Origin of the sequence: Rufibacter aurantiacus, assembly GCF_017916345.1 — a bacterium.
Classification (GTDB): domain Bacteria; phylum Bacteroidota; class Bacteroidia; order Cytophagales; family Hymenobacteraceae; genus Nibribacter; species Nibribacter roseolus.
On sequence record NZ_JAFMSV010000001.1, the window covers coordinates 1 to 57,671 of the forward strand.

The window sequence follows — 57,671 nt, forward strand, 5'->3', positions numbered from 1 at the left end:
TTCCAAGGCCTTTTTGCGGAAGAAGGTCCCTTTTCGCTGTTCCTTGCCGGAGCCTAGGGGTTAACCATAGTGAAGGACAGGAAGTTCCAATTAGGAAAAATTTTTCGATGGATACCTTTCGGCTATGAGCCCCTGCTGCACCCTGGGCTAGAACCACCATGAGGTACCTGGAAGTTCCCGATAGGGGTAGGTTTTTCTTTCCACTTTTGTTTGGAGAACGGCTCCCGGCCGGTGCCTGGGGAAGAACTTTGGAAGGGTGCCCGGAAGTTCCACGGTAATAATGATTTTCTGAAGCGCCTTAAGAGACATTGCCTGCCTAGCTTGCGCCTGACCTGCTTTCTTACCCCTGGTAAACAAAGAAGGCAAAGTGAGCAACACCCTGCCTTCTTTGTATAACCTTTATTCCTTTCTTTACAATCAATAAACCTTTACAGATACTTAGATTACTTGTAGTTTTTCAGCCATACCTTGAATGTAGAGCCTATGTTTAGTTGGCTTTCCACCGTTACATATCCACCTAATGCCTCGGCTTGTGTTTTGACTAAATAAAGACCTAAGCCTCTTCCAGAGACATGGAAGTGGAATCGCTTGTACAACCCAAATAGGTTTTTGCCCTCTTTTTCCAAATTTATGCCTAAACCGTTGTCGCTTACAGAAAGGCAGAGCACCTCGTCTTGTTCATGAAGTTCTGCCTTAATGCTTAGAATCAAGGACCGGTCCGGTGATTTATACTTCACAGCATTGGTTAAAAGGTTACTTAAGATGCTACTCACATAACTCCTTATAGAACCAATCTCTTCAATGCCGTTCAACTCAACCGCTACTTTTTCATAACTGTCGGCTGGCAAAAACTGGATGGCTTGGTCTACTATCTCAGGCAGAAATATGCGCTCCCGCTCTTCCATGAATCCGGCCTGGAGGCTTAGCATTTCATTCAGGTCTCTTATTATATAGTCCAGGTTCTGGGCAGTCTGTTTTAGCCTTGCAGTAATGCCTTCCTGAAATTCCTTGTTATCTGAAGTATTTAACAGCGAGGTCAGCCCAAGTATGTTGGCTACAGGAGAACGCAGGTTATGGGACACTATATAAGTAAACTGCTCTAAGTGACGGTTCCGCCGGAGAAGTTCCTCGGTAAGTTTGGCGCGCTCCTCTTCTGCTTTCTTCTGTTCAGTGATTTCTGTTTCAATAACAATGAACTTCTTCCTGCCCCCGGTAACATCATCTATGATAGGAGTGACATCCAGCTTGGACCAGTAGACCTCCCCTGTCTTACTGCGGTTCTGCACCTCCTGCACAAACGGTTTGTCATAGGCCAGCTTCTTCCTGATCATGGATACTCTCTCCGGGTTAGTTTCCGGCCCCGCCAGAAGATCACCCGGCTTGCGCCCTATTACTTCTTCCAGGGTATACCCTGTTACCCTGGTAAATCCTTCGTTCACCCATTCAATACGCCCTTCTTCATCTGTGATGTAGACCGAGTTCACGGTTTTACTGGCCACCAGCGAGAGTTTCTTCAGCTCTGCCTCTACTTTCTTGCGTGCGCTAATGCCTTTGATAAAAACAGACAAGCCTTCTTCAGAGGGGTAGGCACTAACGTCTAGCCATTTATTCAGGCCATCATAGAAAATCTCAAAGTGTACGGGGTGTTGTAGGTCAATAGCGCGCTTGAACTTAGCGTAGAACTTGCCGAACTTCTCCGGCGGATACACCTCCCTGACATCCAAACCATGCAATTCATGGCTCTTCACCCCCAGCGAACTTTCAAACTTGTTGTTCACATAGGTAAAGCACCAGTTCTTGTCCAAAGTAAAGAAAGCATCTTTGATACTCTCCAGAATACTGTTTAACCGCCTGGCAGTTTCTTTCAAAAGCCGCTGCTGCTGCTTGGTCTCAGTTACATCCTTTGCAATTCCGTGGATACCTATTAATTCACCTCCTACAATCACTGGTACTTTGGTGATGGCCAGGTTCAGCTTTTCACCCTGGGCCGTTAAGATTACCGTCTCTGAAGTGCTAGACACCCCAGCCAAGGTTTCCTCGTAATCGGCCAAGGTTTCTTCTACCCAATCTGGGTGCAGCATCTGCACAAAGTTCATTTTGAGCAGTTCCTCTTCTGAGTACCCGCTGCAGGCCACTGTAGTAGCATTCACCGATGTGAAGTTGCCTTCTTTATCAAGCGAGTAAACGCTATCTGGGTTGTTCTCAAAAAGGGCTTTATACAGTTTTTCGCTGCGCTCTAATTGATTCTGGGCTTCCAACCGATCAGTGATATCCCGGGAATTGATGATGATGCCATTGATGGCCGGATGATGGAAGCAGTTCACACCTTTGGTCTCAATCCAGCGCCACTCACCAGACTTGGCTTTGAAACGGAAAGGTTTTGTTTTAAGGTCTACCCCAGCCATGACTTGTTCAAAATCGGAAAGGATTTCGGGGATATGGTCTGGGTGGATAAAATCAAAGGCTTTGTACCCCAGCAGTTCCTCGGGCTCAAAACCAAGGACGTGCCGCACGCTGCCACTCACAAAAGTGTAGGTCCCCTCCTGGTCAAGGATACAAACCATGTCATGCCCTTCCTGAAGCAAGGACTGCAGACGGTAGTCATTTTCCCGGTCCTTCGAATCATTCAGTACCTCTTTGGTGATGTCGCGACCGATGCAGTAAACCTTGCTTTCTTCTTTTATTAATGAGGAGGACCAGGAGAAGTAAATGACTGACCCATTTTTATGAATGTACCGGTTCTTGAAGTTTAGAGTAGAGGAATTCTTAATCACCTCTTTCGCGTCATCTGCCGTCTTGGTGACATCTTCTGGGTGAATGAACTCAGTACAGTGCTTCCCTATCATTTCTGACGGGGTATATCCCAAAATTGAATGACAGGCCTGATTTACATGCAGCAAATAGCCATCCAGGGAAAAAGTACAGATAAAGTCTGCGGTTGAGTCCAGAACCAACTGAAGTTCACGAACCGTGTTTTTCAGTTCCTGCTGCTGTTTTTCAATACACTCCTGAGAATCCTTCTCGGCTCTGAGGTCGCGTACATGCACACTCACAAATTGAGCACCTTTAGAGGTGGAGAACGTTCTGGAACCCAGTTCAACAGGAATCTTTATGCCCGACTTGTGTACCAGGTTCACCTCGCCCTTATAATGCCCATGCTCCCTTCTGGCTTTGAGCGCAAATTCCCACCTGTCATCACTTAAATCAATTAATCCCTTCCGCCCGTCTTTTAAAAGAAACTCTTTTGTTTGCCCCACTAACTGGCAGATGGCAGAATTGACAAACAGGAAAGTCCCGTCTGGCTGCACCAGCATCATAGGTTCATGGCTATATTCAGCCAAAGCATACATCAACTCAAAGTCTAGTGGTGAAGAGGTAGATCTTGGCAATTCTGTTTCCTGGCTAATTTTATAATGGTCGTTCATCTTGTAGGCATCCATAAGTTAAAAATCCATTTTTACCAAAATGGATTTAACTCACACCGGCAGTACTCTCATATTACGAAAGGCACGGTTCAGACAAAAGTACGCCACATTTAGATAATTTCAATTAGCCCCGTCAACTATAAGTGAGATAGATATTTACACATTGAAAAATGCTATAAACCTACCTTTATCTACCTGATTAAAGTAAATTTTATCTTAAACCGGGAATATTTTGTTTTAGTTGGTTTAACAAGCCCTGTTTTAGCGTTATTTTTAGAAATAATGGCTAAAAACAGAAAACCCACCTTTTAAGGTGGGTTTTCTTGTACATCAAAAGTAAACAGGGCTATTTTCCGATATCTGCTTTGGTTTCTTGCTGATACTTTCCGTTGAATTTATCATACAGGTACTTCTGCTTGTCTGACAAGTTCAGCTGACGGCCCTGGATAAAGGCATGACTGATTTTGTTCGTGCGCATGTCCAGGATATCCCCTTCAGAAACCACCAGGCTGGCGTCCTTGCCTACTTCCACGGAACCCACCTGTTTGTCTACACCCAGAATTCTGGCGGCATTCAGGGTCACGGAGGAGAGTGCCTGCTCTTTAGGCAGCCCGAAGGCCACGGCCGTACCGGCAATGAACGGCAGGTTTCTGGAACCATGCAGGCTGGCGTCGTAGTCCAGGCAGAACAAAACTCCGGCCTGTTGCAGCAAACCTGGCATTTTGTAAGGCAGATACACATCATCGCCGGCACGGGACGGCAAGGCGTGCACCCCTGAGTAAATCACCGGAACGCTGTTTTCCTTCAGGAAATCGGCTACTACCAGGGCATCACCACCACCTACAATTACCAGCTGCTTCACACCTGCTTTTTGCGCGAACCGCACAGACTCCACTATCTCCTTGCCATAATCAGCGTGGATGAACAGCTTCTTGGAACCGTCAAACAGACCACCCAAAGAAGCAAGCTTCAGGTTCTGGCGGTCGTTCTTCTGGTCTTTGTAGACTTTGGCCTCGGCCAACAGAGCTTCCAGTTCCTGCAAACCGGTCTGCCGGGCCTGGCGGCGCTGGGCCACTTGCGGAGAATTGTCAGCGGATTGCTGCACCATGGCGGGCCAGCGCAGGTGGATACCGGCATCGGCTTTCACCAAGGCATCTTCCCAGTTCCAGGCATCCAGCTGCACCACCGAGGACGACCCCGAGATCATGCCGCCCACCGGAGTGATCTGCGCCATAAGCACACCGTTGGAACGGAGCGTAGGCGTGATGTCTGAATCTGTGTTGTACGCCACCACTGAACGGACATTGGGGTTGAACAAACCAACCTCCTGCTGGTCCAGCGTGGCCCTCACAGATTCCACCTCGTTCAACCCGATCTGGCTGTTGGGCAAAATCATACCTGGGTAAATGTGCTTGCCGCTGACGTTTACGGTTTCATAGGCAGTAGCACCCGCATTGAACCCGGGCGCCGGGCCGGCATAAGTGATTTTACCTTCGTTGAAAGCGACGGTTGCCCCTTCCACTACCTGGCCGTTCCCCACGTGCAGGGTGGCCCCGGTGAGCACGGTGGCTTTGGATTGCCGGCCGGCTGGCACGGGAACCTGGGCCCAGGCAGCAGAGGTGCTCACGAACAAGGCGGCCGCGAGCAAAAGACGATGTTGCATGTTTTTAGAGGTAAGGCTTACCACAGTATTTTTTAAAGTTTGCATAGCGTGGTCTCCTTATTTTTGATGATACTCGGATTCCTGATAAGTTTTCTCTCCCTCAGTGCTCAGGTCTTCGCAGTGCAGTACCTGGTCTGCGCCCCGGCGCGAGGGCGCGGCGGATTGGGTGCGCTCTCCGCGGGATTTAGCGGCCAGCATTTTGTTGATCAGACGCAAGCGCTCTTTCTCTTGCTCTACCTGCAGTTGCTTGTCTTGCTCTAGGTCAAAGTAAGCGATTCCGTCCACGAAGGTTTTCTCCGGGCGGGCGTAGATAGACAGCGGATGCTCGTTCCAGATCACCACGTCGGCGTCTTTCCCGGCTTTCAGGCTACCTACTTTGTCATCCAGGTGGAGAAGTTTGGCTGGGTTCAGGGTCACCATCTTCAAGGCATCTTCCTCAGAAACCCCGCCGTACTTCATGGTTTTGGCGGCTTCCTGGTTCAGGCGGCGGGCCATCTCGGCATCGTCTGAGTTGATGGCGGTAGTCACGCCCACGTTGTGCATGATGGCGGCGTTGTACGGAATGGCGTCTTTCACCTCCATTTTGTATGCCCACCAGTCAGAGAAGGTAGAAGCACCAATGTTGCGGGCCTTCATCTTATCGGCTACTTTATACCCTTCCAGGATGTGGGTGAAAGTGTTCACCCGGAAGCCCATCTGGTCAGCCACTTTCATGAGCATGTTGATCTCAGACTGCACATAGGAGTGGCAGGTGATGAACCGCTCGTCTTTCAGGATCTCAGACAAGGCGTCCAGTTCCAGGTCGCGGCGCGGGGCCGGGGTTTTGGCTTTCTGCGATTTGGAGAGCTTGTTGTAATCAGCTAAAGCTTTCTGGTATTCCTTGGCGCGCTGGAAGGCATCTACCATCACCTGCTCCACGCCCATACGGGTCTGCGGGAAGCGCACGTTGTACTGCGGCGAGCGGTTAGACTGCTTCACGTTCTCACCCAAAGCGAATTTGATGAACGGATCTGCGCCTTCAAACATCAGTTTCTCCGGCGCCTGGCCCCAGCGCAATTTGATGATGGCCGACTGTCCCCCAATGGGGTTGGCCGAGCCGTGCAGCAACTGGGAAGTAGTCACCCCACCGGCCAACTGGCGGTAGATATTCACCTGCTCATGGTTCACCACATCGGCCATGCGCACCTCAGAGGTAACGGCCTGGGTACCTTCGTTCACGCCATCCAGGGCGATGTGCGAGTGCTCATCAATGATACCCGGTGTTACGTGTTTGCCGGTGCCGTCAATGACCTTGGCCCCGTTAGCGGAAAGGTTTTTGCCTACTTGCGCGATCTTGCCGTTTTTCAGCAACACATCAGCGTTCTGCAATTTGCCTTCTTTCTCGTTCGTCCAGACGGTGGCGTTCTTGATGAGGACGGTCTCTGCTTTCGGCAGTTCGGTTCTCCCAAAGGCCGCAAACGGGAAGGTAAGTTTACCCAGGTTCAGGGCTTCATTGGAGCGGGAACGGGCCGTGTCGCGTTTGGCTTGCTGGGTAGCGGCTTCAGAGAGAAGGGCGGTCCATTTCACCATCTGGGCATCCGGCAACTGGGCCTCGCCCTGGAATCCTTTGCCGGTGTACCAGCCGGTGAGCCGGATGCTTTCTTTCCCGTTTTTGGCGGGCGCGAAGGTCATGGTGAGCAATTCACCGCTTAAAGAAAGAGTGCCTTTCAGGGTATCCTGGGCCACTACTTTCAGTTCTGGTTTCTCAGGCGTGCCGGAGATGAGCATGCGGCGCTCTGGCTGATTGGCTACTTTCAACGTGTACACACCCCGGAAATCGGCGGGCGTCTCGCTGATTTTGTATCCCTGGCCCTGCACCCAGTTTTCCAGGAGCAGCGTGGAGGCATCAAACAGGTTACCCGAAGCTACCACGAAGTTGGCTTGCATTCCTTCGCGCAGCGTACCCACGTACTTATCGGCTTTGAGCAGTTTGGCGGGCGTGAAGGTAAGGGCTTTCAGGGCTTCCTGCTCAGACAACCCGTAGGAAGTAGCTTTACGCAGATTAGGCAGAAACTTGCTTTTATCGCGCAGGTCAGCGGTGGTGAAGGCAATGGCGACACCTTCTTTCACCAGCATGGCCGGGTTGGCAGGGGCCATTTCCCAGTGCTTCATTTCCTCAATTCCCACGCGGCGGGCATCGTACGGGTCTTCCACGTTGTAGGCATCGGGGAAGTTCACGTTGAGGATGTAGGCCGCGTTGGTGGCTTTGACCTGGGGCAGCATCTGGTACTCATCGCCCTGGCCTTTGAAGATGTACTGGTAACCGAACTCGTCACCCACTTTGTCGGCGCGTACGGCATTGAGTTTGTTGCTTACCTCAAAGATCTGCGGCAGGCGGTTCAATTCATTGAAAGCTTTAAGCGAGATGTTCTGCTCTTTGTCCTGGTTTTTGGCATTCCACTGGGCATCAAGGTAGGTCTGGCGCAGCAGGGCGATGGAACCCATGATGGAGCTGGGGTATTCCTGGGTGGAAGAACCTTTGTCCAGCGATAAAGCACCGGCGGCTTTGTCCAGCAAAATAACCTGGTTTTCCTTTTTGTTCGCCAAAGACACCAATGACGCAGCGCCGCGGGCGATTCCGTCCTGGTGGATGGTCAAAACGGCTCCAAACCCAAGCTTGCGCAATTCTTCGGCGGCTTTGGTGTCTACTTTGAATAGTTCTACCGCATTGGTCTCGGGGCGGATGGCCTGGTTCCAGTTGAAGGCGCCTTCTTTTTTAGACTCGGCCTGGGGCGGACTGTTGAAGCTGAACGAACGGGCCGGCGGCGTGGGCACCCCGTAGCTGGTGTATGGGTCCACGAAGCCGGGGTACACGGTTTTGCCTTTCAGATCGGTGACCATGGCGCCCTGGGGCACGGCTACTTTGGTGCCTACGGCAACCACTTTGCCGTCTTTGATAACCAGGGTGGCGTTCTCCAGCCTGGTTTGGTAATCCACGAAAATGGTGGCATTGGTGAAGGCCCGCAGTCCGGAGCGCTCATCATACACCCCATTGCGCGGGAAAGTCTCCTGTGCCCGGCTCTGCAGCGACAAGGCCGCCACCGCCAGCACGGAGAGAAATACTTTTTTCATGGGAGCTTGAATAAGGGTTTGTTTGATAGATTGTGTTTGTATGGAAGAGGAAAAATAAGGAAAACAAACCCTTAAAAAAAGCTAATCAACACATATTCTATTTCTTTAATATTCTCGCAAAAACACCCCCAAAACAGAATCATATTCGCAAACAAAAAGCCCGATCCAACTATGAACCGGGCTTTTACTTAGGATGTTAAATCTTCTCTTTATTACTGAATTGTCAATCTATATCTCTAGGCTCTGTACTTACAGGCACGAAGGCCAACTACTCTGGTTACCAACCAATAAGTATCAATTTACTATTAAAGGATTGGCCATACATGTTTTAGACCTATTCTATCAAAAACGGCCTTAAAACAAAGCTCTTCTGGGGGTCCTCCGCTGTCTGAAAATGATTATCTCACCACCAGTTTCTCCACCTGTTTGCCTTTGTTCGTGTAGATCTCGGCAATGTAAAGCCCCGGGGCCAGGTTGGCGATGGACAGCTGCAATTCCATAGTTGGAGAGTACTGCTGGTTAAGAATTACTTTTCCACTTAGATCATGCAGAATCACCCTGGTGATATTGCTTTTCAGGCCTACTAGGTTCACCATACCCGCAGCAGGATTAGGGAACAAACGAACCATCTTTGGTTTAGAAGTGGATTCTCCTTCCAGTGGTGCCGATCTAATCACGCCTGGATCACGCCAGGTGGTAAATCCATAGGCGGTTTTGCCTCCGGCAAAGGTAAAGCCCCCGGCTACCCAAAGTTGGTCTTCCAAACCCAGCATGCTGTACACAGATCCGTTCACGCCGCTGCCCATGGCTTTCCATTCACCTGCCCGGTTCAGATAGGCCATCCCGTTCACCCCAGTCAAATCTCCAGCATTTTGAAAGACTCCTCCCACAAATAGAAGCCCGTTGTGCCGATACACATTGGTAACGCCTACCACGGTACCACCACTTATATTACCCACTCCCTCCCACTTTCCGTCACCGGTTCCTTTTACCAAAGCACCCGTACTTTCCCCATTCACTCCGTTGAACAAGCCTCCTACATAGAAGTTATCCTCATCCCAGATCATACTCCGAATCATATGATTGAACTGCCCTACACTGCTCCAGTTTTGACCATCCCATTTAGATAGATCGGACATTTGGGTATCATTGCCGGGCAGCCGAATGCCTCCCCCTGCATAGAGCGCCCCCTCATGGTACAACAGGCTGTAAACCCGGCCGTTCAGATCAAGTCCTGATCCCAAAGAGCTCCAGGCCCGACCATCCCATTTAGCGATATTGGCAATCTCCAAGTCGGTTCCGTTGGGGTTGCCTGCCAGCTCAAGAAGGATTCCTGCTACATAGAGGTTAGTGCCATCAGTTGCCAGGGTGTATACTTCTGAGTTCTGATAACCACCCACTCCCCTTCCTAATGCGTGCCATTTCTGGCCATCCCACCGAGCCACATGGGAACCAACCGACCAATCATCTACATCAGTCACGCTAAAAGAACCGCCCACGTACAGGTCATCGCCAATGGTTACCATGTCATTGATATTCGCGCCATTCAACCCGCCGGCAAGGGGCACCCAGTTTTTGCCGTTCCAGCGGGCAATGTTCTCTACCCGGTCATGCCCTATTTTGGTGAATGACCCGGCCACGTACAATTCCCCTTTGTGCACCAGAAACTTTCTGATGTAACCATTAGCGGCAAAGAAAGGCTTCCCTAAAAAGGTACGCCATTTCAGGTCTGAGGTGGGGTTTGCAGGATCAAAAGGCGCGCGGGCCATACCGTAAATCACGGAATCTCCCGCAAAAAGGGTGAACTCACCGTCTATTTCGCCATGCACCATTCCATTGGCAGTAACCGAACCGCCAAACGTCATTATTTCATTTTCATGGATGAGCAAGTCGTTTACTCCAGCCAGTCCAGTACCAATTGGTCTGAAACCTTTATCCTTCGTATAGACTGCCACTCCATCTGCTTTTGTGCCCACCACATTGTCAAACTGCCCGCCAATATAGATGGAACCATTTACCACCTTGATGATTTTCACCTCGCCGCGCTCTACGCCAGACTTAACCCCGATGTTCTCCCCATTAGTAAAGGCAGACCAGGTTTTGGAATCTATATCATAACGGGCTAATCCATTGAGTGTCTTCCCGTCTATGGTTACAAACATGCCTCCAGCCAATAAGGTATTACCACCTTCCTCTTCCAAAGCGAAATGGAAAATTGGGGTATCTGCGCCTTGGTCAGTGGTCCCCATCTGGTGCCACTCCCCGTTTTGGTAGTAGGCTACGTTTTTCAAGGCTTTTCTACCAACCTGGCTAAAAACCCCGCTTATGAAAAGCTTATCGTCGTGCAGGAAAGAGGCAGATATGCCTCCGTCTGAACCGCCGGCCAGACCCGCCCACTTCGTCCCATCCCAAACCGCAATGTTGCCGGTGCCTTCCACTCCGTCCACGTTGGTGAAACTACCTGATATGTACAGTTTACCGTTCTCTTCATCTGATATAAAATCTTGCACAAAACCAGAGGCAAGCCCAGGGCTCTGGGGATTGTTGCTGACCGGGTGCCACTGGTTGCCATCCCATCTGGCTATACCATATGCTTTTACTTTGCCTACCGCCTTGTAGTAACCTCCGGCATACAACTGGCCCTGGTGCCAAACCAAGGCAGCAACGGGGCCATTAAACCCGTCTCCCACTGGGTGCCATTTCTGACCATCCCACATGGCCACATTCCTGGCCCTGGCATTCCCTATGGTGGTGAACTCACCGGCTGCATATATTTTATCTCCTACCTCCAGAACGCTTATAATATTTCCATCTGTCCCGCTAAGGCCATAGTTCTCACTCCAGAACTGGTCACCCTCTACCTCAACATTCTTGGAAATTGCCGAAGAAGGCGCAATCAAAGCATCTGCAAAGGGCAAATTCTGGGGTTTAGAGAAATCCCTTTGCACTTGCAGGGAGGCTTTCCCGCTCTTTCTGAGTTTGTAGAGTTCCTGTGGGTTCCAGGTCTGCGCACTAATGTTTTCCCCGGAAAGGAAAAGCACACCTAGCATCAAAATGAATAACCCAAGCGGTCTGCGGGACTTGTAAAGTTCTTTTTTCATAGGGCTTAATGCGGGAAGAATGAGGATTGGATTTCTTGTACAGACAGAGAATAAACCTGTTTCCCCTAACACCACCCCCAAAATCAATGCTATTGCTTTTGCAGAACACCTGAAAAGCTGTTGGAATAGTTGAGGTGAGCACAAACAAAAAGCCCAGTCCATGACTGGACTGGGCTTTTGAAAGTATGAAAACGAGGCTTATTACAGGTTTTGTTCTTTCCGGATAACGCTGTTTTTCTTTCCGTAAACAAAGTAGATAATAATACCAATGGCCATCCAGCCAAGCAGACGGTACCAGGTCTCGGCAGGTAGACCTGCCATCATGCCAAGGCAAACCAGAATACCCAAAATAGGCACCAACGGCACCAACGGGGTTTTGAACGGACGCGGACGGTTAGGCTCTTTCACGCGCAGGTACCAAACGCCGGCACACACAATCACGAAGGCCAACAGCGTTCCGATGGACACCAGGTGACCCAGTTCATCCACGGAGAAAGCACCCGCTACCAAGGCACAGATAAGGCCGGTTAAGATGGTACTCACGTGCGGAGTTCTGAATTTAGGGTGCAGTTTACCAAAAATAGGAGGTAAAAGACCATCATTAGCCATGGTGTAGAAGATTCGCGGTTGAGACATCAACATCACCAACATCACCGAAGAAAGACCGGCGATTGCCCCAATTTTAATCAAGTCACGCAGGAAAGTGTAACCAGTTTTCTCAATACCAATGGCAATAGGCTCAGCTACGTTCAGCTGGCTGTAATGCACCATGGCAGTCAAAATACCAGACACCAGAATGTAAAGAATAGTACAGATAACCAGTGAACCTAAGATACCAATTGGCATGTCTTTCTGCGGGTTTTTGGCTTCCTGGGCAGTTGTAGAAACTGCATCAAACCCGATGTAGGCGAAGAAGATTACCCCGGCAGCTCTGATTACGCCGCTCCATCCGTACTCTCCAAAACCACCTTTGTTCTCAGGAAGAAAAGGAGTCCAGTTTTCTGAAGCCTCAGCTGAGTGACCAAACAGGTAGTTGGCACCGGCCAGAATGAACAGGATCACAACCCCCACTTTAATGATAACTGCAATATTGTTAACCTTGGCAGACTCACTCATGCCACGTACCAACAAAATAGTTACCAACGTGATGGCAATGGCTGCCACCAGGTTGAAGATACCGGTTGCGTGCGGCAAAGTGGCGATATCCACGCCTTCAGCAGCCAGAGAGGTGGTTAATTGCTCGGTTATTCTAACCCAGGCATTGTTCTTTTCAATAAACACCATCTCTACACCAGAAGCGCTGCTCCACTGCGGCGGTATGTTAACGCCCAAATCTCTCAGGAAAGACACCACGTAACCAGACCAACCCACCGCAACGGTGGCCGCCCCGAAGAGGTATTCCAGAATCAAATCCCAGCCAATAATCCAGGCCACGAACTCGCCCAAGGTGGCGTAGCCGTAGGTGTAGGCAGAACCGGCAATCGGAATCATGGAAGCGAATTCAGCGTAGCAAAGACCGGCGAAAGCACAGCCCAAACCAGCCAGGATAAATGCCAGCACAATGGCTGGCCCAGTGTACTGTGCAGCCGCACTACCCGTTAACACGAAGATACCCGTCCCGATGATAGCCCCCACCCCTAAGGCGATAAGGTTACCCGGACCAAGGGTTCTTTTCAGGTTGTGCGCCCCTTCACTAAAGGCGTCAGCGCTAAGCTTGTCAATTGACTTCCTAGCGAAAAGTTGGTTTGCCATAAAATGCGTAAAAGTTAGGGAATAGTTTGTTTGTTGTTCGCTTTGTAAAAGGCTTGAAGGGGCTAATATAAGTACTTTTCGCAAGAAGCCATGCAGGCGCTTCTATTTGGCGGGTGCTTTCCCCGCAAATGCCTCCAGCCCAGGCGGGCGTTTTTATAGCCGTTTTCTGAAAATCAGGTTAGAAACAGGTCTTCTTTTTCCTGTATTTCAGGGTGGCTCAGGATTTCAATTACTTTGTTTCCAAGAATATAACCACCAAAAGCAGCATTCAGGCACTTTCATTTGGCGGTCATTTATTCAAAACACTTCCGGCAAAAGCACGCGCAAGCGGTATTCACCCTCCAGGCTTCTGCGGCAAAGGCGATAAATACGGCAATCCAACTTTTGCCTAGCGCCTTGCCAGGCTGCGTCCACCCATCTTTCAGGATGAGTGGTTACGCTGGCCCGGCTTTGTGGTACAGGTTCTCACCCAAACCCTTATACGTTTATGGCCTGTTTTTCGGGAAAGGGCGGCAAAATGTATTTTAGGTTTTTCCTGTCAGCGGGGTCTTTTTAATTGTGGCCGCTTTTGTATCTTCGGGCTACCATGCAAGAGAGGAACCGCGGCAAGATGAGAGTATTACATACGGCAGACTGGCACCTGGGCCAGCGCCTGGCCAACCAGGAACGCACCGAGGAACATCGGGCTTTTCTCAACTGGCTCTGCCAGACCATCTGCGAAGAGAAGATTGACCTCCTACTTATCGCCGGCGATGTCTTTGATACAGGTTTCCCCTCCAACACGGCCCTAAAACTGTACTATGATTTCCTGCGCGAGGTAAAAGGCACCTGCTGCCGCGAGCTGGTCATCATTGGCGGAAACCATGATTCGGTTTCTACCCTCAACGCACCGGCCGAACTGCTGCGCCATTTCAACGTGCACGTGGTAGGCGGCGCCCCCGCCCAAGCCCAGGACCAGGTCATTGTGCTCACCGATGAGGAAAACCAACCCAAAGCCGTGGTCTGCGCCGTTCCTTTCCTAAGAGACAAAGATGTGCGCCTCTCGGTACCCGGCGAGACCGGCGAAGAACGGGAAGCCCGCCTCAAGCAGGGAATCTGCGACCATTACCAGAAATTGGTACCGCTCATCCAGGAATTCAAGCAGCAGGGCGTGCCGGTCTTGGCTACAGGCCATTTGTTTGCCGCCGGCGGCAGCGCCTCAGACAGCGAGAAGGAAATCCACGTGGGCAACCTGGGCCAGATCTGCGGCGACCAGTTTCCTGCCGAGTTTGACTACGTAGCCTTGGGCCACTTGCACCGTCCGCAGGTAGTGAACAAGATGCCGCACATTCGCTACAGCGGCTCGCCTATTCCGCTTAGCTTCTCCGAGATCACTGACCGCAAGCAGGTGGTAATCCTTGATTTTGAAGATGGCCAGCTCAGCGATATTCGGGAAATAGAGATTCCGTGCTGGCGCAAACTGGTTCGGTTCAAAGGCACCATTGAAGAGGTGCTGCCCAAGGTGATCGCGTATGACAACGCCGACCGTCCTTACCCAGCCTGGGCCGAGGTACAGCTCCAGTACGAGCACAACTTGCACGACCACACCGGCAAACTCCAGGAGGTCTTCGCGAAGCATTCCCAGATTCAGTTGCTCATCCATCGGCCGCTGCGCACCATTGACACCCAGACCTTGGACCAGCAGGTACAGCCCGAACAAGACCTGGCTGACCTGAAGCCCAAGGAGGTTTTCCTGAAAAAGTGCGAAGAAGCCCTGGAAGCCGACAGCTACCAGAACCTACTCTCCACTTTTGATGAACTGCTGGAGCTCATGCCCCAGATGCAGGAAGAGTCGCTGGAAACCTCGGCTTCTGAGCTCAAGGTGTTTTAGCCACCCAGCCTTTCTTAAAATAAGCAGCAAACATTTATTCTGTTTCTAGGCTGATTTCATCGAAACAGGCTTGAAACGTTATTTCCGTTCCGGTCTATTCCAATACCAGTGAGATATCTTCCTGGTGACACACCAAGGACAGCCATCGGCTTGGCAAAACCTTCAGAGTATTGTCATGCCCCACCTTTCTTTGCTCGTTTACAAGCGAACTGCTTCGCATTATAGATGCCTCCTATAAAGGAATAGCTATTATCAATTTGATAAATAAAGGCTAATCCGGGACCTTTAGACCTACAATCTTAGGTGTTTTACCTGCGGGAGGTTAGCAAAGAGGTCCCTTTTAGCAAAACTTACTCATCTGTACCGCGTTAATATTATTTATCATCCTTAATCACCAGTCATTCTATGGAAAAAGATCAAAATCAATCCAATGGTCAATCTGGAAGCAACCATGCCAGCAACGGTCAGGAGAGGCAAAACCTCACTACCCGGCAGGGGCATCCGGTTACAGACAACCAGAACCTCCGGACGATAGGTGCCCGTGGCCCTGCTACGCTGGAGAACTATCACTTCATTGAGAAAATAAGCCATTTTGACCGGGAGCGGATTCCTGAGCGTGTTGTGCACGCCCGAGGCGCCGGAGCCCACGGTGTTTTTGAAGCCTATGGTACTGTAGGCGGAGAGCCTATTGCTAAATATACCCGTGCCAAACTGTTCCAGGAAAAAGGAAAGAAAACCGATGTGTTCGTGCGTTTCTCAACAGTAGGCCACGGCGGTCACTCGCCGGAGACCCTGCGCGACCCCCGCGGTTTTGCGGTTAAATTCTACACCGAAGACGGAAACTGGGACTTGGTGGGCAACAACCTCAAGATCTTCTTCATCCGCGACGCCATGAAATTCCCGGACCTGATCCACTCCCAGAAACCAGACCCGGTAACCAACATCCAGAGCGGCGAGCGCATCTTTGACTTCATCGCCAATACCCCTGAGTCCACCCACATGGCCACGTTCCTGTTCTCGCCCTGGGGCATTCCGGCCAACTACCGGCAGATGCAGGGCTCAGGCGTGAACACCTACAAATGGGTGAACGCCAACGGAGAAGCCGTGCTGGTGAAATACCACTGGGAGCCGCTGCAAGGCATCCGGAACCTGACCCAGGCTGAGGCCCAGGAAATCCAGGGCAAAAACTTCAACCACGCCACCCAGGACCTTTTTGATGCCATCAAAGAGGGTAACTTCCCAGAGTGGGAACTGTGCGTGCAGATCATGAGCGACGATGAGCACCCAGAACTGGACTTCGATCCGCTGGATGACACCAAACTGTGGTCAATTGAGCAGTTCCCCTTCCTGCCAGTGGGCAAGATGACTTTGAACCGCAACCCCGTGGATTACTTCAACGAAGTAGAGCAGGCCGCCTTCGGGACCGGCGTGCTGGTAGACGGGCTGGAGTTCTCAGATGATAAAATGCTGCAGGGCCGTACCTTCTCCTACTCAGACACCCAGCGTTACCGCGTAGGACCAAACTACCTGCAATTGCCTATCAACGCGCCAAAAGCCAAGGTGGCCACAAACCAGCGCGGCGGCCAGATGTCTTTCCACACAGATTTTGGCGAAGGTCAGAATCCTCACATCAACTACGAGCCCTCTACTTTGGGCAACATCAAGGAGGCCCCTAAAGCCGGCAAAGATTACCAACCACGCTACGAAGCCAACCTGGTGCGCCAGAAAATTGACCGTACCAACGACTTCAAGCAGGCCGGCGAGACCTACCGCAACTTTCAGGACTGGGAGCGCGACGACCTTATCACCAACCTGGTGAACACCCTGGCTACCGCCGACAAGCGCATCCAGGACAAAATGATTGAGCACTTCACCCTCGCCGACGAAGATTACGGCCGCAGGGTACGGGAAGGCCTGGCGAAAACCACCAAGTCCCAGGATGACAAAGGCCCAATAGGGGCAATATCTCCTCAGGAAGGTATAGACCAAGCCAAACAAGTGTCACATCCGGCAGATCCGTATTAATCTGTTTTTTGAAATTCAGGTCAAAAACGGCCACCTCTTGTAGGTGGCCGTTTGTTTTTCAAGTGGAGTAAAACTCAAACCTGCCATCCCTTGGCGTGGGCCTACCCCCAAGAGGGAATTTTTCTACTAAGTAAAGAGCCAAGCTCTGCTTCATATTTATAGAGTTTTCCTCAACATCGATCTGTCCCCTGACAGACCGAAAGACAAACCAAAAGCCAGCCTCCTATAAGTTGGCCTGTCAGGGGACAGGCCAAGGATAAAATACAGAATGAGCTGTAGGAACGGTATGGAAACAAGCCTGAACATCCCCATGGCGTGGACTCCCACTCTGCCGGGATTCCCTCCTGTGAGAGGCAGGGGTGAGTTCTCAGGTCAAGCCGAACATCCTTGCCCAAAAACCTTCTCCTTTTCCCGGCTTTTGTTTCCTTTGCAGTGAGAACCAATCAGAATCCATTCTATCATTTACCCTATATGCAGAAAGAAGATCTGCTTGCCACGCAGGCCAGAATAACACCCTTCATTCACCGTACCCCGGTCCTTACTTCCCGACTGCTTAATGAAATCTCCGGCGCAGAGGTATTTTTCAAGTGTGAGAATTTCCAGCGGATGGGCGCTTTCAAAATGCGGGGCGCCGTCAATGCCGTGCTGCAGCTCTCTGAGGAACAGAAAACACGGGGCGTGGTCACCCACTCCTCCGGTAACTTTGCGCAGGCTTTAGCGCTGGCGGCGCAGAGCATTGGCGTGAAAGCCTACATTGTGATGCCAGAGAATGCCCCGCAGGTAAAAAAAGACGCAGTGCGCGGCTACGGTGGTGAGATCATTGAATGTGCCTCCAACCCCATCGCGCGGGAAGAAGTGGCTGCCCAGGTAGAAAAAGAGACCGGGTCTTATTTCATTCACCCGTCTAATGACAAAGACGTGATTCTGGGCCAGGGCACGGCGGCCATGGAACTGCTGGAAGAACAACCTGATCTCCGCTATATCTTCTCTCCGGTGGGCGGCGGCGGACTCATTGGCGGCACGGCGCTGGCGGCGCATTTCTTCGGGAGAGACTGCAAGGTGGTTGGCGGTGAGCCTTTTGAAGCCGATGATGCGTACCGGTCTCTCCTAAGCGGGCAGATAGAATCAAATGACACCACCCACACCCTGGCAGACGGCCTTAGAACACAATTGGGCGATATCAACTTCCCCATCATCCGGCAGCACGTGGAAAAGATCATCAGGGTAGAGGAAAAGGAGATCATCGCGGCCCTGAGGCTCATCTGGGAACGCCTCAAGATTGTGGTGGAGCCCTCCAGTGCCGTGGCTTTGGCTGCCCTGTTGCGCAACAAGGAAGATTATGCCGGGCAGAAAGTGGGTGTGATTTTATCCGGGGGAAACGTTGACGTAGGCAACTTACCGTTTTAGGGCCGCTTTAAGAAAAAAGGCCCAAAACGTCTGGAAACATCGGCTCACTGGTAAGTTGGTTTACTGTATAACAGCACCTGTGCAACAGGCTTTTGGCCTCTCAGGCCAGCTGAACTCAAAAAGGAACAAATCTCTGCGGCATTCTTCCCGTATCTTTAAATTCACCTCATCCATCCGTAACACAAAAAATATGATTATGATAGAAACCAAAGGTTACGCCGCTTTTGACCCTAACTCGCCGCTGGCTCCGTTTAACTTTGAGCGCCGGGACGTGGGTCCGCACGATGTTCAGATTGAAATCCTGTTCTGTGGCGTATGCCACTCTGACCTGCACACCGCCAAAGGCGAATGGGGTGGCGCCATGTACCCGGTGGTACCCGGCCACGAGATAGTGGGCCGCATTGTGAAAGTAGGCGACCACGTACAGAATTTCGCCGTGGGTGAAATGGCCGGGGTTGGCTGTATGGTAGATTCCTGCCAATCTTGCCCCAGCTGTGCCGATGGCCTGGAGCAGTACTGCGAAAAGGGCTTTACAGGCACTTACAACAGCCCGGAGCGTGGTTTAGACACCCCAACCTACGGCGGATACTCTAACCTCATTGTGGTGTCAGAGAACTTCGTCCTGAAGATTAGAGAAGATCAGAATCTGGCCCGCGTGGCGCCGCTGCTGTGCGCCGGTATCACTACTTACTCGCCGCTGCGTCACTGGAATGTAGGCCAGGGCCACCGCGTGGCCGTGGTAGGCTTGGGCGGATTGGGACACATGGCCGTAAAACTGGCTGCCTCCATGGGCGCTGAGGTGACCGTTCTAAGCACCTCTCCTTCCAAAGAAGCCGATGCCCAGTCTCTGGGAGCTCACAAGTTTGTGGTAACCAAAGACCCAGAGGCCTTGAAACAGGTGACCGGTTATTTCGATTTCATCATCAACACGGTTTCTGCTAAGGTGAGTCTTGATATGTACGCCAGCCTACTGCGCCGCGACGGCACCATGATCCTGCTGGGTGTTCCGCCAGAAGCCCCGGAACTGCACGCCGGTACCCTTATCTTCGGGCGCCGCAGAATTGCGGGTTCCCTTATTGGGGGCATCGCGGAGACCCAGGAAATGCTTGATTACTGCGCTGAGCACAACATCCTGTCAGACATTGAGGTCATCAACATCAACCAGATCAACACAGCTTATGACCGCATGCTGGCCGGCGATGTGAAATACCGGTTTGTAATTGACATGGCCAGCCTGGAGAACACCAGCGCTTAGGTTATTCCAACTTCCATATTTCTTTAAAACAGCGAAGCCGACCTTTTTGGGTCGGCTTCGCTGTTTTAGGGCTCCTTTTACAGAAACAGCCCTGAATCCATTTAGATCACAGACATCAGTTGGATAGAATTAGACGCTTTAGGCCCCAGGATCACTTTAGAATCGTCTTTGGAAATAGAGATGCGGTTAGAAGAGGTTCCTTTCAGCACCGAGGTGTCTTTCCCGTTCTCCAGGTCAAAAACCTTCACCGTGGTACTACCGGCATTGGAGTTGTACAGCAGTTTGTTGCTGTTGTTGAAGAAAGACATGCCATTGGCGAAATCGCCGGACCCGTTCTTTTTCACGGCTTTCACCAGCTTGAAATCATCGGTGTCATAGATCCGGATGATGTCATCGGCTTGCCCGAAACCCACCGCCAGGAACAGGTCATCCGGGCTGAGGGCCATATCAGTGGGGGTAGCGTAGTTCGTATTAAAGACCTTGATCAACTCCCCGTCTTTGGCGGAGAAAATGTTGATGCGGCTGGAGAACCACACATAAAACCGGTCTCCGCGGTTGCTGAACACAATCTTGGAGTCTTTGGCGGCGTAACGAGGCTTACCCACGCGTTGCCAAGTATCGGTGTTATAGACCTGAATTTCGTTGTTCTGCAACAAAGCCACCAGCCGGTTCCCCGACATAACCAACTCACGCACCTTGGCGGGCAAACCGGTAATGGTCTTCACCACGCTCAGGCCTTGCGCCTGAATTACCTTGATGGATTTTTCCTCACCGCCAGTGACAATGTATTTGCCGTCTTTGGAGTAGGCGCAGGACAGGGCTACTCCTTCGTGCACTTTCTTGAAGCTTATGGGGTAAGACTGGTTTACATCCCAGAGGTACAGCATTCCCTGGTTCCCCACTGATACGAATTGGTTTCCGTCTGGGGAAAAGACCGCATTCTGGAACATGAGATTTTCCTCATGCTTCATGAGGGCAAGGGGCTTCAGCTTGGTTTGGCTAAAGGAAAAATGGGAGGAGAAACAAAAACAACCTATTAATACCAGGGGGATACCTTTTTTCATAAGTAAAGAATAACAATATTTTATTTTACGCGAAGTACAAATATTTAATAAAATATTGCAAAACAAATTTGCTGTTTTTTCCTTTTGGAATAAACTCCTGGAACTCAGCACTCGCTTACCTCACTACAGTGGCCGAAGAGCTTATTTATATAGAGAAAATAACATATTCAATGATTTACCTTGGGAATACGGAATGGTTTTCACCTGGAATCGCTCTTTCACTTTACACATATTTCAACTCGCATAAAGTTGTTAATCAACGTAGTACAAACCAGTTCCCACTCTTCTAAAAATTCAACATGGCCGCATAAACACCACGCACCACTTCGGTCATCCGGGCGAAGTCCAGGGTGTCAATGGTATCGGTTCTCTGGTGGTAATGCGGGTTGCGCAGGAAAGAGGTGTCATTGATCATGACGGCCTGGTAGCCCTGGGCCCAGTAGTTGCGGTGGTCTGACAAGCCTACTCCGGGTAGTTCCGGTGGAGCCGCGATGGACTGCACGTCTATGCGCGAGTGCTCCTTCATGAATTGCTGCACCCGCTGTACCGTTTTCTCCTGCCCGGCTCTGCCTACTACCACAATGAAGTTCCCCGTGCTGGGATAGAGCTTCCGGAGAGACTCATGCTGATATTCCTGGGAGTTGGGCATGTCTGTGAAATACCCGATCATCTCCAGGCAGATCATCAGCTTCACATCCACTTTATCTCGCTTCATGGATTTGGCATGCACGGCACTGCCCATCTTCTCAGTGGCAAAGTAGGGTGGCTCCTCAAAGTTGAAGGCGACAAAATCAATGCGGTGCTTCACCTCGGGCTTCTCCTCGTGGAGGGCGCGGGCCAGTTCCAGCAGACCGGCCACGGCACTGGCATTGTCATCTGCTCCCGGGGTTTCGCCGCAGGCATCATAATGCGCCCCCACAATCACGCGCGGTCCTTCCTCGGGCCCGTAAGACAGAATGTAATTATGGAAGCCTTGGTGCAGGTCCTGCTTACTTACGCGCCCGCTTAGCTTGCAGAACTGGGTTTCAATGTAAGCGGCCGCTTTCTTTAAAGACTCGGGGTGTCCAATGCTGCGCGGAGGGTTAAGGGTAGTCAGGAATTGGACATCTGCGTAGAGGCGGTCACGTTGGATTGGCATAACGGCTGGTGGATAGTTTCTGCCTTTTTACTCTTCAGGGCCTTTGGGGTTGCTTTGACGCCAGGAGAATTAATACGGTTTATGGTTTGTTTTTCCAGATTTGGCCCAGAACCAGATTCGGTTTCTCAACTAAAAACCAGCCGCCGCGTACCCACAATGCATATTTAGAAAAGACTATGAAGAAAACTTTACTTATTGCATTATTCGCCCTTTGCCACTTGGGCGCCTGGGCGCAGGAATCTGACCCGGAATTTGAAACCGACCGCCCTACCCGCACCGAGGCCGCCAGCCTGGTTCCTCGCGGTTTTTTCCAACTGGAGACCGGTTTCCAGTACCTGAAGCAGAAACAGGAAGGCATTGAAAACAAACAGTGGCTTTACCCGCAGGCCCTCCTAAGGGTTGGCGTGCTCAAAGCCGCCGAGTTCAGGGTAGAAGCCACTTACCGACGCGAGGACTACCGCATGGGAGAATCTTTGGTTGCGCAGGAAAAAGGCCTGAGCACCGTGCGGGTGGGCACCAAGGTGAACGTGGTGGAGGCGCAGGGAGCCGTACCTCAGGTCACCGTCCTGGGCATGCTGGAACTGCCGCTGGGAAAGGACGCCTTTGAGCCGGAGAAAGTAGCACCAGAAGTGTTGCTCCTGTTTTCCAATGAGCTCACCGATAAAATCAAGCTCCAGTACAATGCCGGTTTTCAGCGCGAGCGCGAGGAAGACCACATGGAGAACAAGCTGGAGTACTCGGCCACGCTAAGCGGAAAACTGAGCGACAAATTCACCGTGGGCGTGGAGTTCTTCAGCGAAAAGCCCAAAGGCAGTCACGCCGAGAACCAGATAGACGGTTCTATCCAGTTCTTAGTGTTACCTAACCTACAGCTGGATGCCATCGTGGGCACCGGCGTCTCTTCCCATGCCCCGGAATTATTTGCGGGCGGCGGTCTGAGCATCAGATTACCCAGATAACAAACCCATTCAGTACCCAAAAGGCCCGACGGTTCTCCTTTAATGCAGGAAAACCGTCGGGCCTTTTTAGCTTGATTTTAGGAAATCGGGCTTAAAGGAGAAACTAACTCCAAGGCCTAGGAAAAGAAGACTTAAATGGGAGACCTCTCCTACCCTATTGCTAATGCTTAGCCTTGAGGGTGATGATGACTACGGCAGCCACCAGCAACACAGTGGCGATAAGGGTTTGCAGAGTGACCTCTTCATGCGCGATGGCCCAGCCCAGCAGAACCGCGATCACCGGATTCACATACGCATAGGTAGACACCTGCGAAGGAGGCGCCACCCTGGTAAGCCAACTATAGGCAGAGAAAGCGATCAAAGACCCGAAAACCACCAGATAGCCCAACGCCAGCCAGGACCGTTGACTTACCGATGCCCAATCTGCCGTTTGCCACTCCCCGAAGATGGTGCCGGCCAAAGTCAGCAAGGCGCCGCCGCATAGCATCTGCATGCCCGTGGTAAGCACGGGCGAAGAAGGCAGCGAGGCCCTGGAAGAAAACAAAGAGCCCCAAGCCCAGGCGCCCGCCGAAAGGAAGATAGCCGTACTGCCCAGCAAATCCACCCCGCCCTCCAGTTTCCAGGGACTCACCAGCACCACCATCCCGAGGGCACCCAGCACCAGGCCTACAATTACGCCGGCAGACGGCGCTTTCTTGGCTTTACCCAGCCATTGTAACACCACAATCCAAAGCGGCTCAGTAGTGACCAGCAAAGCGGCGATGCCGGAAGCCACGCGTTGCTCCGCCCAAACCACGGCTCCGTTCCCAATCAGGAGCAGCAAGCCCCCAATCACGGCGGTGTTGCGCCAATGCAGACCCGACGGAGCCTCAGCCCCGCGCAAGCGGGCCCAAGTGAACAGGATGGCGCCGGCGAACATAAACCGGAGGCCCGCCATCAGAAAAGGCGGCAAGGTTTCAATGGCGAAAACAATGGCCAGGTAAGTGGAACCCCAAATAATGTAAATCGCGGCAAAAGCCGCGATTTTAAGCCATCCGGCAGCCGGGGCCCCGGAAGAAGAAGTTGATTGCATACGTAATTAGTCGGCGTCTGCGTGCAGCACCAGCAGGGGCAGCTTTGCCTGGTAAGTTAGTTTTTCTGCCAGGCTCATGCCAAACAGGTTCTTAAAGAAGGAGCGGCGCTTTTTCAGGATCGCCAGCATGTTGCTGTTGGTCCGGCTAAGGTAATCTTTGAGGCCCACATCTTCCTTTTCGTGCTCTACCTCCGTGAAGTTCAGGTTAAACCCTCCAAACTCATCCCGCAACCTTTGGATAAACTCATGGGCGTTGCGCCCGGCGTCTGCCCCGGCTTTGGAGGTAATGTGCACCACCTCTACTTCGGCCTGGAATACGGAAGCCAGATCCAGCACCTGCCGCAGGGCCCTGAAATCCTCAGGCTGGTAATCTGAGGCGTACACAATGCGGTGGATGTCTGGGTAAGTGGCATTGGCCGGGATGGCCAGCACCGGGCATTTCACCTGGGAGATCACACTCTCGGTGTTGCTCCCGATGAGGATTTCCTCCAGGGTATTGCCGCCGCCGGTGGTGCCTAAAACCACAAAATCGTAGCCTTCGTCTTGCACCATCCGCTCAACGGCATCGGCTAGAAAGGCTTCAGCTACTTTGGAGTCAGACATAAAACCAGGGCCACCTGCCTGGCCAGACACGTTCTGTAGGTGCAGTGACATGGCATGGAGTTTATCACCGGCAATGCGGCGCTGCTCATCCAATACCTGGCTGGCCATCAAAGCCGACTCAGTGGTATCCATCATGGGCAGGTGAATTACGTGCAGCAACGTAAGCGAGGCACCCGTCCGCTGCGCAATCTGGGCGGCATACTCGGCGGCCTTGTTAGATGTCTTGGAAAAATCTACCGGGCAAAGAATCTTTTTCATAGTGCTGTAAGTCTAGATCAGGCGCGTTTTTGCCCGCGCCTCAAGCTTACAAAACGTGAATATAGGGTTTTGGTTATACTTTCCCGGCCCTAATGGATGTTCTACCTAGGTTTCAACTCTTCCAGCCAGGCCTGGGCATCCTGCATAGAGTCAAAGATATTGAGCGGGATTTTGCTTTCCTCGGCCATGCCAACTGAAAGTAGGTTCACGGGCTTTTTGAGATCATGCACCTCGGCTAACTGGTAAATACCGGCCGCCACCGTCAACTTCTGGGCTTCAATATGCATGAGGCGCACCGCCGGCGAGTACTCATCCAGCTTCCTGAGATCCGTTAAGATAGAGAACCCAGCTTTCACCAGGGAGAGCGCTTCTTTGAGGTGAAGGGTATAGAAAGGCACTTCCTCTGGTGTGTTCCAGCAGCCTTTAATATTTAATAAAATTCTATTCTTTTCCTGGTCTACTTTTATTTGGTAGAACGGGGTGTGGGCAATTTTTACCATAGCAGCGTCAAACATTTCTGCAGATGCACCACTACCTGGACGGGGGATACCGGAGAGAGGCAAATGAAATATTAGATAATTTTCTTTTTATAAAGTTAAAAACTGTTTCCCAAATCGCAAATAAAAACATCAAATTTTATTATTTCCTGAGTTAAACGCCTTCACTTCGGCCCAAGTCCACCGTTTTTTGGGTGTAGTTCCTGAAAATGCATTATCCAAATAATTAGTTACAGTCTCCAGAAATACATCCTGTTCAATGGTAGAGGAATAGAATTCCCGTTCCTGCGGATTGCCGTAGCGTTGGGCCTTGCTGAGTTTGCCGGCCTGCAGACGCATCAAAGGACCGGTATCAGTTATGCCATCCGCCATCCAGGTTAGGCCTGACTTTTCCAAGCTGTTCAACATTCCGGCCAATGGGCGTAAATCGGGCCGGGGCAGCGTGGGTCGGCTTCCCAGATCTACCCAGGTGGTGTACTTGCATTCTACTTCATAACGGTTCTCTGGGTAACAGGATACCACTATGTCATACCCGGCAGTGAGGCTGAACAAGGCGTAGTAATGAACCGGTGCCGGGGTCTGCACCACCACCAAGCCCAAGGCAGGGTTTTGGATTATTCTGGATGTCGGACCATACACCTGGGCGTAGCCTTCCTTGACCACGTTAAACTCTGATTCCCAAACCTGTTGAAATAGTGCAGGATTACACAACACCTCCTCAAAGGCCTCCAGGAAATAGTGAAATTTAGGGATAGACGCAATTACCTCATTCTCTTCCAAATCCTCCGCCCCGAAGGGTGGGTAGAAGCGGGCCTTTTCCTCGGCATTTATCCAGCAAACCAGTTTCAGGGCTTCTTCCGCATAAGGAGCCGCTAAATCCAACTCTCTGAAATCCCCGATGATAGCCATCTGCCGCAGGGTTTCCTCGTGCGCCAAAGCCAGCTCAGGGTTGAGCAGAGCCCAAACACCCATCAGGGCATCAATGTCAAAGTGGTTGGCGGTGACGTAGCGGTACTGCTGCAGGCCTGGATAGTTCTGCGTCAAGGCGCGCAGCACCATGCCGGCGCTGGTATCTTCCCTCAGTTCCGGGGGCGTGGGCGCCTCGCGCCAATGCGACAACACCAAACCATTGGGATGGAAACTATCCACCACCACCGCGGGCTGGGAATTAACCTGGGGAAAAGGAAGGTACGTGTAGGCGTTCATGGGCAGAGATGGCGGGGGCTTTGCGGGAAAATGGTTTACCTGGGTAATTTATCTTTTTGCGTTTAGGAGCCATTTTAGGTTAAACAGCCTTTGAACGCAAACCTATGATTTATTTCTTTTTCCCGCGGCGGTTGGTGATTTTATCCAGGCGTTTATTGCGCACCCATTTGAGGTATTTCTGCAGCCCCTCTGAAGTACGCAGGGCCGGGATGGAGTTGTAGAGCACCGCCAGTTCTTTGTTACTGTAGGTAAGGTGGACCGTACTATGGCAGGGCTGGCAAAGCGGCGCAGTGGGTCCGTGGCGGCCACCCTCCTCCCGGGGAATAAGATGGTGCAGGGTGGTGAAGCCCACCTCCCGCTCACAGAGCGCGCAAACCGGATCGGCGCTCTCTTCCTTTTTCCTAATGCGTTTTGCCATACCTACCTCACTGTTTACAACATACTGTTAAAAGCCATTTCGCTTTGGAGGAATTTAGGTAAACATCCGTAGTTTCAGGGCGTAAAGTCTTTTTCAACCTGTGCATCCGGCCCTGAAAACTATGGCATCATCTCCTGTCACTTCCCAAACCACCGCCCCTGCCCTGAGCGAGAAATGGCTCTTGTTCATTCTGGCGGCAATCCAGTTTACGCACATCATGGACTTTGTGATCATGATGCCGCTGGGGCCGCAGCTGATGCGCGTTTTCCAGATCAGTCCGCGGGAGTTTGGGTTCCTGGTCTCGGCGTATACGTTTAGCGCGGCCATCTCGGGGCTGCTGAGCGCCTTCTTTATAGACCGGTTTGACCGGAAGTACGCTCTGATGGGCTTGTACCTGGGCTTTACGCTGGGCACCTTTGCCTGCGCGCTGGCGCCCACCTTCACCTTTTTGCTCGTGGCGCGGGTTCTGGCGGGCGCCTTCGGTGGCGTGCTGGGGGCTTTAGTCCTGGCCATTATCGGGGACTCTATTCCGGAGGAACGACGGGGCGCGGCTACCGGTAAGGTTATGGCGGCTTTCTCGGTGGCTTCCATTGGGGGTATTCCTTTGGGGCTTTACCTGGCCAGCCACGCCAGTTGGCACGCTCCTTTTTACCTGCTCACCGGCCTAAGCGTGGTGGTGCTGTTCCTAACCTGGCGAATGCTCCCGCCCATGCGGCAGCATCTGCTTCACCATGTTCCCCAGCATCCGGCGCAAGTCCTGGTTTCCATTTTCAGCCGGGCCAATTGCCTCTGGGCTTTCGGGCTGATGGTGGCACTGTCTTTGGCTGGTTTTACGGTGGTGCCCTTCCTAAGCCCGTATATGGTGGCCAACGTGGGCTTTGAGGAGGCCGAACTGAGTTACATCTACCTTTTCGGGGGATTGGCGACGGTGGTGACCTCACAGCTGGCTGGCCGATTGTCTGATAAATACGGGAAGAAGAAAGTCTTCATGATCGCCGCCCTGTTGTCTATTATACCTATTGTGGTAGTCACGCACTTGCCCCCTGTGCCGCACTGGCAGGCCTTTGTGGTCACTACTTTGTTCTTTATCTTCTTCGGGGCGCGGTTTGTGCCTGCCATGTCTTTGATCACCTCCAGCATTGAACCCCGCCTGCGTGGCTCCTTCATGAGCGTGAACTCATCGGTACAGCAGCTGGCCTCCGGATTGGCAGCCTTCCTTTCTGGGCTGGTAATTTCAAATGTACCTGGCTCAAATCAATTGCTGCACTTCGGCACGGTAGGTTTCATCGCCACGGTCTTTACCCTGGTTTCTATGGGTGTAGTGATGAAGTTGAGACAGGTGAGCTAACGGGTAGTCCTGAGTTCTGAGTCTTGAGTTCTGAGTTGGGGTATGTGCAGTTATGGTGGTTGGTGGTAGCACCAGCGGGCGAACTTGGCCCTTGGGAATGTTAACCCACCCCTACCCCTCCGAGGAGGGGAATACCAGATAACGTAGTCTGGTTGAAAATTGTGAAACGTTGTGCGTCTGGAGAATGTCGGGAGAATTACTTAGGTTTCCAGCCTCTTTTCTGCAAAGTGGCCCCAAAACGTATTAACGGAATTCCCCTCCTTGGAGGGGTAGGGGTGGGTTCAAGGTCATGTGCCACCCCTTTACCGCCTGCTCAAAAGACCTCGCAGCGTCCGGAGGTCCTGCGAGCGTCTGTGCCATGGCAGGAGATCTCACAATCTGGCATTTTGGGTATCTCTTTTGGTAGCCGCTGTTACTTGCGAGGTGAACGTTGGAGACAAGGCGGTGCCTGGTCTCTACATTCTGCAAATATTAGAATGCGTTAATCAGCAGGTGTAAACATCCCCCTACCCTCTTCAAAGGAGAGAATCAATCAAAGGTTTAAAGCGCTTCTTCGGGCTGGAGGAGGAAACCGTCTTTCATGGTGAGTTTACGGTCTGCCATGTCTGCAAGGATGGGGTTGTGGGTGACCAGCACGAAGGTCTGACCCAGGTCCTGGCGCAGTTTGAAGAAGATCTGGTGCAGTTCCTCGGCGTTCTTGGAGTCCAGGTTTCCGCTGGGTTCATCGGCGAAGATGAGTTTGGGGGAGTTGATGAGGGCTCTGGCTACTGCCGTACGTTGCTGCTCTCCGCCACTCATCTCAGAGGGCTTGTGGTCCAGGCGGTGGCCCAGGCCCAGCATCTCCAGGAGTTCTTTGGCGCGCGTCTCTACCTCTTTTTCGGGCCGGTCGGCCAGGAAACCCGGTAGGCAGACGTTTTCCATGGCAGAGAACTCGGGCAGCAGGTTATGGAATTGGAAGATAAACCCGATGTTGCGGTTGCGGAAACGGGCCACCTCTTTGTTGCTCATCCCCGATATTTTCTGCCCGTGCAGGAACACATCACCGGCATCGGGCGCATCCAGCGTGCCCAGCAGGTGCAGCAGGGTGCTTTTACCCGCCCCGGAAGCGCCCACAATGGAAACGACTTCCGCCTCACCGATGGTCAGGTCAATTCCCTTTAAAACCGGCAGCTTCCCGTATGATTTAAACAGCCCGCGGGCCTCTAACAAAACTGGCTTATCTATACTCATGAACTACAAAACAATAAGGAAGGGACGGCATTTGCAAACCGTTCGCTCGTTTGCATGAAACGGAGCATTTGATTTAAAGTTAACCGTAGCATATTAAGTTAAATGTAGCGGCGTTACACCATAACGACGTGGTGGAGGTTCTCATATACTCCGGCCACTACCCTATAAACTGTTTCCTTATAAAGGTGCTGTTTAAAGACAAGAAGATGGGGAGATGGACCTGTATAGTTTCATGGCACCACGGCGTTACAGGGTAACGCCGCTACATTTAACCTGTTTCCTGAAAAATCGGATTAAAACAGGGAGGTCCTTTTTCTCCAAACTCGACTCATGACTCTGGACTCAGAACTCAGAACTAACCGCAAAGCGGTGCCTGCTTTGAAAAGTTAGCCGTATACCTTACTTTCGTGCACCTAAAAACATCAACCTAACCTCATGAATATACACGAGTACCAGGCGAAAGACATTCTGAAACGCTACGGCGTTCGCGTTCAGGAAGGCATTGTGGCGGAGACCCCAGAAGAGGCGGTAGCGGCCGCTAAGCGTTTAACCGAGGAAACCGGCACTGGCTGGCACGTGATCAAAGCCCAGATTCATGCGGGCGGTCGCGGTAAAGGCGGCGGGGTGAAATTGGCTAAAAACCTGGAGCAGGTGAAAGAAATTGCGGGCCAGATCATTGGCATGCAGTTGGTAACGCACCAAACCGGCCCCGAGGGCAAAAAAGTAAACAAAGTGCTGGTGGCGCAGGATGTATACTATCCCGGCGACTCTGAGCCTAAAGAATATTATGTTTCTATCTTGTTAGATAGAGCCAAAGGCCAAAACGTGATCATGGCGTCTACCGAGGGCGGTATGGACATTGAAGAAGTGGCTGAGCATACGCCTGAGAAAATCTTCAAGGAGTGGATTGACCCAGCGGTTGGTCTTCGTCCTTTCCAGGCCAATAAGATTGCGTTTGCTTTCGGCTTGCAAGGCGAAGCTTTCAAAGAATTCACCAAGTTCCTGACCAGCCTGTACAACGCCTACCTGGACACAGACGCTTCTATGTTTGAGATCAACCCGGTGTTGAAAACCTCAGACAACAAGATTCTGGCCGTAGACGGCAAAGTGGATCTGGACGACAACGCCCTGTTCCGTCACAAAGACCTGGCTGACCTGCGCGACTTAGCCGAGGAAGATCCTTTGGAAGTAGAAGCTAGCAAGAGCAACCTGAACTACGTGAAGCTGGATGGTAACGTAGGCTGTATGGTGAACGGTGCCGGTCTGGCCATGGCTACTATGGACATCATCAAGCTTTCTGGCGGTGAGCCGGCAAACTTCCTGGACGTAGGAGGTGGAGCCAACGCGCAGACCGTAGAAGCTGGTTTCCGCCTCATTCTGCAAGACCCTAACGTAAAAGCCATCCTGATCAACATCTTCGGGGGTATCGTGCGTTGTGACCGTGTTGCGAATGGTGTGGTAGAAGCTTACAAAAACATTGGTACTATCAACGTTCCAATCATCGTTCGTCTGCAAGGAACCAACGCTGAGGAAGGCGCTCGTATCATTGATGAGTCTGGCCTGAAAGTGTACTCTGCCGTTGCTTTGAAAGAAGCTGCCCAGAAAGTAAAAGACGTGTTAGCTGAAGTAATTTAAGCACAACGCTTTAGATAATAAAAAGGCCTTTCTGGAAACAGAAGGGCCTTTTTTTGTGGCCCCGGTGCAACCATTCGCCTTCTTTATAGCTCTTCTTCTAAACCTTATTTTACTAAACCCTACTATGAAAACACCTTTTAAACCGTCCGCGCTTCTGGCGTTGGTGGTTTCCCTTTCTTTATCAGGGTCTCTGGCGGCCCAGTCACAAACTCTGGAGGTAAAAACGATCCAATTCGCTAAGACTCCCCAGGTGAAACCCACTTTTGTAAGAAGTGCCCCGCAAGACGCTTACCTCACTCAATTGCGCACCAGATATGAGTTGGAGAAGTTGGTAGCCGGCAAGAAGACCGATTTTGAGCGCGTGAAAGCTGTCTGCAACTGGGTACGGAAACAATGGGACCACAACGGCTCCAACACCCCGCTCAAAAACGATCCTATCTCTATTCTGGAGGAAGCGGCCACGGGCAAGAAATTCCGATGTGTGGAGTACGGCATGGTTTTGAACGGTGCTCTGAATTCCCTTGGCATCCCGGCCCGCTCGCTGGCCTTAAAAATGGAGAATGCTGATACCGTGGAATTCGGGGCCGGGCACGTGGTGGCCGAGGCTTACCTACGCGATCAGAAAAAGTGGGTGATGGTAGATGGGCAGTTCGATATCATTCCTACCCTCAACGGCACTCCCATCAATGCGGTGGAACTGCAACAGGCCCTGGCTAAGAAAACGCCGGGCGTAGGTGTGGTTTCCTTCTCCGGCACCACCGCCTCAGATTACTTCCCGTGGGTAGCCCCTTACCTATTCTACTTTGACACCCGCCTGGACAATCGCTTCACAGAGGACCGCGTACCGGGCAGCCTCATGCTGGTGCCCCAGGGCGCCAAGAACCTCACCGTCTTCCAGCGCATTAGACCACTCACCGATATGACCTACACCCACTCCATCTCTGATTTCTACCCAAAGGTGAAGTAGGTTGATTAATGGGAAGAAGTAATCTGGATATCTGATTCGGAACTTGCCCTAAGAACCACGAATGACCGCGGCCGCCTATGGGCCATTCATCGACTTTTCTTAAAGCAAAACGGGAGCAACCACTTTGGCTGCTCCCGTTTTTGGTAGATATCGGCTAAAACAAGCCCAAAACAGCAGGGCTTAATTAAGCACGTTCAGGGTAACATCAATGTTTCCTTTGGTCCCTACGGAGTACGGGCATACCTCATGCGCCTGGCTCACCAGTTCCTCGGCTTTGGCTTTGTCTACGCCATCTACTTTCACGTCTAGCTGCACCGCCAGCCCGTAACGCCCGTCTTCAAACTGATCTAACCCCACGTGCGCGGTAACGGTAGACTTTTCATCTAACCTGATATGCTGCTTGCCGGCTACCAACATCAAGGCACTCTGGAAACAGGCCGAATAACCTGCCGCAAAAAGCTGTTCTGGGTTGGTGGCACCGCCCTTGCCGCCCAGCCCTTCGGGCACGCGCACGGGCATGTCAATGATTCCGTCAGTTGATTTTACCTGGCCATTTCGGCCCCCGGTGGCGGTAACCTCCGCCGTATACAATCTTTTCATAGGTTTAAGCTTTGGTAATTGAAATGGTGTTCTTGTGTAAACTGTTCTAAGGCTAAAATGTTAGAGACCTCCCCTCCTGCGCTTCCGTTTTTCGGGCCTTTTTTCCTGAAACAAGCAAAAAACGCAGAAAGCCCCTTTCTTTCTTGGCAGCCGTTTCCTACATTTGCCATCGCAATTCCGGGCCACGTAGTACAACGGATAGTATTGGAGTTTCCGAAGCTCTCGATCCAGGTTCGATTCCTGGCGTGGCCACCAAACAGAAAAGCCCTCTCAGTTTGAGCTGAGAGGGCTTTTCTGTTTTATTCCAATCTTAGTTTGTATAAAGTTTTACATATCTTGTAATGGATTAGAATAACTTTCAATCAAGTATGGTTAATTAACCAAGAAAGAAAGCATAATGATCAAAAGCATCCCTTCAATAAAGATGAAAATTTCACTTTATATTTTCAGGAGTGCATCAATAATAACAATTAAACATTAAAATCATCTTTAACCTTTAAATGAAACAATTAACTATCTCATTATTCTTATTTCTCCTTTCCACAACATCGTTATTAGCAAACCCATTTATAAAAGGTTATTACTTCACCCTTGATGGTAAGAAAGTTGAAGGTCACATAAACTTCAGAAGATCAGCTTATAATTTATTCAGAAATAGCCCCTCAGATATAAAATTCAAAGAGAACTTAGATTCTAAAGCGGTAAAGCTTACTCCTAACGATATTTCATCCTTTGTAATAGGCACTGATAGTTTTACAATTGCACATAATATAAAGATCAACAATCTTTATGCTGGGATTTTTCCAAAAGATTTTGTCCAGGTACTTATTTCAGGTCGCATGAACCTTGCGATGCATAGAAGTTCAAGCCATGACGGAAGGTATGCATATGAACATAATAATTATGTGATTTACAAAAGCGATGAAACCTGCTTAACAATCTGGAGAATAAAAAACCAAAAAGAAGATATAGCTAAATTCTTTGTTGACTTTCCAACTCTTCAGTCAAAAATTATGGAAAAAGGATTTACCTATGACAACTTACCAGCCCTAGTTCAAGAGTATAATGAGCTTTCTTCTATGAGAGAGTAAATGTTTTTTTAGGCTTGTATTGTGAGGCCCTATAAATTTTAATTATAGTATCAGACTTACTATTAACCATTTATGCAAGCATGTTTTCTCTGTCCTAAGGATAAAAACACTAATTAAGTCTTACATTTTTTTCAAAAGTTGAGTAACACTAATTAAAAGAATATACGCATGACTTGTAAAGAAAAATCTGATAAATAAACTAATATTCTTTTAACAACATTATCAATATTACTAGTTAATGTTAATGTTGGCCCTTTATTAATATTCAAAAACTTAATAATCAATGAACAAATACGGACTCCACGGAAAGCTTACTGCATCAGCCGGAAACGGTGAAAAACTTGCTGCCATTCTTCTGGAAGCGGCCCAACTAGTTTCCACCGCCAAAGGATGCCACCTATACCTGGTGAGTATAGACAAAACCTTGGAAGACGCCGTTTGGGTCACCGAGGTCTGGGATAGCCAGGAAGACCATGATAACTCTTTGCAAGTGCCTGGGGTACGGGAATTGATTTCCCAAGCCATGCCCCTGCTGGCTGGCAAACCAGAAAAAGGCCAGGTACTGGAGATTTTAGGAGGCGCGGGTATTTCTTAACCCACTACTTAAATACTCGTTTTCTCTACATTAAAGCTTTTGAAGCTGTTTTCCTGAAAAGAGCTTCAAACTCTAGCAAGCAAATCAATCATTTCCTTTCATTTCCCTTCATGGATAAGATTACCCTCTCTACCCAACTGAGTGAGCAGGACTTCATCAAAGCCAACTTTTATCTTTATTTCAAGAAGTGGAATAGCAAGTTCACTTTCGGGATAGGTATTCTTGCGCTTTTGAGCGGACTATTTCTTTTCCTGACGGGTGCATTAGAGGAGGTTCCCTGGATAGGCTTGATCTTCGGCCTTTACTTAACTTTTGGGCTTCCCGTTCAGATTTACTTTGCCGCAAAGAAAGGCTACAGAATAAACAAAAGGATGAGCGAGCCCATGTTATACCAGTTTGACCAGGATAACATCCAGATAAAGGGAGATTCTTTTGATTCGAAACTCAGCTGGGAAAAGGTCTACAGCGTCACCGAGACCAAGGCTTGGATTCTGATCTGGCTAACCCCACAGTTAGCCAACATAGTACCCAAAAGGGACTTTTCTCCAGAACAGTTGGGCTTGTTCAAAGCCCTAGTGAAGGAGCAGAAAGGCCCCAAGAACAAATTGAAGCCGGTGTAATCTGCACTGACTAAAAAGTATAAAAGAGTTTTATCACAAATCTTATTGAACACCACACATGAAAAAAGTATTACTCTCTATGGGCATGGTGCTTGCCCTCTCCTTAGCTAGCCATGCGCAACAAGCGCTGGAGCGTCCTTCTACTTCGCAAGATTCTGCCCGCATTTACACCGTGGAAGAAGTGGACCAGCCCCCTATTTTCAGTGCTCCCAAATACGAAAAGTATGGAAAAGAAGCCATTCATAGTTTTTTGGCAAACAATTTCAGAATCCCACCTGTAGCCCAGCGACATCGGGTGCAAGGCGAAACCATTTGTAGTTTTGTAATTGACGCACAAGGCAACCTGTCAAATTTTAAAGTCATAAAATCAATTGATAAAGCCGTAGATGCAGAGGTGCTGAGGGTTCTTAAACTCACCAGGGGGCACTGGAAACCAGCAATAAAAGGTGGCACAGAGGTACCTGTTTCGTATACCTATCCTTACAGAATAAGGATAATGTAAGGCCAAAATGGGCTGCTAATCATTCACTGAGACTTAAAAATAAATCCACTCCGCATTCTGCTGAAAGGCTTTTCGTCGGTGTTTAGAGAGCCTCGTTTCCGAAATTATTTTCTTAAATCTTCCCACAAAATCAAGGAACCCTGGGCTGCTTAAAACCAGCGCAGGGTTTCCTTGGTTTAATTGGGAATGAAGTTTCGCTTTAAACACCTTTCTGAAGGAGGAGAGTTGCCTCTAACCTTACTGCCTTGTATCTTAGGAGAAGGTAATTGAAACGGCCATGTCACCAAAACCTTTAAGATATTGGTACCTTGCCCCGATCTCTTCCCCAGGAACATTGCTAATATATTCAGCCAATCTATATACAAAAAGACCAATGTTGATAACAATGTTAGCAATCAATACTTATCCACGTTCCTAACGCTGCCCTAAGCACTGCCTAACCACTAACCAGCTTAGCACCCAATTACCGGATGCCAAGTTGGTTCCCCTCCTATTAGACTTACGCCCCGTTATTTTACGGTAGTTTCACCAACCCATTTTAGGCCCGTTTTACCTTAAAGGGCTTCTAAATGGTCTTTTGATCGCTTAAAGCAGTTTGCCTAGTCCTCAACCTTCATCGGGTAACCAGCATGCGCAAAAGCTTAACGAAACAAATAAAGCCCGAAAGGGATTCTCAGCGGCTGGAGCGGGTGAGCCTGTTGGCCATGCGCTGGTCGGCGAGGGTGCTGGTGACTACGGTGTGGGTTAGTGCCGCGTTGTTTGGGCTCTACATCCTGGCTTTCTACGCGGCGGCCTTGTATGAGCGCAACATGGAGCGCTGGAACAATGTGCTGCCCGGCCTGTACGAGAAAGACTCGGTGGCCACTACTTCCGGCATCGGCCTGCATTTCGCTATGGGTGGCATCATCCTGCTTCTGGGCAGCCTCCAACTTCTGGAGAAGGTGCGCACCCGGTACCCGGCCCTGCACCGCTGGGTGGGCCGTCTGTACATTGTTTCTTCCCTGCTGGCGGCCGCGGGCGGACTGGTCTTTATCTTCCTCAAAGGCACTATTGGGGGCACCGTCATGGACATCGGGTTTGCCGGGTATGGGGTATTCATGTTTATCTCCGCCATTGAAACGTACCGGCACGCGGTGGCCAGACGGCTGGAGAAACACCGGGCCTGGGCCCTCCGGCTGTTCGCGCTGGCCATCGGTTCCTGGCTTTATCGTATGGACTACGGCTTCTGGATTGGCTTCGCCGATGGCATAGGCCACACGCCCCAATTCAACGGCGCCTTTGATAAACTAATGGCTTTTTTCTTTTACCTCCCCAACCTGCTGGTAGCCGAGCTATTCATCAGGGCCCGCAAATACAGAGCTTCGGCCGCCCTCCGGCTGGCAGCCGCTTTCCTGCTTCTCTGCGCCACCGGCTTCCTGATCATAGGCACCTATTTCTTCACCCTTCACTACTGGGGACCGGCCATCCTGAACTGGGTTACGGGTTCTTAATGGTTAAGTGTTGGAGGTTTTTGGGCCAGGAAGTATTTGGTATCAACCTATTACTATCAGTCAACATCGCCAAGTGAAAGCTTTCCGCTTCCTGACATTTCAAGTCCGGTTTTCAGAAGCAACAGAGAAAACAGACACCACGGAAACTGGACACCAATTGGTAAAAAAGGAGCTTTCCTGCATGGAAAATGCCAGGAACAAAAAGAAATGGACTACATCTAAAAACTAAATTCATCTCTATGAAAACAGGTCTACTACTTCTCCTCTCTTTTCTGATTTTCTCTGGTGCCAGGGCGCAGAGAATGGATTCCATCAAGTATGCCCACGGCTATCTTTATTTCCATACCTACGGATCCGGGGAGCCCATTATTGTCTTGACGGGCGGCCCCGGGGCAAACTACCAACAGCTAGAGGAGGTGGCAGTAAACCTTGGCAAGAAACAGCACCGGGCCATCTTGCTGGAGCAAAGGGGAACCGGGCGCTCCATGCCCCAGCCTTTTGATACCTCCACTATCAACCTACGCGCCGCCCATTCAGACCTCAACCTGCTGCTGGACCATCTTAAACTCAAACAGGCCCATTTCCTGGGCCACTCCTGGGGCGCCATGCTGGCGATGAGTTTCGCTACGGCCTATCCGGCCCGGGTGAAATCCTTGATGCTAGTTGACCCAGGTCCGTTCAAGCTGGACCGGGCCGTGAACGAGACGTACAGCCATAACCGGGAAGCCAGACTAAACCCGCAGGACAGGCAAGCCCTGGCCGAGGTTTCCCGGAAGGTGCGCTCTCTCAACGCCACCCCGGCAGACCAGGAGCTGTACTACAAATGGGAGCTCATTCCGGTGCTGTATGACCGCACCCAGGTAGACACGCTCATCACCAAAATCAATAAGGGAGCCCTGGGCCCTAAGATGGGCGGACTCATGTTCCAGGACCTGTCAAAGAAAGGCTTCGACCTGAGTCGCAAACTTCCCCTGTTCACCAAGCCAATCCACATCATAACCGGCAGCCAGGACCCTGGCGCATTTGTCAGTTACGAGCTCAAGATCCTGCTGCCCAAAGCCCACCTCCACTGGATAGACAAGTCCGGGCATTTCCCTATGTATGAACAGACCCAGCAATTTTATGCCACCCTGGATAAGATCCTGAACCCTAACCCTTAAGCAACTGACCTTTAGGGTTATGCTGCCCTACTCCCTTCTTTCTATTAATAGGACAATTTGTAACATCAGTCCCGCACTGAGGAGAACTTGAATGATTTGCCCCGATTTTGCCGAAGCAATCTTTTAGAAGAATTGCCTAACCCTCAAGTTTTGTAAAGATAGGTTACTCTGATAAATGCCACCCAAACGCCTGGGAAGAAGAAAAGCCTTGACAGAAAGTGACTTTAAAGGCACTATAGGTTTAAAATAATGAGGCATAACATTGTGCTTTTCAAGAAATTGTTCTTACAATTGCGTAGTTCAACCTGGGGCTTTCTTGTTCGTAAATAAACATTACCTATTTATTTATTTCTACTTAGTGCTGGAGGTTAAACAGATTTTGATTTAATTGTACTAAAAGAGAAGATAGACAAGCTCCCTTGCGCGACATTCCTTATAGGAGCTTCAATTGAAAAGCCTAAAGGCGCTTTTAGTATAGAGAACTTAGATCAGGTTAAATAGAAGGATAGAGATTTTATGGAAATAAGGGAAGAGATTGCTCAGCAGTTACAAGACATTTTAGAGGACCTGGAAACCACAAGTGAATCTGAGGAGGCAATACCCTCCATTTTAGAATCACTCCAGGAAACCGGTCGCATCATTCAGCATCTTTCAGAAAGCACGGCAGAGGGAGAGCAGTCGCACCAGCGCATTATGTTCCTGTCCAAAATGCTGGAAAATGCGAAGCAAGAGATTGAAGCGGGTGGTGTGCAGGACGGACTCTGGTTTGGCAAGTCGGTTATTACCTTCCTGCTGAACGGCACCTCGGCGGGAGCTGTTCCGGTGGAAACCGAGGACTACGAGTAATTTGGCGAGCTAAGGAAAGGCGTTCTAAACAACGCACAAGTTCATATGCCCCATTCCTGAAGCAACTTCTGGAAGACTATCCTTCAATATATTTTCTTGCTGCCAAAGCTGTTCATCATAAATGGCCAGTTGATGTGAACTTTCATTGGTTTGAATCAACTGGCTTTTTCTTTGGCCCATGATTATCTTAACCAAGGCATTCACCGCCAGGAACGGGAAGTTATCTGTACCTTTGGCTTCGCTTTTCTGGTCTGAGCTCCTGCGCCGGCCTTCGGAAAAAGCATGTGATTCAATTTCTATATCATGAAAATAAAGCTGCTCAGTTTCTTAGGGGTTCTGTTTCTGCTTGGCTGCTCCAACGGCCAGGACTCTTCTGTGCAAATGACCTCGTTCAAGGTAGTAAACCAGAAGTCTTTTGAGATGTGTTTCTCCGGCAAAGTGGAAGGGCTTTATTCACTGGTGATCAAAACCAAACAAGGGAAAGAAATTAAAAAGGCGGGCCAATTACAGGGCGCAGACCGCAAGTGTTTCACAGAACTTAAAATGCAGCACGCCGCCACCTCTTACAACACGTCCCAAACCCGCTTCTACACAGATTCCCTGGTGACAAGTAACATCTCCTCGGTAAAATGGAACATCGCCAGGCGGTACTATGAAGAGCCATTCGCAGAGGGTGAATTCCAGGTTAAATAGCGGTATAGGCTCGGCTTGAGAATCTTCCAAACCTCTCCCCTGCTTATAGATAACTCTGGAAAAGAAAGGCTCTGTTTTTAAGGAATCTGTCTGTACAAAAGGCAAAAAAACTCAACACAGTTTTTGGCCTGTTTTGTGAAAAAGAAGCTGTAAACAGAGGGTTTCATTCAGCAAAAATACCCAGAGCAAAAGCGGCTTTCAGCCAAAGACCGGCGCCAAGGCTGTAATAAATCTAAGGTCATGCAGACTAATGCAGGTGTGCGTGAATTCCTTCTTTTCAAGGAGAGACATCACTTAAAATTCAGCCTTTATCTTTAAATAAAAGCAATAGCCATGAACGTGCTCACCCTTAACCTGTCAGACACGGTAAGAATAGAAGTAGACAACTCCTACACCGGCAAAGAGACCATCAAGTACAACGGCGAGATTGTATCAGAGAAGAAATCACTGCTGGGCGAGAACCACCGGTTTGAGCGGGAAGAGGAGGGAGAAATGGTCCAATACGAAGTAAGGATCAGCATTAAGCATCTCACCCGCGTGGGCATAGACATCTACCGCAACGACAAAGTGATTCTGCTGAGTTAACCCCAATCTTCTCTTTCCTGAAAAAGCAGGCCAGAAACAGCAGAATGCATACGGCAACTGCTGTTTCTGGCCGGTTCTCAGGAAAGGAGGACTAAACTGGCGGCTTAGGGCTTTAGGTTTTAGGTACTTCCACAAAGAAAGTGGAACCCTGGCCTTCCTGGCTTTCAAACCAGATTTTGCCTTTGTGCAGCTCTACTATGTTCTTGATGATGGACATGCCCAGGCCCACACTTTTTTCGCCGTGCAATCCTTCGCGGCGCGCCTTGGTGAACTTGTCAAACAATATGGGTTGCAGATCCTTTGGAATACCAATGCCGTCGTCAGAGATCTTGATGAGCACGGTATCGTCGCGGTCTTCCAGGGTGGTGGTAATGGTGCCTGTGTCTATGGTGAATTTAATGGCGTTTGACACCAGGTTGTTGATGGCCTGCATGAACTTCATCACATCAAGGTAGACATACACCGGTTCAGAAGGCAGTTGGGCCACGAAGTTCTTTTCCAGCAGGGCGCCACCCAGGTGTTGGTAGTTGTCCATCATGATGGCGAGTCTCTGGGTAAGGTTCACCCGCTCTTTGTGCAACACCACCTGCGAAGACTCCAGGAACTCATTGTCCACAAAGTCACGGATCATGTCTGATCCCTTCTTCGCGTTTTCCTTGATGTATTCCATGAGCTCCACCGTGGCCGGGCTGGCCGCCTCCAATTCTGTCTCCAGCATGTCCATCATGCCCTGTATATTCTGGAAGGGCGCCGCCAGGTCATGCGACAGGATCTCCAGGGTAGAATTCTTTTTTGAGTTAAATTTAAGGATGTTGTTTTGGTACTCTTTCCGTAGGGTCACATCCTCGGCATAGCCGCAGAGGAAGCGTTCCCCGGCCTCCTCCAGCACCGTAGCAGACAGGCAAACCCATTTGAGGTCTTCACCGGGCAGGGTCAACCTTACCTCTATCCCCTTCTGCGAACCCTTGGCCAACAGTTTATGGTACTGTTCCAACAAAAAGTCATGGTCGTCTGGGTGCACCTGTTGCAGCAGTTGGGAGGCGTCCAGCAGGGTATCTTCCCTGGAAATACCGAAAATGCGGCTAAAGGCCAGGTTCAGATACAACACTTGGTGGTTTCCGAGGTGGTAAATAAAATAGGCTTGGTTAAAGGTCTCGGCGGTCCGCTCCAGCAGGGCGGCATACAGGCCAGTTGATGTATTTTCCATTTCAGAGGAGACGGCTAACAAAACCGTAGTAGGTATAAAACTGCACTATAAATGTATTTATGAAGCTATATATAGGTATCTGACGGAATTTTGTTCTGGCCAATGCAAGAAATAAATAGTACCTTTATGTAGAACCCACCCAAAAGCTATTCCCCCACAGCTATGTCAGAGGCCCACCAACTTATCACCACTTACCAAGACACCGGGGAAATCCTGGTGATTGATGACGACACCTCCAGCCTTTTCCTTATTAAGGATTTGCTCACTTCCATGGGCATGGGCGCCAAAGTCACCACGGTCTCCACCGCCTTGGATGCGCTGGAGATTCTGGAGAGCCGCCGGGGCACAAACCGTTTCCCGGAACTGCTGTTGCTGGACATAAAGATGTCCGGCATAGACGGCTTTGGTTTTCTTGAAAGACTGCACCAGTTGAACCTTCCGCGCCATATTGAGCCCAAGGTGGTGGTTTTAAGCTACTATGCCAACAGAACGTACCAGGAGCGCGCCCAGGAACTTGGTGTTTCGGCTTATTTACGGAAACCGCTCACCCGCGAAAAGGTTTTAGACATTATTGGCTTGCGCAGTTACAGCAACTGATCTTTATCTCAGCAGGTAACTCTCTCCAGCTCCGCCCTCGGGATAACACTTATCAATTGGTTTACCTCAGGATAAGAATACCGTGTTTTCTTAAAAACAGGGCGTGAAAGGGCATCACCTTAACAGAGCCTTCCAGCATTCTCCAGGGCTGCCCCTGCACAGTCCTTTCTCATTCACAGAAATAAAAACGTATCTGACTTATAAAGGTAAGTTCAGCTAATGTATTGAATTTCTGCATAATTCTTTATCTTTAATCACGTACTCCAACTTAAACATTACTACTATGGCCAAAGGAAAGTCACCCTCAAAAGAGACCGGCAAAAAAGAACCTACCAAAAGCCTGAAAGAGAAAAGGGCGGAGAAACAGCAGAAGCGGGAGTCTAAATCAAGGGGAGAATAATTTCCTGTCTTTAGATTCATAAGCCTCTGGTATGGCCACTAAGGGGAATCCCCTTCCAGGCAGCCATACCAGAGGCTTTTGCTACCTTTCTCTACTTAACCCTGGCATCTATGGAGAATCTGGTTTTATCAGTGAGGGAGTTGGAGGAGCAGGATGTAGACGCGCTCATGCATTACTGGTTTAGCGCTGACAAAGCCTTTTTAGAAGGTATGGGCGTTGACTTAGCCAAAATGCCGGACAAGGCAGAATGGCGCGAAACACTCCTCCGCCAGGTGCAAACCCCGTTACATGAAAAACCCTCCTACTGCATCATCTGGCAAGCCGATGGCCAGGCCGTGGGGCATTCAAACGTGAACAAGATTGTGCCCGGGCAGGAAGCCTCCATGCACCTGCACCTCTGGTCTTCCGGACTCCGGCAAAAGGGTATGGGCACCGCCTTCGTGAAAATGACCCTTCCCTATTTCTTCCGTAACCTGGGCTTACAGAAGGTATACGCTGAGCCTTACGCCCTGAACCCCGCGCCCCACAGAACCCTGCAGAAAGCGGGTTTCCGGTTGGTAAAGGAGTACACCACCACCCCGGGCTGGATCAATTTTGAGCAACCCGTGAAAAGGTGGGAAATGACGCAGAAACGTTTCAACACCATGGTTTAAGCCTGTTTCCTACATTTCGGCCTTAAAACACCCGCATGGATACAAGAGAAGCCTACAACACCTGGGCCGCCCAGTATGACACTAACCAGAACCGCACCCGCGATCTGGAGGGCTTGGCCCTGCGCAACACGTTGAGCTCGCTTTCATTTCCAAGATGCCTGGAGATTGGCTGCGGCACCGGTAAGAACACGGTCTTCCTGGCCCAGAAAGCCCGTGACGTTACGGCCATTGATCTGTCTGAGGAAATGCTCAGTAAAGCCAGAGAAAAAGTGCAGGCGCCCCACGTGCAATTCACCCAGGCCAATATCCTGGCCGACTGGACTTTCCGGAACGGCCACTATGACCTGGTCACCTTCAGCCTGGTGCTGGAGCATATCCAATACCTGGACCACGCCTTTGAACAAGCCGCGGCCAGCCTTCTCAGGGGCGGGTACGTGTATGTGGGCGAGCTGCATCCCTTTAAACAGTACATGGGCACCAAAGCCCGCTTTGATACCCTGGATGGCAGGCAGGAAGTAGAATGCTTTGTGCACCCGGTCTCTGAGTTCACCCAGACCGCCAAACGGCACGGCCTGGGCCTGGCAGACCTGAACGAGTACTTTGACGACAATGACTCCACCAACATCCCCAGAATCCTGACCATGCTTTTTCAGAAGCGATGAGCATAGAAGTTCTTTTCAAGGAAGAAACCACCTTATTTATGGTCTGTTTTCCTGAAAACATCTTCTTTTTATGACGTCAACGGCTCTAAAAACTGGTTAAAAAATTAATAACGTAATTTTTTTGACCTAAGAATCAGAGAGAACGAATGAAGAAGCCGTAAAACATAGTCAATCCTGAATGTTTTACGTATGGACAAAAGTGAGTGTACTTCAATCAAAGCCATAACATGAACTTTACATCAACAAGAATTGAGGATATCCTGTTTGACGCCGCCCGGAAAGGAGATGTCGTGACCATTCAGGAGTTGATTGCCGAAGGGGTAGACATCAATATACAGAACGGAAGAGGCTTCACGCCCTTGATTCTGGCTTCTTATGAGGGAAACTATGAGGCAACCAAAGCACTTTTAGATGCGGGGGCAGATGTAAATGCGCAGGACCTGAGCGGCAATACCGCTTTAATGGGTCTTTGCTTCAAAGGCTACGCCGATATTGCCGAGCTGCTTATTGCACGCGGCGCCGACCTGAACATCCAGAACTATAGCGGCGGCACCGCCCTGATGTTTGCCGTGATGTTTGGCCGCCATGAACTCATGCGAATGGTCACCGAATACGGAGCAGACCAGACCATCAGAGACAGCCGCGGACTTACCGCCCTGGAAATGGCCGAGAAAATAGGTAACGATGAAGCCTTGAAAGTGCTGTACCACGGCGGTTAATCATTTCCGGCCACGAGTATTCCATTTACTTCATCAAAGAGCTCTCTCCAGTTAATAATCTGGGGAGGGCACTTTCTTTTTATGAGCGCTTGCCTCCTTTCACAATGGCTTTCTTCCCACTGCCAAAACCAGAAAGCCTGTTTTGGTGCCGTTTATATCAAAACAGCACCAAAACAGGCTTTCTGCCCAAATTCAATCTTAAATTGCTTTTAAGTTTCCAGTCATCAATTATCTCAAGTCTCACTTCGCAGGTAAGTAGCACAGCTTCCCTTATCCAGCAGAGGTATTCAAGAGTGGATTACCTATTGGCCCTGGAAGGCAGGTAAATTTGGAACCCTAAGCCCAAAGACAAGCCGGTGGTACCTGAGTCTACGTCAATGTTGGCATGGCTCCGCACCAAGTTAAGGGTGCCCTCCAGAGACACGTTGGTGGCCACAAAGTGCGCGTAGCCGGCCCGCACGCCATATACGGTAGAAAAGAAAGCATCCCCTTCATTGTCTTTAAGGTTACTTCCGGCAAAACCTACCAGTGCCTCGCCAAACCAGCGGTGGGTAGGTGCGGCGCCTTCGGGAAAGTAATACCGCACAAAAGGCGTTAAGCCATAGCTGAAGGTTTCGCCTCCGTCATAAAGCTGCAAACCCAGTTGTACCTGGGCCCCGATGGCTGCGTTATCGCTGATGAAATAACCGGCCCGGGGTTCTACATCAAGGGTAAAGGTTTCAGATCTGAAGTTATGTCCAATGGAAGCCAGATCGGCGCCAATCATCCAGTTTCCTTGTCTTATTGCCGTGGCTTGCACGGGAGCGGTGGTTTGCGGCGGAGATACGGTCTGGGCCATAGTACTACCTACTTCAGCCATCACCAGAAAAAGAGTGAGTACATAGTTTTTCATAATTTTAATAATAAGTTATATTATATCTACAACGAGTTCATTTTCATTTAGTTGAAGATTTGGACCAATACTTCTAATCGGTTTTAATAAAATAAGCCTGGAAGGATTTCCATAGAGACTACCCGGGGTTTGATTTGTACTGATTGAAGACTTACCCCAGAACCCGCGTTTGTAAAATCTAGATATTGAAGAATCTAGGTGTTTGAGAATTGGGTAGAACTGGACAATGATCAGTGGGTTCTTTGAGGGCGCAGGATGGTAGGTGGATTTAGGCATCAAAAGCCTATGCAACATAGCTAGGGCAACCACAAGGGATTGCCCCTACATTGCAGGTACGCCATGATATGCACGCAATCATCCCCTATGCTCAAGGGGTACGATATGCGTGCACCAAGAAGGGAAGGCAGTTATTAGCGAGGAAGTTAGTTTGGGTGGAGAATAATTCTGGGGTAGGCATAAAGCCTTCCTCATCTGCCTAAATAACAGCTTTGTGGGAAATGGTTTCGGTGATGGGAATGTTTTCCTGTTTTTTGCCCACAATAAGGCGGTTGCTGGAGTTGTAAGTGAAGTAATTCCAGCACCAGTTCACCATCACGGTCAAACGGTTCCGGAAACCGATGATAGACACCAGGTGGATGAACATCCAGATAAGCCACGCAACAAAGCCCTGCGACTTGATTTCCTTATTGAAAAGTTTGAGGTCTGCCACGGCCTTGTTCCGCCCGATGGTGGCCATAGAGCCCTGGTCTTTGTACACGAAGGGCTGCAGCGTTTCGCCTTTGAACAGCCGCACCAGGTTTTTGCCCAGCAACTCGCCCTGCTGCATGGCCGGTTGGGCCAGCATGGGGTGCCCCTGCGGATTCTCGGGGGTGACCATCGCCGCGATATCGCCAATGGCAAAGACGTTTTCATAGCCAATCACCCGGTTGTAAGCATCCACCTGCAGGCGGTTGCCTTTTAGGAGACTTTCCGGTTTCAGGCCGGTAACCGGGTTGCCCGTAACCCCGGCGGCCCAGATAAGGGTGCGGGTAATGAGTGTTTCGCCGTTGTCCAGGGTCACGGTGTAGCCATCGTAGGATTTTACGCGCCGGTTCAGCCAGATCTGCACGCCCATCTCTTCCAGGAACTGCTGTGATTTAAGCGAGGCTTCCTTGGACATGCCTTTGAGCAACTCGCCGCCGCTCTGGATCAGGTGGATGTCCATGGATTTGAAGTCCAGCTCCGGGTAATCTTTGGGGAACACGTGCTTGCGCAGTTCGCTCAGGGCACCCGCCAGTTCTACGCCGGTGGGGCCGCCGCCCACTATCACGTAGTCCATGAGGCTGTTGAGTTGTTCGTGGTCGTCTAGTTGCAGGGAACTCTCAAAGTTGCTCAGGATTGTATTGCGCAGGCAGTTGGCATCTTCCACGCTTTTCATGGACAGGGCATTCTGCTCCATCTGCTTATCCCCGAAATAATTGGTGGTGGCGCCGGTGGCAATGACCAGGTAATCGTACCGGATGAGCCCGATGTTGGTTTCCACGAGCTGTTCCTGGGTGTTCACGCACTGCACCTCAGCTAGCCTGAAATAAAAATTCTCCTGCTCCTCAAATACCTTCCGGAAGGGGTGAATGATGGACTCCGCATCAATGGCGGCCGTGGCCACTTGGTACATGAGCGGCTGGAAAGTATGGTAATTCTGCTTATCAATGAGGATGACCTGCACATCGGCGTGTCTCAGGGATTTCACCAGTTCCAAACCGGCAAAGCCGCCGCCTATGATGACTACCTTTGGTTTACCGGTATTTTTGATTCGTGCGTATGTTGCCATGGTCCTCTGTCAAGAGATTAACTCCCTATTGTGGTGCGGAAAGAAAGCCTTTCCCTGCCAAGGTACGGCAGATTTCTGTTCCTTCCCCTGGTACGGGTAAAGTTTACGTGTGGCAGGCGCTGCTGTTCAGTTTTACAGATCAGAAGCAAATTGCAAGACATAAAAATCCCTGCGGTTTCTTTTGCCTAAAGTAACCGCAGGGATTTCACATGCCCAACAAAAAACAGGGCCGGGGTTCATTTTAAACCTAAGCCTCAATGGTAAATCAAGGCAAAAACCTAATAGCAGACCTTGCTCTAAAGGAATCTAACTGGCTCTCCTTTTGGCTTCGGTCTGCATGACTTTCAGTTCATCCTGGGCGGCTTTGAGTCGGCTCTTGGCGGCTTTTTCCCGTTGCTTGGCATCGTTGGTATCCTGCTCGGCCCTTTTCAACTCGGCTTTGAGGCTCTCAATCTGGCGCTGCTGCTCTGCCACTATGGGGTCACTGGAGTAATTGTTTCCCGGCAAGATAGCGCAACCAGTGACCAAGGGAAAAACGAGCACCAGCACCGCCGATGCCAGCTTAGTATAAGTACATGATTTCATAGTCTTAAGAGTTGGTATTTATCCGCTTACGCCTTTATCAAGAGGTTGTTTTACAATAGGTTATAAGTTTTTATCAATTAAACTCAGCCCCACTCTACCCGGTTTTCACCCAGCGCCTTATGCTTTCAGTTAAAAGCCTTATTCCAGCAACTAGCATCACATACTGGTGGGTCGCTAAAGAGAACTCCCGTTTAAGGCCTGTTTTCCTAAGAACCGGCCCTAAACGGGAGCTGAAGTCAAGCTTTGAGAAAAACTGATCTTATAAATCTGGATGGGAACCGGCTCTTCTTCTAAGGGTTCTCACCCGCGCTGGCTCCATTTCCTCTGGTCTGGAGAGTGTGCCTACCACTAAACCCACCAAGCCCATGGTCACGAACGTGTTGCGCGCCTTGGTGTTTTGGGCAAACCCAAAGATCCAGGGGGCAGCCAGAGAGAAGACACTGGTGGCAAAGTCAATGGCCAGGTGCGCTTTGTAAGGCATCACCTGCACGGCGCCCCACTCGGCTTTGGTAACTAACGCAGAAACCAGGGTACCGCCAGCAATGGCGCGGCAAAGCGTGGTTGCGGTTTCTTCTTCGGTAAAGCCCACAGATTCTGGGGCCGAGGCCACTGCGGGAATATAGGCCACTTCAGCAATGCCGTGCATGGGCCGGGTGATGGGTTGCCACATAGAATTAAAGATTTTATAGATGAAACATGGAAGCTGTTAAACCACAGCTTTCTACTTTCCAATTTTGTACGAGGGCAAGTTGGGTTTGTTTTTAACTAATTCTCTTTTCCGCTTTTCCAGATAAACCAGATTTTTGGGAAAACAGGCTCTAAACACCCCTACCGGAACCAAACGAAGCCTAAAACAGTCTTAAAGAAAATGGGCTAAGGCGGAGGCCCAGACCCCGTTTTCCTTCTTTTCGGTTTTTAAAACTACCTTACGCTATGAATTTCCTGGTTCTTCTTTTCAGTGCGTTTCTGTCCTTCTCCTCCCCTACCTGGCTGAAGGAACTTGACCAAGCCAAAACCCTGGCGCAGAAAGAACACAAGACCATATTGCTGAACTTCTCCGGCTCAGACTGGTGCGGCCCCTGCATCAAACTGGAGAAAGACATCTTTGAGAACGAGGCTTTCCAGGCGTACGCGGCCCAGAATCTGGTGCTGGTGAACGCCGATTTCCCGCGCCTGAAGAAAAACCAGTTGGATAAGCGCCAAACGGCCCTTAATGAGGCCTTGGCCGAGAAATACAACCAAAACGGTATCTTCCCGCTTACCCTGCTTTTAGACGCCAACGGGAACGTGATCAGGAAATGGGAAGGCATTCCGGCCAAAGAAGCCAATGCCTTTATTGCCTTGTTACAGACTAAAAAATAATGAACCCAGACCTTGCGCCCAGAACCGGGGAAAAACTCTACCGCCGTGTCCAGAAACTGATGGGCAACCGCTTTGAGTTAACCATTCTGGCCGAGGACGAGCATAGGGCCGCCACTTGCCTGGACGCCGCCGTAGCGGAGATCCAGCGCATAGAGGCGGCCCTTACTACTTTTTCAGACAGCAGCCTCACAAACCAGATCAACGCCATGGCGGGCGTGGCGCCGGTGCAGACCTCGCCGGAAGTGTATGACCTCATCGTGCGGTCGCTGCGGCTTTCAGAATTAACCCAAGGCGCTTTCGATATCTCCTACGGTGGCGTGGACAAAAGCCTCTGGAACTTTGACCTGCACATGAAAGCCTTGCCCAGCCCGGCGGTAGCCAAAGCCTCCGTACGGTTGGTGAACTACAGAAACGTGGTGCTGAACCCGCAGGACCGCAGTGTTTTTCTGCGGGAGAAAGGCATGCGCATCGGGTTTGGGGGCATTGGCAAAGGCTACGCCGCGGAGCGCTCTAAGGCCGTTTTGCAGAAAATGGGCGTGAAAAGCGGCATCGTGAATGCGGCCGGTGACCTCACTGCCTGGGGTTTGCAGCCCAACGGCGAGGCCTGGACCATCGGCATCGCCGATCCTGAGGCGGCACACCAGCCTTTCTCCCGGCTCAACATCACCAACATGGCCGTGGCCACCTCGGGCAACTATGAGAAGTACGTGGTTATAGACGGAAAAAAATACAGCCACACCATCAATCCAAAGACCGGTTTACCCGTTACAGGAGTGAAAAGCGCCACTATCATTTGCCCCAACGCAGAACTCGCCGATGCCATGGCCACGCCTATGATGGTGATGGGCGTAAAAGTGGGCCTGAACCTGATCAACCAGATGAAAGGCATTGCCTGCGTGATGATAGATGACCACAACAAAGTGCATTGTTCAGACAACATAAGGTTAACCGTATGACTTTCCTTAAAAGTAAAATCCTGGTGCTGCTGGTCACGGGGGCGGGCCTGGCTTCCTGCCAATCGGTGAAGGAGTATAACAAGATGTACCTCAATGACTCTGAGATGGTGCTCTCCGCCAGGAAAGTGCAGAAGACCGAGATGAGCTTCATGCAGTACCGCGAGGGCGCATCGGGGGCCAACGGCGGTACTTCGGGCGGAGGATGTGGCTGTAACTAACCAAGCGGAGCCGCCATGCAGAAGATTTACCTCAGCGCCTCGTTCTTCTTTCTCTCCATCCTGGGTTCTTTTGCCCAGACCGCCACGCCCAAAGACACCACCACTTTCAGAAGACGCAAACTGAAGCTGGAGGAAATCAACTTTGTATCCAGTTACTACACCCAGGACGGAAATAACTCGGCGGTGACGGGCGGCATTGGTACGGAGGAACTCACCGATGTGGCCACCAACTTTGACCTGACCTTCACCCGATCTGACGCCAAAAACCGGGCGCATACGCTTAACGTGGCTGTGGGCTTTGACCATTATTCCTCGGCCTCCTCAGACCTTATTGACCCTACCACCATTTCCTCGGCCTCGGCAGCCGATAACCGCATTTACCCATCGGTGCAGTGGTCTATGCGGGACCAGGAGAAGCATTACGCCGTGGGTGCCGGTCTTTCCCTGTCTACGGAGTATGATTACTTCTCTAAAGGGGCCAACGTGAACTTCGCGAAGTTCTCCAAAGACAATAACCGCGAGTTTGGGGTGGGGTTAAGCGCTTACCTGGACACCTGGACGGTGATCTACCCCATTGAGCTGCGCACGATAGAAACCAACGGCACCCGCGTGGACAACCCCGAGGCACACGGCACCAAGCCGCGCAACACTTTTAACACTTCGCTGTCGCTGGCGCAGGTCATCAACAAACGGCTGCAGCTTTCGCTCTTACTGGACCTTACCTACCAGCAAGGCCAGTTGGGCACGCTGTATCAGCGGGTGTATTTCCAGGATAACTCTTTGGATGTGGAACGACTGCCTTCTTCCCGGTTCAAGGTTCCGGTGGGCATAAGGGCGCATTACTTTGTCACTGACAAACTGATACTGCGGTCATTCTACCGATTCTACTCAGACAACTGGGGAATAAAGGCGCATACCGCTGAGTTGGAGACCCCATTCAAGGTAACGCCTTTTATCTCATTGAGTCCCTATTACCGGTTCTACGCGCAAACCGCCGCCGACTATTTTGCCGGCTACCAGCAGCACTCGCCCGGTGAACGGCGCTACACCAGTGACTATGATCTGTCCAAGTTCACCAGCCATTACGCCGGCCTCAACTTCAGGATCACCTCAGTGGAAGGGGTTTTCGGGATTAAAAAACTGAACACGCTGGAATTACGCTATGGCCACTACAACCGCAGCAATGGCCTGGTCTCCAATACGGTTTCCTTAGCCGCTACCCTTAAGTAATACCAAACTGAACCACATCTGGGAGCCAACCTACCGCCTTTGGGCGAAGGGTTAGCTTTCTTAGTTCTAGGGGATTGTTTCAAGCCAGATATAAAGAAAACGGCTGTGAAACGCGGTGCAGGGCTTAAGCTGTATAGCCGTACCGGTTAGATTTCAACTCCAGGCGAATGAGCATGGTAATCCGCTCGCTCAAGGTGTCACTGATGACCTTAAGCTCATCCTGTGAGTACAGGTAAAAATCCAGACTATTGATGAAGTCTACAGCGTCTGAGCAAGCCACTAAATCTGCCTTGCTTATGATGTGAAGCACCGTTTCTAAAGGTATCTTTTTCTCCATATAGTTTGCTCTCTTTGCTTACACGTTCAAACCAATTTAGGAGATTTTAATTCCAAAACCAAAAGGAAAAATACTACTAATCAACCATTTACAGTAATTACCACAATACAAATAGGGTAAACCGTAGTTAAATATCATACTATTTAAAAACCAAAAAAGTATTTATTTAATACCATAAATAAGATCATTCAACAACAAGGTGTCATTTAAAGGTTTAGAGCACGTTTTTATCAAAATAGAATAAAACACAACAAAGGACACATATAATTTTTCCAATCATATATTTCATCAATTCTTCACTCCAAATTGTATTATTTAATTCAGGTTTGCGGTAATCAGCAGTAAACTAAAATGTTAACAACAGACATGAGAGTTACAGGCTTGCTCTAACATCTCTCCGGGGTGAACGTAAACTTCAATACCTTTTGTGAGCCATTGGTCATTACCAGTGTACCTTACCAGGTGGTGACCTTTAGCTGAGCAGTCTCGGTTAAGGTTGCCCAAGAAACGCAATGTCAACCCAACGGCCTAACGACCTTTAACTATGGAAAGAATAGATCAACCTGCATCAAACTATCATCTGAAAGAGTTAGGCGACAGCCGGTTCACGGTGGCCAAAGGTGATTCAGACATCAGGGGCTGGAAAGTAAGTGATTCAACTGGCAACATCCTGGGCAAAGTAAAGGACCTGCTCTGTGATCCCCAGGCCCTTAAGGTGCGCTACCTCATCGTTGATCTGGAAGGAAACGTCCTGGACCTGGAGTCCCGCGATATTCTCATCCCTATTGGGCTGGCAGAACTGCATGAAGCCGATGATGTGGTGATGGTGCCATCCATTTCCCCAGCCCAGCTGCAGGCCCTGCCTACCTATGACAAGCATAACCTTACCCAGGAGATTGAAAGGGCTGTACAGCGGATCTTTGTGGGCGACCATGTGCACGGTACTTCTCCGGCCCGGCACCCTGAAACGACTGACTTTTACAGCAACGAGCATTTCAACCAGAACAACCTCTACCGAAACCGTAAACCCAAGAACGTGATCGGGCTTTTTCCGGATGCCGTTAGTGCGCAACGGGTAACGCAGGAACTGTTTCATAGCGGCTTTCCTGAAGAGGCCATTGAGGTGGCCTATCGGCACGGAGAGGGCAATCAGCAGGGTGACTCCTCCCCCAATTTCGAGCAGTTTTTTTACTCCCTTTTCGCCAGCCCCGAGGAGGCAAGAGCACATGAGGCTAAGATGCAGAACAGCCATGCGCTGGTAGTGGTACACGCCTATTCCCAGGACGAGGCAAACCGCGCCGCCCACTTGCTAGACTCCCCACCCACCTCAGAACTGGATATACAGGTAGAGAGGGCCTCACCAGTTTCTCCCTTAATAGACGGAGCCTTAGAGCAATCCCCAGCAAGGGCGTATTCCCAGGATGCTACTACCATTCCGGTGGTAGAGGATAAATCTCACGTTGACAAACAGGAAGGAGAAACCGGCCAAACGCATAGCCAGATGGTGGAAAGACCCTTGGAGGAGAACATGCTGCAGCAGGAAGAACACATCCAGGTTGAGCGCATTCCCGTGGACCGTTCCGCCACCGAGGCAGATTTCCGCAGTTTTCAGGATGGCGTCATTGAACTGAAAGAATACGGTGAGGTGCCCATTATCTCCAAAGTAGCCCACGTGGTGGAAGAGATTACCATTGGCAAGGATGTAGAAATACGGGAAGAAATTATCCAGGACACCATCAAGAAAACCGAAATCCAGATTGAGGACCTGAGAAATGACAACCCTCGGACCAACCCGCCAGGGAACTCACATTTTTAAGGTCAATTCTTTTTACTCAGCTATGAGACAAACCTGAGCCAGAAACAACAGCTTTGTCTCATAGCTGATTTTTTTCAGAAGCAGATTAACATAATGGAGCCTATTAGTTGGCTGTAGAATTCAATAGCTTCTGAAAATTTGTTTTTGCGCTAAGTAAGCCAGTTTAGGACCGTTTTAATGAAAATCAGCCGAAAACAAGAAAGAAAGTAATCTTATTTTCAGCAACTGAAAAGCCTTGTTGACTTGCAAAAGGCCCATCCAGAAAATTGACCTTCTTTAAAAGTCATACCTAAAGCAGTAAACAAGACCAGGTTTCTCAAAACCAAGTCTCTCATAGCGTGCCCCTTCTAAGTAAAAAAACATTCTTCAGCCTTCGGTTTAAGGATCTTAAACGAATAAACATCTTGAATACGCTGCATACAGCCTACAAACCCAGAAATCGCCTTCTTACTATATTATAATTATTACATACAGCTACAAATAGATTCATATCTGGTTTTAAATTTTAATTATTTTGATTTTCAGCTTTTTACCAAAACTTTTCCCGACAACCTCTGTTTAAACACACTTCCTTGTTTTGGGCTACAGATATAAAGAATACAATTTTTTAACACATTTTCAGAAACCCCACTACCCCAGGCCCGTTTACTATAGTCCCAACCGCGGTTACTAACCAAACAGCAGACCTATGGATCAGACGAGAGACTTGAATACCGGTTCATACGACCCCAATAATCCCAGGCCGCAAGGCACGGTTAACACCCAGAGAGGAGAATCCATGACCATTCCGGTCATTGAGGAACGCGTGCACTTAGACAAGCAGGTAGTGGAGAAAGGCAGTGTGCGCATTATCAAAGTGGTTAATGAGCAGGAGGTCCCGGTGAATATTCCCCTGATCCAGGAAGAACATGACATTCAGCGGGTACCCGTGAACCAATACGTAGACACCCCACCCCCGCCCATCCGGTACGAAGGCGATACCATGATCATTCCTATTGTACAGGAGGTGATGGTGGTAGAAAAACGGCTCATGGTGGTGGAGGAATTGCACATCACCAAAAACCGGGTACAGACGCATGACGTGCAGCAAGTGAATCTCCGGAAAGAGGAAATACGCGTGGAGCGCATTTCTGCCGACCAGTCCACCCCACAGGGTCCAGCCCAGAGCTGACACCCTCCACAACACCCCTATAACCTAAAATTCAATAATTCACTAACACACATCTAAAACTATGGCACAAACAGTAATAGGAATTTTCGACAACAGAACAGAAGCTGACCGCGCAGTATCAGAATTGAAATCGCTGGGTATCAGTGATGACCGGATTGATATATCCAGAGGCAGCAACACAACCGGCTCTTCATACGGAAGCGGCACCACCACTTCCGATTCTACATATACCAGTGACACCACCAGAGACCGTGACAGTGATAAAAACGATGGTATTGGCGGATTTTTCCGGTCTCTGTTCTCTGACGATGACGACAACGCCAGTACTTACTCCAACGTGGCCCGCCACAGCGATTGCATTGTGACCGTGCATGCCCAGTCTTCTGAGGAAGCCCAACGCGCAGCCCGCATCCTGGACCAGTACGGTTCTGTTGACGTAGACCAGCGCGCAAATGAGTACGGCTACCGTTCAGGCGGCACCTTTGGCGGCGGCTCAGATGCCACCTATACCGGCTCCACTACCAACACTGCGCTTTCAGACACCGACACAGGGTATACAGACACCACGCGTTCTGATTACGCAGATACAACTCGCGCTGATTACACAGACACCACCCGTTCTGATTTTACTGACACTACCCGCGATGACCTCAACTCAGGCACCTCTATTCCCATCATTGAGGAAAACCTGGAAGTAGGCAAACGCGAAATAGAAACGGGCGGCGCCCGTCTGCGCAGCAGAATTGTGGAACGTCCCGTGGAAGAACACCTGCGGCTGCGTTCTGAGCACGTGCGCGTAGAACGCCGCTCTGTGGACCGCCCGGCCTCAGATGCAGATTTCAACAGCTTCAGAGAAGGAGACATTGAACTGACTGAGCATGCCGAAGTGCCTGTGGTAAACAAAGAAGCCCGCGTGGTAGAAGAAGTTTCCCTAGGCAAAGAGGTAGAGGAACGCGATGAAGTGGTCAGAGACACCGTACGCTCAACCGAGGTAGACGTGGATGACATGAACACCGACCGCAACCGTACCGGCACCGGCACTACTGATACTACCACCAATACCACCACAGGAACAACTGGTTCAGGTACTACTGGTACTGGCACTGGTACTGGGGTTGGTCAAGGCTATGGTGCCACGGGAACCGGCTTCACCAACACAGACCGCGACAGTGACAGCTTAACCAAAGACCCAACCCTTATCTAAGGGAAAGGTCATTATAAGATAAAAAGGCTGCTGCCCATGGGTAGCAGCCTTTTTGTTTCAAAACCAAACCCATTGCCACAACAGAAGAACATAAGGCCAACCCCGCAAAAGTTTATATCTTGGCACGTCGCACTGATCGAAAAATGACGGCGCTGCCCCGGAGGTGGCGTCTACTTTTACCGTTCAAGGCCTGGTTTTCAAAAAACGCCTTATAAACAACATGAGATTTGCCCTGCTGCTCCTAGCTCTGCTTTTAACCGGTATGGTTTCCACCGCTCAAAACCAGAAATTCACCACCCTCACCTATTACCAAGATGACACCCTGAAACTGGAACTGGACCTTTTCCTGCCCAAAAAGCCAGGCAAGCAGAAATTGCCGCTGGTATTGTTTGAACACGGCGGAGGCTTCTCTGGTGGGGAGCGCAGCAGCGGGCACAGCTTCAGCGCTTACCTGGCAGAAAAGGGCTACGCCGCGGCCACGCTCACCTACACGTTGTACATGAAGAACAAGAACTTCGGCTGCGACGGCAAACTGCCCGAGAAGATCAAAGCTTTCCAATACGGGGCCAACGACTTTTGGCTGGCCACCGCCTTCTTTCTCCAGAACGCTGACAAATACAACCTGGACGTTTCCAAAATATTCCTAGCCGGCAGCAGCGCCGGGGCCGAGGCTGCCCTCCACGCCGCCTTTTGGGATTACAAAACCATGAACCTGTACCCCAAGACCCCGCTGCCACCCAACTTCAAATACAAAGGCCTTATCTCCGGGTCCGGGGCGCTTATGGACCTGAACCTGATTACGCCCCAGAACATGGTACCGGCTCTTTTCTTCCATGGCAACGCCGATCCTGTAGTGCCCTACGGTACCGCTGCCCATCACTACTGCCCTACCAACGCCTCTAACTGGCTTTTACTGCACGGGTCCTACTCTATCTATCAGCATTTGGTGAAACTGAACGGCAGCACTCGCCTGGTTACCTATTGTGGCGGCGGTCACGAGTTCAGCGGAGAACTGTTCCACAAGAACCAGCAGATTTTAGTTGATTTTCTGGATAGTGTACTGGCCGGCCAGAAAACGCAGGAGCACTTGATTGTATCCACGGGCAAAACCAATGAACGCTCCAAAGCCTACCAATTCTGTGATTAAGCGGAGTATAGCAGGCTCTATTTTGAGGCTGTTTTAAGCAAAACGTATCTAAAAAGGAAAGGCACTTGAGTCTTCCCTAGGAACCTCTTACCTCGGGCTGGAAGAAGACTTGCTTGTACGCCGGGAATTGCGCCTGGATCTTCTCCCTCAACCTTTGGATGGTGCCGGAGACTTCGTCGCTGGAGATGTTCTCCTGGAACACCACGGGCAGCAGCAGAATATTCTCTTCCGGGGCCAGGTACATAGACATGGGTTTGTCCACCTTCCAGGTTGCCTCATCGGCTTCCACCAAAGCTACAATGGCCTGCAGGTCCTCGGCATCGGCACTCTCGCCCATCAACAGGCTCCGGCTTTCCCTGGCCAGCAGAACGGAAATGGAGATCAGGATTAGTCCGATGATGATGGAGGCGATACCGTCAAAATACGGGTTCTGGAACTCCAAAGGAACGGTGGCCCGCTACCGATTGAATTCTGCTCACCAAACCTCCCTCCCCCCTTTCCTTTAAGGCAGAAAACAAA

General features: G+C 50.4%; 51 protein-coding genes and 1 tRNA gene. 30 read left to right on the top strand and 22 right to left on the bottom strand.

The genetic code is table 11. The annotated features are described in order from the left end of the window. Positions 1-443: 443 nt before the first annotated feature. The 5 genes from J3P34_RS00005 to J3P34_RS00025 form a co-directional block, all read right to left on the bottom strand. The gene (locus J3P34_RS00005; RefSeq protein ID WP_210485763.1) at positions 444-3,440 is read right to left on the bottom strand and encodes a PAS domain-containing sensor histidine kinase; all 2,997 of its coding nucleotides are present in this window, start codon (positions 3,438-3,440) and stop codon (positions 444-446) included. A 331-nt stretch (positions 3,441-3,771) separates the two neighbouring features. After that, positions 3,772-5,088 (bottom strand): amidohydrolase family protein, encoded by a 1,317-nt coding sequence (locus J3P34_RS00010; protein WP_210485765.1) that lies wholly within the window; start codon positions 5,086-5,088, stop codon positions 3,772-3,774. Between the two features lie 57 nt (positions 5,089-5,145). Then, on the bottom strand, positions 5,146-8,199 hold the full coding sequence (locus tag J3P34_RS00015) for an amidohydrolase family protein (RefSeq protein ID WP_210485767.1): 3,054 nt from the start codon (positions 8,197-8,199) through the stop codon (positions 5,146-5,148). Between the two features lie 398 nt (positions 8,200-8,597). After that, positions 8,598-11,300, bottom strand: coding sequence for a T9SS type A sorting domain-containing protein (locus tag J3P34_RS00020; protein ID WP_210485769.1), 2,703 nt, complete (start codon positions 11,298-11,300; stop codon positions 8,598-8,600). Positions 11,301-11,501: 201 nt separating this feature from the next. Further along, positions 11,502-13,052: an amino acid permease gene (locus J3P34_RS00025; RefSeq protein ID WP_210485771.1), complete on the bottom strand. Its 1,551-nt coding sequence runs from the start codon at positions 13,050-13,052 to the stop codon at positions 11,502-11,504. Positions 13,053-13,662: 610 nt separating this feature from the next. Between J3P34_RS00025 and J3P34_RS00030 the strand changes: the two genes are divergently transcribed. From J3P34_RS00030 to J3P34_RS00045, 4 genes are all read left to right on the top strand, one after another. Continuing rightward, positions 13,663-14,922, top strand: a complete 1,260-nt coding sequence (locus J3P34_RS00030; protein WP_210485773.1) for an exonuclease SbcCD subunit D C-terminal domain-containing protein — start codon at positions 13,663-13,665, stop codon at positions 14,920-14,922. Positions 14,923-15,327: 405 nt separating this feature from the next. Beyond that, positions 15,328-16,947, top strand: coding sequence for a catalase (locus J3P34_RS00035; RefSeq protein ID WP_210485775.1), 1,620 nt, complete (start codon positions 15,328-15,330; stop codon positions 16,945-16,947). Positions 16,948-17,418: 471 nt separating this feature from the next. Then, on the top strand, positions 17,419-18,354 hold the full coding sequence (locus tag J3P34_RS00040) for a pyridoxal-phosphate dependent enzyme (RefSeq protein WP_210485778.1): 936 nt from the start codon (positions 17,419-17,421) through the stop codon (positions 18,352-18,354). Between the two features lie 196 nt (positions 18,355-18,550). Then, positions 18,551-19,609 carry an NAD(P)-dependent alcohol dehydrogenase gene (locus J3P34_RS00045; protein ID WP_210485780.1) on the top strand — a complete coding sequence of 353 codons (1,059 nt, stop codon included), beginning with the start codon at positions 18,551-18,553 and terminating at the stop codon, positions 19,607-19,609. Positions 19,610-19,710: 101 nt separating this feature from the next. Here J3P34_RS00045 and J3P34_RS00050 read toward each other — a convergent pair whose 3' ends face one another. Further along, a complete protein-coding gene (locus J3P34_RS00050) occupies positions 19,711-20,580 on the bottom strand; it encodes a WD40 repeat domain-containing protein (protein ID WP_210485782.1) in 870 nt (289 codons plus the stop codon). A gap of 379 nt (positions 20,581-20,959) precedes the next feature. After that, positions 20,960-21,811, bottom strand: a complete 852-nt coding sequence (locus J3P34_RS00055) for a M28 family peptidase (protein WP_210485784.1) — start codon at positions 21,809-21,811, stop codon at positions 20,960-20,962. Between the two features lie 176 nt (positions 21,812-21,987). Between J3P34_RS00055 and J3P34_RS00060 the strand changes: the two genes are divergently transcribed. Then, positions 21,988-22,770 (top strand): transporter, encoded by a 783-nt coding sequence (locus tag J3P34_RS00060; RefSeq protein ID WP_210485786.1) that lies wholly within the window; start codon positions 21,988-21,990, stop codon positions 22,768-22,770. Between the two features lie 160 nt (positions 22,771-22,930). Here J3P34_RS00060 and J3P34_RS00065 read toward each other — a convergent pair whose 3' ends face one another. From J3P34_RS00065 to J3P34_RS00085, 5 genes are all read right to left on the bottom strand, one after another. Continuing rightward, positions 22,931-23,842, bottom strand: coding sequence for an EamA family transporter (locus tag J3P34_RS00065; RefSeq protein WP_210485788.1), 912 nt, complete (start codon positions 23,840-23,842; stop codon positions 22,931-22,933). A gap of 6 nt (positions 23,843-23,848) precedes the next feature. Further along, complete coding sequence (locus J3P34_RS00070; RefSeq protein ID WP_210485790.1) at positions 23,849-24,703, bottom strand: universal stress protein; 855 nt, start codon at positions 24,701-24,703, stop codon at positions 23,849-23,851. A 101-nt stretch (positions 24,704-24,804) separates the two neighbouring features. After that, on the bottom strand, positions 24,805-25,203 hold the full coding sequence (locus J3P34_RS00075; protein ID WP_210485792.1) for a hypothetical protein: 399 nt from the start codon (positions 25,201-25,203) through the stop codon (positions 24,805-24,807). 129 nt (positions 25,204-25,332) lie between these two features. Further along, on the bottom strand, positions 25,333-26,406 hold the full coding sequence (locus tag J3P34_RS00080; RefSeq protein WP_210485794.1) for a DUF6687 family protein: 1,074 nt from the start codon (positions 26,404-26,406) through the stop codon (positions 25,333-25,335). A 109-nt stretch (positions 26,407-26,515) separates the two neighbouring features. Then, positions 26,516-26,824: an HNH endonuclease gene (locus J3P34_RS00085; RefSeq protein WP_246853482.1), complete on the bottom strand. Its 309-nt coding sequence runs from the start codon at positions 26,822-26,824 to the stop codon at positions 26,516-26,518. A gap of 121 nt (positions 26,825-26,945) precedes the next feature. Between J3P34_RS00085 and J3P34_RS00090 the strand changes: the two genes are divergently transcribed. Next, positions 26,946-28,172, top strand: coding sequence for an MFS transporter (locus tag J3P34_RS00090; RefSeq protein WP_210485796.1), 1,227 nt, complete (start codon positions 26,946-26,948; stop codon positions 28,170-28,172). A 540-nt stretch (positions 28,173-28,712) separates the two neighbouring features. On the opposite strand, the gene J3P34_RS00095 is transcribed toward J3P34_RS00090, so the two are convergent. Then, the gene (locus tag J3P34_RS00095) at positions 28,713-29,402 is read right to left on the bottom strand and encodes an ABC transporter ATP-binding protein (RefSeq protein WP_210485798.1); all 690 of its coding nucleotides are present in this window, start codon (positions 29,400-29,402) and stop codon (positions 28,713-28,715) included. A gap of 435 nt (positions 29,403-29,837) precedes the next feature. Here J3P34_RS00095 and sucC point away from each other — a divergent pair, with 435 nt between their 5' ends. Both sucC and J3P34_RS00105 read left to right on the top strand, forming a co-directional pair. Continuing rightward, positions 29,838-31,037, top strand: a complete 1,200-nt coding sequence (gene sucC / locus J3P34_RS00100) for an ADP-forming succinate--CoA ligase subunit beta (protein ID WP_210485800.1) — start codon at positions 29,838-29,840, stop codon at positions 31,035-31,037. 124 nt (positions 31,038-31,161) lie between these two features. Then, positions 31,162-32,004, top strand: a complete 843-nt coding sequence (locus tag J3P34_RS00105) for a transglutaminase-like domain-containing protein (protein ID WP_210485802.1) — start codon at positions 31,162-31,164, stop codon at positions 32,002-32,004. 180 nt (positions 32,005-32,184) lie between these two features. Here J3P34_RS00105 and J3P34_RS00110 read toward each other — a convergent pair whose 3' ends face one another. After that, entirely contained in the window at positions 32,185-32,604 is a 420-nt protein-coding gene (locus J3P34_RS00110; protein ID WP_210485804.1) for an organic hydroperoxide resistance protein, read from the bottom strand. Positions 32,605-32,784: 180 nt separating this feature from the next. Between J3P34_RS00110 and J3P34_RS00115 the strand changes: the two genes are divergently transcribed. The 8 genes from J3P34_RS00115 (at position 32,785) to J3P34_RS00150 (ending at position 38,908) form a co-directional block, all read left to right on the top strand. Continuing rightward, positions 32,785-32,859: transfer RNA gene (locus J3P34_RS00115), tRNA-Arg, on the top strand. Positions 32,860-33,104: 245 nt separating this feature from the next. Then, positions 33,105-33,695, top strand: a complete 591-nt coding sequence (locus J3P34_RS00120) for a hypothetical protein (RefSeq protein WP_210485806.1) — start codon at positions 33,105-33,107, stop codon at positions 33,693-33,695. Positions 33,696-33,978: 283 nt separating this feature from the next. Next, on the top strand, positions 33,979-34,290 hold the full coding sequence (locus tag J3P34_RS00125; RefSeq protein WP_210485808.1) for a putative quinol monooxygenase: 312 nt from the start codon (positions 33,979-33,981) through the stop codon (positions 34,288-34,290). Positions 34,291-34,400: 110 nt separating this feature from the next. After that, the gene (locus tag J3P34_RS00130) at positions 34,401-34,910 is read left to right on the top strand and encodes a YcxB family protein (protein ID WP_210485810.1); all 510 of its coding nucleotides are present in this window, start codon (positions 34,401-34,403) and stop codon (positions 34,908-34,910) included. Between the two features lie 58 nt (positions 34,911-34,968). Further along, positions 34,969-35,412 carry an energy transducer TonB gene (locus J3P34_RS00135; RefSeq protein ID WP_210485812.1) on the top strand — a complete coding sequence of 148 codons (444 nt, stop codon included), beginning with the start codon at positions 34,969-34,971 and terminating at the stop codon, positions 35,410-35,412. Between the two features lie 629 nt (positions 35,413-36,041). Then, on the top strand, positions 36,042-36,902 hold the full coding sequence (locus J3P34_RS00140) for a DUF2306 domain-containing protein (protein WP_210485814.1): 861 nt from the start codon (positions 36,042-36,044) through the stop codon (positions 36,900-36,902). A 239-nt stretch (positions 36,903-37,141) separates the two neighbouring features. Continuing rightward, complete coding sequence (locus tag J3P34_RS00145) at positions 37,142-38,062, top strand: alpha/beta fold hydrolase (RefSeq protein WP_210485817.1); 921 nt, start codon at positions 37,142-37,144, stop codon at positions 38,060-38,062. A 516-nt stretch (positions 38,063-38,578) separates the two neighbouring features. Beyond that, complete coding sequence (locus J3P34_RS00150; RefSeq protein WP_210485819.1) at positions 38,579-38,908, top strand: hypothetical protein; 330 nt, start codon at positions 38,579-38,581, stop codon at positions 38,906-38,908. Positions 38,909-38,932: 24 nt separating this feature from the next. On the opposite strand, the gene J3P34_RS00155 is transcribed toward J3P34_RS00150, so the two are convergent. Next, a complete protein-coding gene (locus J3P34_RS00155) occupies positions 38,933-39,088 on the bottom strand; it encodes a hypothetical protein (protein WP_210485820.1) in 156 nt (51 codons plus the stop codon). A 123-nt stretch (positions 39,089-39,211) separates the two neighbouring features. Between J3P34_RS00155 and J3P34_RS00160 the strand changes: the two genes are divergently transcribed. Then, on the top strand, positions 39,212-39,601 hold the full coding sequence (locus J3P34_RS00160; protein WP_210485821.1) for a hypothetical protein: 390 nt from the start codon (positions 39,212-39,214) through the stop codon (positions 39,599-39,601). Between the two features lie 333 nt (positions 39,602-39,934). Beyond that, positions 39,935-40,186, top strand: a complete 252-nt coding sequence (locus J3P34_RS00165; protein ID WP_210465691.1) for a hypothetical protein — start codon at positions 39,935-39,937, stop codon at positions 40,184-40,186. Between the two features lie 112 nt (positions 40,187-40,298). On the opposite strand, the gene J3P34_RS00170 is transcribed toward J3P34_RS00165, so the two are convergent. Beyond that, the gene (locus tag J3P34_RS00170; protein WP_210485823.1) at positions 40,299-41,393 is read right to left on the bottom strand and encodes a sensor histidine kinase; all 1,095 of its coding nucleotides are present in this window, start codon (positions 41,391-41,393) and stop codon (positions 40,299-40,301) included. Between the two features lie 162 nt (positions 41,394-41,555). Here J3P34_RS00170 and J3P34_RS00175 point away from each other — a divergent pair, with 162 nt between their 5' ends. The 4 genes from J3P34_RS00175 (at position 41,556) to J3P34_RS00190 (ending at position 44,424) form a co-directional block, all read left to right on the top strand. Beyond that, positions 41,556-41,990 (top strand): response regulator, encoded by a 435-nt coding sequence (locus J3P34_RS00175; RefSeq protein WP_210465693.1) that lies wholly within the window; start codon positions 41,556-41,558, stop codon positions 41,988-41,990. A 510-nt stretch (positions 41,991-42,500) separates the two neighbouring features. After that, positions 42,501-43,043, top strand: a complete 543-nt coding sequence (locus J3P34_RS00180) for a GNAT family N-acetyltransferase (protein WP_210485825.1) — start codon at positions 42,501-42,503, stop codon at positions 43,041-43,043. Between the two features lie 35 nt (positions 43,044-43,078). Then, entirely contained in the window at positions 43,079-43,705 is a 627-nt protein-coding gene (locus J3P34_RS00185) for a class I SAM-dependent methyltransferase (protein WP_210485827.1), read from the top strand. 227 nt (positions 43,706-43,932) lie between these two features. Then, positions 43,933-44,424 carry an ankyrin repeat domain-containing protein gene (locus J3P34_RS00190; protein WP_210465696.1) on the top strand — a complete coding sequence of 164 codons (492 nt, stop codon included), beginning with the start codon at positions 43,933-43,935 and terminating at the stop codon, positions 44,422-44,424. Between the two features lie 298 nt (positions 44,425-44,722). On the opposite strand, the gene J3P34_RS00195 is transcribed toward J3P34_RS00190, so the two are convergent. From J3P34_RS00195 to J3P34_RS00210, 4 genes are all read right to left on the bottom strand, one after another. Continuing rightward, positions 44,723-45,316, bottom strand: coding sequence for a hypothetical protein (locus tag J3P34_RS00195; RefSeq protein WP_210485829.1), 594 nt, complete (start codon positions 45,314-45,316; stop codon positions 44,723-44,725). A 475-nt stretch (positions 45,317-45,791) separates the two neighbouring features. Beyond that, positions 45,792-47,126 carry an NAD(P)/FAD-dependent oxidoreductase gene (locus tag J3P34_RS00200; protein WP_210485831.1) on the bottom strand — a complete coding sequence of 445 codons (1,335 nt, stop codon included), beginning with the start codon at positions 47,124-47,126 and terminating at the stop codon, positions 45,792-45,794. Positions 47,127-47,432: 306 nt separating this feature from the next. Then, on the bottom strand, positions 47,433-47,711 hold the full coding sequence (locus J3P34_RS00205; protein ID WP_210465699.1) for a hypothetical protein: 279 nt from the start codon (positions 47,709-47,711) through the stop codon (positions 47,433-47,435). Positions 47,712-47,970: 259 nt separating this feature from the next. Beyond that, positions 47,971-48,381, bottom strand: a complete 411-nt coding sequence (locus J3P34_RS00210; protein WP_210485833.1) for a hypothetical protein — start codon at positions 48,379-48,381, stop codon at positions 47,971-47,973. A gap of 263 nt (positions 48,382-48,644) precedes the next feature. Between J3P34_RS00210 and J3P34_RS00215 the strand changes: the two genes are divergently transcribed. Genes J3P34_RS00215 through J3P34_RS00230 form a run of 4 tightly spaced genes read left to right on the top strand, consistent with a single transcriptional unit; the run spans position 48,645 to position 51,477 of the window. Then, positions 48,645-49,073, top strand: coding sequence for a thioredoxin family protein (locus tag J3P34_RS00215; protein WP_210485835.1), 429 nt, complete (start codon positions 48,645-48,647; stop codon positions 49,071-49,073). Then, positions 49,073-50,029 carry an FAD:protein FMN transferase gene (locus tag J3P34_RS00220; protein WP_210485836.1) on the top strand — a complete coding sequence of 319 codons (957 nt, stop codon included), beginning with the start codon at positions 49,073-49,075 and terminating at the stop codon, positions 50,027-50,029. The genes J3P34_RS00215 and J3P34_RS00220 overlap by 1 nt, the downstream gene beginning before the upstream one ends. Continuing rightward, positions 50,026-50,247 carry a DUF4266 domain-containing protein gene (locus tag J3P34_RS00225; protein ID WP_210465703.1) on the top strand — a complete coding sequence of 74 codons (222 nt, stop codon included), beginning with the start codon at positions 50,026-50,028 and terminating at the stop codon, positions 50,245-50,247. Before J3P34_RS00220 ends, J3P34_RS00225 begins: the two co-directional genes overlap by 4 nt. 15 nt (positions 50,248-50,262) lie before the next feature. After that, positions 50,263-51,477 carry a DUF3570 domain-containing protein gene (locus J3P34_RS00230; RefSeq protein ID WP_210485837.1) on the top strand — a complete coding sequence of 405 codons (1,215 nt, stop codon included), beginning with the start codon at positions 50,263-50,265 and terminating at the stop codon, positions 51,475-51,477. Between the two features lie 124 nt (positions 51,478-51,601). Here the strand turns inward: J3P34_RS00230 and J3P34_RS00235 are convergent, their stop codons facing one another. After that, positions 51,602-51,814 carry a hypothetical protein gene (locus J3P34_RS00235; protein ID WP_210485839.1) on the bottom strand — a complete coding sequence of 71 codons (213 nt, stop codon included), beginning with the start codon at positions 51,812-51,814 and terminating at the stop codon, positions 51,602-51,604. A gap of 544 nt (positions 51,815-52,358) precedes the next feature. On the opposite strand from J3P34_RS00235, the gene J3P34_RS00240 reads away from it, so the two are divergent. The 4 genes from J3P34_RS00240 to J3P34_RS00255 all read left to right on the top strand — a co-directional run bounded on the left by J3P34_RS00240 (position 52,359) and on the right by J3P34_RS00255 (position 57,152). Then, complete coding sequence (locus J3P34_RS00240; protein ID WP_210485841.1) at positions 52,359-53,630, top strand: PRC-barrel domain-containing protein; 1,272 nt, start codon at positions 52,359-52,361, stop codon at positions 53,628-53,630. A 688-nt stretch (positions 53,631-54,318) separates the two neighbouring features. Beyond that, on the top strand, positions 54,319-54,801 hold the full coding sequence (locus tag J3P34_RS00245) for a YsnF/AvaK domain-containing protein (RefSeq protein ID WP_246850328.1): 483 nt from the start codon (positions 54,319-54,321) through the stop codon (positions 54,799-54,801). 61 nt (positions 54,802-54,862) lie between these two features. After that, positions 54,863-56,005, top strand: coding sequence for a YsnF/AvaK domain-containing protein (locus J3P34_RS00250; RefSeq protein ID WP_210485843.1), 1,143 nt, complete (start codon positions 54,863-54,865; stop codon positions 56,003-56,005). 220 nt (positions 56,006-56,225) lie between these two features. Then, positions 56,226-57,152 (top strand): alpha/beta hydrolase, encoded by a 927-nt coding sequence (locus tag J3P34_RS00255; protein ID WP_210485845.1) that lies wholly within the window; start codon positions 56,226-56,228, stop codon positions 57,150-57,152. A 76-nt stretch (positions 57,153-57,228) separates the two neighbouring features. Here the strand turns inward: J3P34_RS00255 and J3P34_RS00260 are convergent, their stop codons facing one another. Next, positions 57,229-57,594, bottom strand: coding sequence for a cation diffusion facilitator family transporter (locus J3P34_RS00260; RefSeq protein WP_210485847.1), 366 nt, complete (start codon positions 57,592-57,594; stop codon positions 57,229-57,231). Between the last annotated feature and the right edge of the window lie 77 nt (positions 57,595-57,671).

What these genes read in the sequence shown, in the direction of transcription:
- J3P34_RS00130 (WP_210485810.1), top strand. Translation starts at nt 34,401, where the DNA reads ATGGATAAGATTACCCTCTCTACCCAACTGAGTGAGCAGGACTTCATC.
- J3P34_RS00245 (WP_246850328.1), top strand. Translation starts at nt 54,319, where the DNA reads ATGGATCAGACGAGAGACTTGAATACCGGTTCATACGACCCCAATAAT.
- J3P34_RS00135 (WP_210485812.1), top strand. Translation starts at nt 34,969, where the DNA reads ATGAAAAAAGTATTACTCTCTATGGGCATGGTGCTTGCCCTCTCCTTA.
- J3P34_RS00155 (WP_210485820.1), bottom strand. Translation starts at nt 39,088, where the DNA reads ATGGGCCAAAGAAAAAGCCAGTTGATTCAAACCAATGAAAGTTCACAT.
- J3P34_RS00105 (WP_210485802.1), top strand. Translation starts at nt 31,162, where the DNA reads ATGAAAACACCTTTTAAACCGTCCGCGCTTCTGGCGTTGGTGGTTTCC.
- J3P34_RS00030 (WP_210485773.1), top strand. Translation starts at nt 13,663, where the DNA reads ATGAGAGTATTACATACGGCAGACTGGCACCTGGGCCAGCGCCTGGCC.
- J3P34_RS00025 (WP_210485771.1), bottom strand. Translation starts at nt 13,052, where the DNA reads ATGGCAAACCAACTTTTCGCTAGGAAGTCAATTGACAAGCTTAGCGCT.
- J3P34_RS00140 (WP_210485814.1), top strand. Translation starts at nt 36,042, where the DNA reads ATGCGCAAAAGCTTAACGAAACAAATAAAGCCCGAAAGGGATTCTCAG.
- J3P34_RS00210 (WP_210485833.1), bottom strand. Translation starts at nt 48,381, where the DNA reads ATGTGGCAACCCATCACCCGGCCCATGCACGGCATTGCTGAAGTGGCC.
- J3P34_RS00225 (WP_210465703.1), top strand. Translation starts at nt 50,026, where the DNA reads ATGACTTTCCTTAAAAGTAAAATCCTGGTGCTGCTGGTCACGGGGGCG.
- J3P34_RS00230 (WP_210485837.1), top strand. Translation starts at nt 50,263, where the DNA reads ATGCAGAAGATTTACCTCAGCGCCTCGTTCTTCTTTCTCTCCATCCTG.
- J3P34_RS00180 (WP_210485825.1), top strand. Translation starts at nt 42,501, where the DNA reads ATGGAGAATCTGGTTTTATCAGTGAGGGAGTTGGAGGAGCAGGATGTA.
- J3P34_RS00120 (WP_210485806.1), top strand. Translation starts at nt 33,105, where the DNA reads ATGAAACAATTAACTATCTCATTATTCTTATTTCTCCTTTCCACAACA.
- J3P34_RS00170 (WP_210485823.1), bottom strand. Translation starts at nt 41,393, where the DNA reads ATGGAAAATACATCAACTGGCCTGTATGCCGCCCTGCTGGAGCGGACC.
- J3P34_RS00080 (WP_210485794.1), bottom strand. Translation starts at nt 26,406, where the DNA reads ATGAACGCCTACACGTACCTTCCTTTTCCCCAGGTTAATTCCCAGCCC.
- J3P34_RS00085 (WP_246853482.1), bottom strand. Translation starts at nt 26,824, where the DNA reads ATGGCAAAACGCATTAGGAAAAAGGAAGAGAGCGCCGATCCGGTTTGC.
- J3P34_RS00220 (WP_210485836.1), top strand. Translation starts at nt 49,073, where the DNA reads ATGAACCCAGACCTTGCGCCCAGAACCGGGGAAAAACTCTACCGCCGT.
- J3P34_RS00065 (WP_210485788.1), bottom strand. Translation starts at nt 23,842, where the DNA reads ATGCAATCAACTTCTTCTTCCGGGGCCCCGGCTGCCGGATGGCTTAAA.
- J3P34_RS00060 (WP_210485786.1), top strand. Translation starts at nt 21,988, where the DNA reads ATGAAGAAAACTTTACTTATTGCATTATTCGCCCTTTGCCACTTGGGC.
- J3P34_RS00185 (WP_210485827.1), top strand. Translation starts at nt 43,079, where the DNA reads ATGGATACAAGAGAAGCCTACAACACCTGGGCCGCCCAGTATGACACT.
- J3P34_RS00035 (WP_210485775.1), top strand. Translation starts at nt 15,328, where the DNA reads ATGGAAAAAGATCAAAATCAATCCAATGGTCAATCTGGAAGCAACCAT.
- J3P34_RS00190 (WP_210465696.1), top strand. Translation starts at nt 43,933, where the DNA reads ATGAACTTTACATCAACAAGAATTGAGGATATCCTGTTTGACGCCGCC.
- J3P34_RS00095 (WP_210485798.1), bottom strand. Translation starts at nt 29,402, where the DNA reads ATGAGTATAGATAAGCCAGTTTTGTTAGAGGCCCGCGGGCTGTTTAAA.
- J3P34_RS00090 (WP_210485796.1), top strand. Translation starts at nt 26,946, where the DNA reads ATGGCATCATCTCCTGTCACTTCCCAAACCACCGCCCCTGCCCTGAGC.
- J3P34_RS00250 (WP_210485843.1), top strand. Translation starts at nt 54,863, where the DNA reads ATGGCACAAACAGTAATAGGAATTTTCGACAACAGAACAGAAGCTGAC.
- J3P34_RS00255 (WP_210485845.1), top strand. Translation starts at nt 56,226, where the DNA reads ATGAGATTTGCCCTGCTGCTCCTAGCTCTGCTTTTAACCGGTATGGTT.
- J3P34_RS00165 (WP_210465691.1), top strand. Translation starts at nt 39,935, where the DNA reads ATGAACGTGCTCACCCTTAACCTGTCAGACACGGTAAGAATAGAAGTA.
- J3P34_RS00015 (WP_210485767.1), bottom strand. Translation starts at nt 8,199, where the DNA reads ATGAAAAAAGTATTTCTCTCCGTGCTGGCGGTGGCGGCCTTGTCGCTG.
- J3P34_RS00145 (WP_210485817.1), top strand. Translation starts at nt 37,142, where the DNA reads ATGAAAACAGGTCTACTACTTCTCCTCTCTTTTCTGATTTTCTCTGGT.
- J3P34_RS00005 (WP_210485763.1), bottom strand. Translation starts at nt 3,440, where the DNA reads ATGGATGCCTACAAGATGAACGACCATTATAAAATTAGCCAGGAAACA.
- J3P34_RS00075 (WP_210485792.1), bottom strand. Translation starts at nt 25,203, where the DNA reads ATGGTAAAAATTGCCCACACCCCGTTCTACCAAATAAAAGTAGACCAG.
- J3P34_RS00200 (WP_210485831.1), bottom strand. Translation starts at nt 47,126, where the DNA reads ATGGCAACATACGCACGAATCAAAAATACCGGTAAACCAAAGGTAGTC.
- J3P34_RS00055 (WP_210485784.1), bottom strand. Translation starts at nt 21,811, where the DNA reads ATGCCAATCCAACGTGACCGCCTCTACGCAGATGTCCAATTCCTGACT.
- J3P34_RS00045 (WP_210485780.1), top strand. Translation starts at nt 18,551, where the DNA reads ATGATAGAAACCAAAGGTTACGCCGCTTTTGACCCTAACTCGCCGCTG.
- J3P34_RS00160 (WP_210485821.1), top strand. Translation starts at nt 39,212, where the DNA reads ATGAAAATAAAGCTGCTCAGTTTCTTAGGGGTTCTGTTTCTGCTTGGC.
- J3P34_RS00175 (WP_210465693.1), top strand. Translation starts at nt 41,556, where the DNA reads ATGTCAGAGGCCCACCAACTTATCACCACTTACCAAGACACCGGGGAA.
- J3P34_RS00235 (WP_210485839.1), bottom strand. Translation starts at nt 51,814, where the DNA reads ATGGAGAAAAAGATACCTTTAGAAACGGTGCTTCACATCATAAGCAAG.
- J3P34_RS00110 (WP_210485804.1), bottom strand. Translation starts at nt 32,604, where the DNA reads ATGAAAAGATTGTATACGGCGGAGGTTACCGCCACCGGGGGCCGAAAT.
- J3P34_RS00010 (WP_210485765.1), bottom strand. Translation starts at nt 5,088, where the DNA reads ATGCAACATCGTCTTTTGCTCGCGGCCGCCTTGTTCGTGAGCACCTCT.
- J3P34_RS00195 (WP_210485829.1), bottom strand. Translation starts at nt 45,316, where the DNA reads ATGAAAAACTATGTACTCACTCTTTTTCTGGTGATGGCTGAAGTAGGT.
- sucC (WP_210485800.1), top strand. Translation starts at nt 29,838, where the DNA reads ATGAATATACACGAGTACCAGGCGAAAGACATTCTGAAACGCTACGGC.
- J3P34_RS00240 (WP_210485841.1), top strand. Translation starts at nt 52,359, where the DNA reads ATGGAAAGAATAGATCAACCTGCATCAAACTATCATCTGAAAGAGTTA.
- J3P34_RS00125 (WP_210485808.1), top strand. Translation starts at nt 33,979, where the DNA reads ATGAACAAATACGGACTCCACGGAAAGCTTACTGCATCAGCCGGAAAC.
- J3P34_RS00040 (WP_210485778.1), top strand. Translation starts at nt 17,419, where the DNA reads ATGCAGAAAGAAGATCTGCTTGCCACGCAGGCCAGAATAACACCCTTC.
- J3P34_RS00070 (WP_210485790.1), bottom strand. Translation starts at nt 24,703, where the DNA reads ATGAAAAAGATTCTTTGCCCGGTAGATTTTTCCAAGACATCTAACAAG.
- J3P34_RS00150 (WP_210485819.1), top strand. Translation starts at nt 38,579, where the DNA reads ATGGAAATAAGGGAAGAGATTGCTCAGCAGTTACAAGACATTTTAGAG.
- J3P34_RS00205 (WP_210465699.1), bottom strand. Translation starts at nt 47,711, where the DNA reads ATGAAATCATGTACTTATACTAAGCTGGCATCGGCGGTGCTGGTGCTC.
- J3P34_RS00050 (WP_210485782.1), bottom strand. Translation starts at nt 20,580, where the DNA reads ATGAAGCATGAGGAAAATCTCATGTTCCAGAATGCGGTCTTTTCCCCA.
- J3P34_RS00215 (WP_210485835.1), top strand. Translation starts at nt 48,645, where the DNA reads ATGAATTTCCTGGTTCTTCTTTTCAGTGCGTTTCTGTCCTTCTCCTCC.
- J3P34_RS00020 (WP_210485769.1), bottom strand. Translation starts at nt 11,300, where the DNA reads ATGAAAAAAGAACTTTACAAGTCCCGCAGACCGCTTGGGTTATTCATT.